The 56771-nt window shown below is 62.9% G+C and carries 58 protein-coding genes (1 of these 58 running past the window's edge); 48 read left to right on the top strand and 10 right to left on the bottom strand.

Features of this window, described 5'->3' with window-relative positions:
* From NL2_RS11465 to NL2_RS20780, 11 genes are all read left to right on the top strand, one after another.
* Nucleotides 1-638 carry the 3' portion of a PepSY domain-containing protein gene (locus tag NL2_RS11465; protein ID WP_068075157.1) on the top strand. The gene continues 88 nt to the left of window position 1, outside the view, so only the last 638 of its 726 coding nucleotides appear in the window; its start codon lies off the left edge, out of view; it ends in the stop codon at nucleotides 636-638.
* Nucleotides 639-681: 43 nt separating this feature from the next.
* Entirely contained in the window at nucleotides 682-1128 is a 447-nt protein-coding gene (locus tag NL2_RS11460) for a DUF305 domain-containing protein (RefSeq protein WP_084356045.1), read from the top strand.
* Between the two features lie 69 nt (nucleotides 1129-1197).
* Entirely contained in the window at nucleotides 1198-1593 is a 396-nt protein-coding gene (locus NL2_RS11455; RefSeq protein WP_084356044.1) for a DUF305 domain-containing protein, read from the top strand.
* Nucleotides 1594-1636: 43 nt separating this feature from the next.
* The gene (locus NL2_RS11450; RefSeq protein WP_068075151.1) at nucleotides 1637-2080 is read left to right on the top strand and encodes a DUF411 domain-containing protein; all 444 of its coding nucleotides are present in this window, start codon (nucleotides 1637-1639) and stop codon (nucleotides 2078-2080) included.
* Nucleotides 2081-2126: 46 nt separating this feature from the next.
* Entirely contained in the window at nucleotides 2127-2501 is a 375-nt protein-coding gene (locus tag NL2_RS11445) for a hypothetical protein (protein ID WP_068075149.1), read from the top strand.
* A 104-nt stretch (nucleotides 2502-2605) separates the two neighbouring features.
* Complete coding sequence (locus NL2_RS11440; protein WP_068075146.1) at nucleotides 2606-2890, top strand: hypothetical protein; 285 nt, start codon at nucleotides 2606-2608, stop codon at nucleotides 2888-2890.
* A 135-nt stretch (nucleotides 2891-3025) separates the two neighbouring features.
* Nucleotides 3026-4255: a TolC family protein gene (locus NL2_RS11435; RefSeq protein WP_068075375.1), complete on the top strand. Its 1230-nt coding sequence runs from the start codon at nucleotides 3026-3028 to the stop codon at nucleotides 4253-4255.
* Nucleotides 4252-5733: an efflux RND transporter periplasmic adaptor subunit gene (locus NL2_RS11430; RefSeq protein ID WP_068075143.1), complete on the top strand. Its 1482-nt coding sequence runs from the start codon at nucleotides 4252-4254 to the stop codon at nucleotides 5731-5733. Before NL2_RS11435 ends, NL2_RS11430 begins: the two co-directional genes overlap by 4 nt.
* The gene (locus NL2_RS11425; protein ID WP_068075139.1) at nucleotides 5730-8864 is read left to right on the top strand and encodes an efflux RND transporter permease subunit; all 3135 of its coding nucleotides are present in this window, start codon (nucleotides 5730-5732) and stop codon (nucleotides 8862-8864) included. The genes NL2_RS11430 and NL2_RS11425 overlap by 4 nt, the downstream gene beginning before the upstream one ends.
* Before the next feature lie 17 nt (nucleotides 8865-8881).
* Entirely contained in the window at nucleotides 8882-9277 is a 396-nt protein-coding gene (locus NL2_RS11420) for a copper-binding protein (protein WP_068075136.1), read from the top strand.
* Between the two features lie 116 nt (nucleotides 9278-9393).
* Nucleotides 9394-9996 (top strand): YgjV family protein, encoded by a 603-nt coding sequence (locus NL2_RS20780; RefSeq protein ID WP_245647662.1) that lies wholly within the window; start codon nucleotides 9394-9396, stop codon nucleotides 9994-9996.
* A gap of 16 nt (nucleotides 9997-10012) precedes the next feature.
* Here the strand turns inward: NL2_RS20780 and NL2_RS11410 are convergent, their stop codons facing one another.
* Nucleotides 10013-10198, bottom strand: coding sequence for a metal-sensing transcriptional repressor (locus tag NL2_RS11410; protein WP_439646896.1), 186 nt, complete (start codon nucleotides 10196-10198; stop codon nucleotides 10013-10015).
* Between NL2_RS11410 and NL2_RS11405 the strand changes: the two genes are divergently transcribed.
* From NL2_RS11405 to NL2_RS11325, 17 genes are all read left to right on the top strand, one after another.
* Nucleotides 10151-11737, top strand: a complete 1587-nt coding sequence (locus tag NL2_RS11405; RefSeq protein WP_439646895.1) for an MFS transporter — start codon at nucleotides 10151-10153, stop codon at nucleotides 11735-11737. The two genes, NL2_RS11410 and NL2_RS11405, sit on opposite strands and share 48 nt — an antisense overlap.
* Before the next feature lie 73 nt (nucleotides 11738-11810).
* Nucleotides 11811-12188, top strand: coding sequence for a hypothetical protein (locus NL2_RS11400; RefSeq protein ID WP_068075128.1), 378 nt, complete (start codon nucleotides 11811-11813; stop codon nucleotides 12186-12188).
* A gap of 51 nt (nucleotides 12189-12239) precedes the next feature.
* A complete protein-coding gene (locus NL2_RS11395; RefSeq protein WP_068075125.1) occupies nucleotides 12240-13508 on the top strand; it encodes a TolC family protein in 1269 nt (422 codons plus the stop codon).
* Nucleotides 13505-14659, top strand: coding sequence for an efflux RND transporter periplasmic adaptor subunit (locus tag NL2_RS11390; RefSeq protein ID WP_068075122.1), 1155 nt, complete (start codon nucleotides 13505-13507; stop codon nucleotides 14657-14659). The genes NL2_RS11395 and NL2_RS11390 overlap by 4 nt, the downstream gene beginning before the upstream one ends.
* On the top strand, nucleotides 14656-17892 hold the full coding sequence (locus NL2_RS11385) for an efflux RND transporter permease subunit (protein ID WP_068075119.1): 3237 nt from the start codon (nucleotides 14656-14658) through the stop codon (nucleotides 17890-17892). The genes NL2_RS11390 and NL2_RS11385 overlap by 4 nt, the downstream gene beginning before the upstream one ends.
* Before the next feature lie 292 nt (nucleotides 17893-18184).
* A complete protein-coding gene (locus NL2_RS11380) occupies nucleotides 18185-18601 on the top strand; it encodes a MerR family transcriptional regulator (RefSeq protein ID WP_068075116.1) in 417 nt (138 codons plus the stop codon).
* A 129-nt stretch (nucleotides 18602-18730) separates the two neighbouring features.
* Entirely contained in the window at nucleotides 18731-20674 is a 1944-nt protein-coding gene (locus NL2_RS11375) for a cytochrome c/FTR1 family iron permease (protein ID WP_245647661.1), read from the top strand.
* A 92-nt stretch (nucleotides 20675-20766) separates the two neighbouring features.
* A complete protein-coding gene (locus NL2_RS11370; protein WP_068075113.1) occupies nucleotides 20767-21426 on the top strand; it encodes a cation efflux transmembrane domain-containing protein in 660 nt (219 codons plus the stop codon).
* 18 nt (nucleotides 21427-21444) lie between these two features.
* Nucleotides 21445-21780 carry a hypothetical protein gene (locus NL2_RS11365; RefSeq protein WP_157083141.1) on the top strand — a complete coding sequence of 112 codons (336 nt, stop codon included), beginning with the start codon at nucleotides 21445-21447 and terminating at the stop codon, nucleotides 21778-21780.
* Between the two features lie 65 nt (nucleotides 21781-21845).
* Complete coding sequence (locus NL2_RS11360; protein ID WP_068075106.1) at nucleotides 21846-23111, top strand: TolC family protein; 1266 nt, start codon at nucleotides 21846-21848, stop codon at nucleotides 23109-23111.
* A gap of 122 nt (nucleotides 23112-23233) precedes the next feature.
* Entirely contained in the window at nucleotides 23234-24400 is a 1167-nt protein-coding gene (locus NL2_RS11355) for an efflux RND transporter periplasmic adaptor subunit (RefSeq protein ID WP_068075103.1), read from the top strand.
* A gap of 3 nt (nucleotides 24401-24403) precedes the next feature.
* Complete coding sequence (locus tag NL2_RS11350) at nucleotides 24404-27661, top strand: efflux RND transporter permease subunit (RefSeq protein WP_068075100.1); 3258 nt, start codon at nucleotides 24404-24406, stop codon at nucleotides 27659-27661.
* Between the two features lie 14 nt (nucleotides 27662-27675).
* Nucleotides 27676-28032, top strand: coding sequence for a DUF190 domain-containing protein (locus NL2_RS11345; protein WP_068075097.1), 357 nt, complete (start codon nucleotides 27676-27678; stop codon nucleotides 28030-28032).
* Nucleotides 28029-30554 (top strand): heavy metal translocating P-type ATPase, encoded by a 2526-nt coding sequence (locus NL2_RS11340; RefSeq protein ID WP_068075094.1) that lies wholly within the window; start codon nucleotides 28029-28031, stop codon nucleotides 30552-30554. Before NL2_RS11345 ends, NL2_RS11340 begins: the two co-directional genes overlap by 4 nt.
* Nucleotides 30547-31032 carry an SRPBCC family protein gene (locus tag NL2_RS11335; RefSeq protein ID WP_068075091.1) on the top strand — a complete coding sequence of 162 codons (486 nt, stop codon included), beginning with the start codon at nucleotides 30547-30549 and terminating at the stop codon, nucleotides 31030-31032. Before NL2_RS11340 ends, NL2_RS11335 begins: the two co-directional genes overlap by 8 nt.
* Nucleotides 31033-31446, top strand: coding sequence for a hypothetical protein (locus NL2_RS11330; RefSeq protein WP_068075087.1), 414 nt, complete (start codon nucleotides 31033-31035; stop codon nucleotides 31444-31446).
* 19 nt (nucleotides 31447-31465) lie between these two features.
* A complete protein-coding gene (locus tag NL2_RS11325) occupies nucleotides 31466-32152 on the top strand; it encodes a ZIP family metal transporter (RefSeq protein WP_068075084.1) in 687 nt (228 codons plus the stop codon).
* A 77-nt stretch (nucleotides 32153-32229) separates the two neighbouring features.
* On the opposite strand, the gene NL2_RS11320 is transcribed toward NL2_RS11325, so the two are convergent.
* Entirely contained in the window at nucleotides 32230-32796 is a 567-nt protein-coding gene (locus NL2_RS11320; RefSeq protein ID WP_068075080.1) for a hypothetical protein, read from the bottom strand.
* Nucleotides 32797-33040: 244 nt separating this feature from the next.
* Between NL2_RS11320 and NL2_RS11315 the strand changes: the two genes are divergently transcribed.
* From NL2_RS11315 to NL2_RS11220, 20 genes are all read left to right on the top strand, one after another.
* Complete coding sequence (locus tag NL2_RS11315; protein WP_068075078.1) at nucleotides 33041-33802, top strand: LuxR family transcriptional regulator; 762 nt, start codon at nucleotides 33041-33043, stop codon at nucleotides 33800-33802.
* 18 nt (nucleotides 33803-33820) lie between these two features.
* Entirely contained in the window at nucleotides 33821-34570 is a 750-nt protein-coding gene (locus NL2_RS11310) for a LuxR family transcriptional regulator (RefSeq protein ID WP_068075075.1), read from the top strand.
* Between the two features lie 73 nt (nucleotides 34571-34643).
* A complete protein-coding gene (locus tag NL2_RS11305) occupies nucleotides 34644-35261 on the top strand; it encodes an acyl-homoserine-lactone synthase (protein ID WP_068075072.1) in 618 nt (205 codons plus the stop codon).
* Between the two features lie 18 nt (nucleotides 35262-35279).
* On the top strand, nucleotides 35280-36191 hold the full coding sequence (locus tag NL2_RS20775; protein WP_169799507.1) for a phytanoyl-CoA dioxygenase family protein: 912 nt from the start codon (nucleotides 35280-35282) through the stop codon (nucleotides 36189-36191).
* A gap of 128 nt (nucleotides 36192-36319) precedes the next feature.
* Nucleotides 36320-36682 carry a hypothetical protein gene (locus NL2_RS11295; RefSeq protein WP_068075067.1) on the top strand — a complete coding sequence of 121 codons (363 nt, stop codon included), beginning with the start codon at nucleotides 36320-36322 and terminating at the stop codon, nucleotides 36680-36682.
* Complete coding sequence (locus tag NL2_RS11290; RefSeq protein ID WP_068075064.1) at nucleotides 36679-37347, top strand: lytic transglycosylase domain-containing protein; 669 nt, start codon at nucleotides 36679-36681, stop codon at nucleotides 37345-37347. Before NL2_RS11295 ends, NL2_RS11290 begins: the two co-directional genes overlap by 4 nt.
* The gene (locus NL2_RS11285; protein WP_068075061.1) at nucleotides 37344-37685 is read left to right on the top strand and encodes a TrbC/VirB2 family protein; all 342 of its coding nucleotides are present in this window, start codon (nucleotides 37344-37346) and stop codon (nucleotides 37683-37685) included. Before NL2_RS11290 ends, NL2_RS11285 begins: the two co-directional genes overlap by 4 nt.
* A gap of 10 nt (nucleotides 37686-37695) precedes the next feature.
* On the top strand, nucleotides 37696-38031 hold the full coding sequence (locus NL2_RS11280) for a VirB3 family type IV secretion system protein (RefSeq protein WP_068075370.1): 336 nt from the start codon (nucleotides 37696-37698) through the stop codon (nucleotides 38029-38031).
* A complete protein-coding gene (locus NL2_RS11275) occupies nucleotides 38024-40441 on the top strand; it encodes a VirB4 family type IV secretion/conjugal transfer ATPase (RefSeq protein ID WP_157083140.1) in 2418 nt (805 codons plus the stop codon). Before NL2_RS11280 ends, NL2_RS11275 begins: the two co-directional genes overlap by 8 nt.
* A 4-nt stretch (nucleotides 40442-40445) precedes the next feature.
* Nucleotides 40446-41156 carry a TrbJ/VirB5 family protein gene (locus NL2_RS11270; protein ID WP_068075053.1) on the top strand — a complete coding sequence of 237 codons (711 nt, stop codon included), beginning with the start codon at nucleotides 40446-40448 and terminating at the stop codon, nucleotides 41154-41156.
* Nucleotides 41153-41380, top strand: a complete 228-nt coding sequence (locus NL2_RS11265) for an EexN family lipoprotein (protein WP_068075050.1) — start codon at nucleotides 41153-41155, stop codon at nucleotides 41378-41380. Before NL2_RS11270 ends, NL2_RS11265 begins: the two co-directional genes overlap by 4 nt.
* Before the next feature lie 19 nt (nucleotides 41381-41399).
* A complete protein-coding gene (locus tag NL2_RS11260) occupies nucleotides 41400-42344 on the top strand; it encodes a TrbL/VirB6 family protein (protein ID WP_068075047.1) in 945 nt (314 codons plus the stop codon).
* A gap of 333 nt (nucleotides 42345-42677) precedes the next feature.
* Entirely contained in the window at nucleotides 42678-43367 is a 690-nt protein-coding gene (locus tag NL2_RS11255; RefSeq protein WP_068075044.1) for a VirB8 family type IV secretion system protein, read from the top strand.
* The gene (gene virB9, locus NL2_RS11250) at nucleotides 43364-44221 is read left to right on the top strand and encodes a P-type conjugative transfer protein VirB9 (protein ID WP_068075041.1); all 858 of its coding nucleotides are present in this window, start codon (nucleotides 43364-43366) and stop codon (nucleotides 44219-44221) included. Before NL2_RS11255 ends, virB9 begins: the two co-directional genes overlap by 4 nt.
* A gap of 5 nt (nucleotides 44222-44226) precedes the next feature.
* Nucleotides 44227-45447 carry a type IV secretion system protein VirB10 gene (gene virB10 / locus NL2_RS11245; RefSeq protein ID WP_068075365.1) on the top strand — a complete coding sequence of 407 codons (1221 nt, stop codon included), beginning with the start codon at nucleotides 44227-44229 and terminating at the stop codon, nucleotides 45445-45447.
* Nucleotide 45448: 1 nt separating this feature from the next.
* On the top strand, nucleotides 45449-46453 hold the full coding sequence (gene virB11 / locus NL2_RS11240) for a P-type DNA transfer ATPase VirB11 (protein WP_068075038.1): 1005 nt from the start codon (nucleotides 45449-45451) through the stop codon (nucleotides 46451-46453).
* A 7-nt stretch (nucleotides 46454-46460) separates the two neighbouring features.
* Complete coding sequence (locus NL2_RS11235) at nucleotides 46461-48416, top strand: type IV secretory system conjugative DNA transfer family protein (protein ID WP_439646897.1); 1956 nt, start codon at nucleotides 46461-46463, stop codon at nucleotides 48414-48416.
* Complete coding sequence (locus NL2_RS11230) at nucleotides 48400-49341, top strand: LPD7 domain-containing protein (protein WP_245647660.1); 942 nt, start codon at nucleotides 48400-48402, stop codon at nucleotides 49339-49341. The genes NL2_RS11235 and NL2_RS11230 overlap by 17 nt, the downstream gene beginning before the upstream one ends.
* A gap of 381 nt (nucleotides 49342-49722) precedes the next feature.
* A complete protein-coding gene (locus tag NL2_RS11225; protein ID WP_084356040.1) occupies nucleotides 49723-50739 on the top strand; it encodes a helix-turn-helix domain-containing protein in 1017 nt (338 codons plus the stop codon).
* Nucleotides 50733-51488 (top strand): hypothetical protein, encoded by a 756-nt coding sequence (locus NL2_RS11220; RefSeq protein ID WP_068075027.1) that lies wholly within the window; start codon nucleotides 50733-50735, stop codon nucleotides 51486-51488. Before NL2_RS11225 ends, NL2_RS11220 begins: the two co-directional genes overlap by 7 nt.
* A 119-nt stretch (nucleotides 51489-51607) precedes the next feature.
* Here the strand turns inward: NL2_RS11220 and NL2_RS11215 are convergent, their stop codons facing one another.
* The 8 genes from NL2_RS11215 to NL2_RS11185 all read right to left on the bottom strand — a co-directional run bounded on the left by NL2_RS11215 (nucleotide 51608) and on the right by NL2_RS11185 (nucleotide 56461).
* Nucleotides 51608-52735, bottom strand: coding sequence for a relaxase/mobilization nuclease domain-containing protein (locus NL2_RS11215; protein WP_068075024.1), 1128 nt, complete (start codon nucleotides 52733-52735; stop codon nucleotides 51608-51610).
* On the bottom strand, nucleotides 52732-53262 hold the full coding sequence (locus NL2_RS11210) for a plasmid mobilization protein (protein WP_068075021.1): 531 nt from the start codon (nucleotides 53260-53262) through the stop codon (nucleotides 52732-52734). Before NL2_RS11210 ends, NL2_RS11215 begins: the two co-directional genes overlap by 4 nt.
* A 252-nt stretch (nucleotides 53263-53514) precedes the next feature.
* Nucleotides 53515-53724 (bottom strand): hypothetical protein, encoded by a 210-nt coding sequence (locus tag NL2_RS11205; protein ID WP_068075018.1) that lies wholly within the window; start codon nucleotides 53722-53724, stop codon nucleotides 53515-53517.
* Between the two features lie 61 nt (nucleotides 53725-53785).
* Nucleotides 53786-54682 carry a ParB/RepB/Spo0J family partition protein gene (locus NL2_RS11200; RefSeq protein WP_068075014.1) on the bottom strand — a complete coding sequence of 299 codons (897 nt, stop codon included), beginning with the start codon at nucleotides 54680-54682 and terminating at the stop codon, nucleotides 53786-53788.
* Nucleotides 54682-55446: a ParA family protein gene (locus NL2_RS11195; RefSeq protein ID WP_068075011.1), complete on the bottom strand. Its 765-nt coding sequence runs from the start codon at nucleotides 55444-55446 to the stop codon at nucleotides 54682-54684. Before NL2_RS11195 ends, NL2_RS11200 begins: the two co-directional genes overlap by 1 nt.
* A 28-nt stretch (nucleotides 55447-55474) precedes the next feature.
* Nucleotides 55475-55648 carry a hypothetical protein gene (locus NL2_RS21435; RefSeq protein ID WP_169799506.1) on the bottom strand — a complete coding sequence of 58 codons (174 nt, stop codon included), beginning with the start codon at nucleotides 55646-55648 and terminating at the stop codon, nucleotides 55475-55477.
* The gene (locus NL2_RS11190; protein ID WP_068075007.1) at nucleotides 55641-55883 is read right to left on the bottom strand and encodes a hypothetical protein; all 243 of its coding nucleotides are present in this window, start codon (nucleotides 55881-55883) and stop codon (nucleotides 55641-55643) included. The genes NL2_RS21435 and NL2_RS11190 overlap by 8 nt, the downstream gene beginning before the upstream one ends.
* A 185-nt stretch (nucleotides 55884-56068) precedes the next feature.
* Nucleotides 56069-56461, bottom strand: a complete 393-nt coding sequence (locus tag NL2_RS11185; protein WP_068075004.1) for a DUF3768 domain-containing protein — start codon at nucleotides 56459-56461, stop codon at nucleotides 56069-56071.
* Between the last annotated feature and the right edge of the window lie 310 nt (nucleotides 56462-56771).

The following is a 56771-nucleotide window of genomic DNA, read 5'->3' as shown; positions in this document are numbered from 1 at the left end:
TGCTGTGGTTTGCCAGCGGTCTGATCATGAGCGTGTTGCCGATCGACCGGGTTCGCGGTGAACATCTTGTGGAGCGTATATCGCCTGCGACGCTGGGTCAGTCGCAATCGCGCGCGCCGCTGGACCTCGTCTTGCGCGCCGCAACCAAGCCCGTGCGCGAAGTCCGATATCGCCCACTTCTGGGACGCGAGGTTGCCGAAGTCGAACTCGTCGACGGCACGGTAATGCTCCACGATGCCGAGACCGCGAAGGTCATTTCCCCGCTGAATGCTGCCATGGCTCGCGCGGTGGCGGTGCAAGCCTATCGCGGCACGGCGGCTCAGACGAGCGTGCGCCCGGTTTTGGCGGCCAGCACTGAATATAAGGGCATGCTTCCGGCGTGGCGAGTGGATTTCGCAGATAGCGACGCGACGCATGTCTACGTCGCCCAGAATAGTGGTCGGATCGTTGCCGTCAGAAATGGCACATGGCGCCTCTATGACTTCTTTTGGGGCCTCCACATCATGGATTGGAAGAACCATGAAAACTTCAACACGCCCTGGCTGATGGGCTTTGCCGCAGGGGGTCTCGCGCTGGCGATCGCGGGATCGGCGCTATTGTATTTCCGGTGGCCGCGAAAGCGGCGCCGCAACGGCTGAATATCGCGGAGAAAATCGGGGCGGGGGCCAAAGGAGACGACCAATGATGAAAAATGCATATTCGAGCCTTGCCCTGCAGACCTTGGTCGGCGGCGTCATCATGTATTTGGTGATGTTCGTTATGATTGATAGCCTGGGGAGCTTCTACAATAACCTCAATATGCTCTACATGACGTTGATGATGGTTGCGCCGATGGTGGTGCTGATGATCCTCGCGATGGGCCATATGTTTCCGTCGAAGACCGCAAACATGGCCCTTCTGATTGGTTCGGTGGCGATATTTGCCGGATCATTCGCGCTCATTCGCACGCAAACTACGATCGGTGACACGGCTTTCCTCCGTTCGATGATCCCGCATCATTCGGGAGCGATCCTGATGTGTCGCGAGGCGTCCTTGAAAGACCCGGAAATCGTCCGTCTGTGCGGCGGCATCGAGGAATCTCAGCGCCGCGAGATTGATGAGATGAAGGCTATTCTAGCTCGCAAGTAGATTTCGCAATTCATTCTCGGAAATTTTTGCAGCCTGGCGAGGGCAATGGCGCGCTCGTGCGTATTAACAATGCGGGGCGCTGAGGAGAGAATTGTGAAGAAAATAGTCGCCGTCATGATCGTCGGATTGTTGACCACACCCGCGATCGCGCAAATGCAGGGCATGGATCATTCCAAGATGGACATGGGCCAGATGATGAACCCCACGCCAGCCAATCCGTACCCGCCGGCCGAGATGGAAATGCATCAGAAGATGATGTCTGCCATGGGCGGCGATGCGACGGAAACCTGGGTTCGCAAGATGATCGAGCATCATCGCGGCGCGATTGCGATGTCACGCATTGTTTTGCGCGACAGCAAGGATGCGCAGGTTCGAATGATGGCGAACAAGGCGATTACCGAGCAAACGCGCGGAGTGGGCGAGCTTCAGGGTTGGCTGAGAGCTCACCACAAGCGCGCGCAGTAGAGCCTTCCCTCGCCCTTGGGCGGGGGAAATACAGAAGGTTTATATGACACTCAAATTCGCTCTCGCTGCGTTCGCCGCTTCCCTCTCCATCGCCAGCGCCGCAGCTGTGCCTATCGTCGTGCATCGCGATCCGGGCTGCGGCTGCTGTGAGCAATGGGCCGCACAGGTGCGCCAACAATTTGGCCGGCGGGTGAACATCGTCGATGATCAGCTACGCACCGCCTTACAGCGCGCCCAAGGCGTACCGGCGTCACTGTCCTCATGCCACACAGCGATTGTCGATGGCCTTGTATTCGAGGGTCATGTTCCGATCGCGGATATAAAACGCCTGCTGGCGCAACGTCCGCGCGGCGTACGAGGTCTAGCCGTGGCCGGTATGCCCATTGGTTCGCCGGGGATGGAAGTCGCTGGCCAGAAGCTGCAACCCTATAACGTCATCGCTTTCGGGCCATTCGGCCAGACGATATTTGCCCGGCATGGCGGCTGACGATGACATTGCTCTTTCCGTCTGCGAGGCGTAAGAAATAGCGGCTGTGAAACGTGCGCTTCACCTCTTTCTCCTGCTTGGAGCCCTGATCGGTCTGCTCGGCCAGGAAGCCGCCTTTGCGTCGGCCCCGCCTGCGATGCCTCCGCAGATGACGGTGGCTGGGATGGCCGATTCAGGAATGAGCGAAGACTGCATGAAGATGATGGAGCAGCAACAGCAGCCCGCGCAGAAACCATGCAAGGGCATGACCCTGGCCTGCATCGCCGCAATGGGCTGCGTTGTTCCTATGGCCGTTCGTAACGATGCGCCGGCGCTTGCGGTGCCTGCAGCTAATGCGGCCATGGCCTTCTGGACGAACACTACCGTCCTGCACGGCAGCGAACTTACTCCAGAACCGGAACCACCGACTCTCCTTGGCTGATCGAATTCGGCCGTCAGGCTGATAGGATCGTTGCGCTTATCGCGCACCCCAAACATCCTGTCGGACCTGCGGCTACCACGATGTTTTGCCAAAGGATTACAGTCATGAAAAACCGTGTTTTCTATGCCCTGCTGGGCATAGCCCTCGCCGCACCTGTTGCCGCATTCGCCGGCCAGCCCGACCACAGCCAACAGTCCGGCCACTACGAGTGGAAATCGGTTCCGCAATATGGCCCGCGCGCCACGGGACCGGCTCAGCGGCGCGTCTGGGTGCCCGATGCCGCGCAGGTGGCAAGCTGCGACTGCGACATGATGAAAATGAGTGCCGCAGACTGCATGAAGGAGATGCATAGCATGGCATCGCCTTCGTCAGCCTCTTCGGTCGGCTAAGCGCAGGTTCTGGCCGCTTCAGGTCGCATAGACGGCTAGGCCAGCAGTGGCGGCGGATGCCCCCCCATTCCGCCGCCACTGACATGCCTGTCATATTGCTCGATGGCCGACCGACCCTCCGATCAGGAGTTTTCCATGCGATTGTTTCTCTTTGCGCCGCTGCTCGCGGTGATCCCGGGCATTGCGTTCGCCGGTCCGCTCACTTTCGAGGCCGCGCTCCAGCGCGCCCGGCAGGAAGCGCCGTCGATCAAGGCCAAGGCGCTCGGCGCCGATGCCGTGCGTTCCGCTCGCGCTGCGGCCGGGGCGCTGCCCGATCCGACGCTTGGCGTGAGTGTCGAGAGCTTCCCGATCTCGGGACCGCTCGCGTTCGAGCCCAATCGCGACGACTTCACCATGGCGCGGGTGGGCGTGTCCCAGGATATTCCCAATCTCGCCAAGCGCCACGCTCAGCAAGCGCGCGCCGATAGCGACATCAGGGCGGCGGAAGCCGATACGGCGGTCGAGGGTCGCACGGTCGAGGTCGGCACGGCGTTGACGTGGATCAACCTGGCCTATGCCGAGCGCCGGCTTGCCGCGCTCGATGACGTTCTGTCCCGGCTCGAGCGCGTGGTAGGGACCACGACCAGTGCGGTCGCTTCGGGCAATGCGCGGCCGGCGCAGACGCTCGCCGGACAGCAGGCGGTCGCGGCGCTGCAGGATCGCCGCAGCGAACTGGTTTCGAACGTCGCGCGGGCGCGTGCGACATTGACTCGCTGGACGGGCGATCCGGCGCCTGAGATTGCCGGACCGATCCCCGATTTCGTGGTCGATGCAGTTGTCCTGCGAGCTGGCCTGGATCGTCAACCGACGATCCGGATGATCGATGCCCAGACAGGCCAGGCGGATGCCGACGTCCGAATGGCGGATGCAGGCCGACGCACCGACTTCGGTGTCAACCTTGCCTACCAACGTCGCGATCCCCGCTTCGGCGACTATGTCTCCGCCGGTGTGACCGTCAGTCTGCCCTTCTTCACCCGCAATCGTCAGAACGCCCAGATCGCCGAGGCTCAGGCCAATGCCGGGCGAGTAATGGCTCAGCGCGAGGCTGCGCGGCGCGCACTCGCCGCAGACCTCGATGCTGATCTCGCCGACCATGTCATGCATCATGAGCAGTGGATGCGCGCGCGGGACACGCTGCTCCCGCTCGCCGATCAGCGCGTGAAGTTGGAGACCGCCAGCTACGGCGCTGGGCGCGCCAGCCTCGTCGATATCGCCGACGCCTATGCCGCGCTCGCCGCCGCCACCCTCACGACCCTCGACCGCGAAGCGCTGGTCGCCGCTGACGGCGCCCGTTTGACCCTCACCTACCGGAGCGCAGACCAATGAGCTTTGAGATTCCCCAGCGTGCCCGGCTGAGTCTCGCCGCCGCTTTGATCGCATTGGTGGCCGGCGGGGCGGGCTATGGCATCGCCCATCTGGGTGGGCAGCGGGAGCCGTCAGTGCAGTCGGGAGATGCGGGTCGGAAGGTGCTCTACTGGTACGATCCGATGGTGCCGCAAGAGCACTACAACAATCCTGGGACACTTTCGTCGATGGGGATGAAGACCATCCCCAAATACGTCGACGAAGGCGGCGGCGACGCACCGGGCGTCCGCATCGACCCCGCGACGTCGCAGACGCTTGGGCTTCGCACTGTCGCAGTTCGGCGCGGAGAACTGGCGAGCAGCCTTACCGCCACCGGCACGGTAGATTTCAACCAGCGCGATGTCGCGATCGTCCAGGCGCGCGCGGGAGGGTTCGTCCAGAGGGTCTATGGTCGTGCGCCAGGTGACGTGGTCGGCGCGGGCGCACCACTTGCTGACATTCTCGTGCCGGAATGGGGTGGCGCCCAGGCCGAATTTCTTGCGGTTCGCCGCACCGGGAACGCGGCGCTGACCCAGGCGGCACGGCAACGGCTCATGCTGCTTGGCATGCCCGCAGGCACCATCGCATCGGTCGAGCGCATGGGGCGGCCGCAAAATGTCGTCACGATCTCCACCCCGACCGGGGGCGTGATCAAGACTTTGGCCGTGCGCGCAGGCATGACCATGGCGGCGGGACAAACTCTTGCCGAGGTCAACGGCCTGGGAACGGTCTGGCTCAATGCGGCAGTGCCTGAAGCGGTCGCCGGGCCACTTAAACCCGGACAAAGCGTACAGGCGACACTTGCCGCATTTCCTGGTGAGACCTTGTCGGGCCGTGTCTCGGCGATCCTGCCGCAGACCCAAGCGGACAGCAGGACGCTCACCGTCCGGATCGAGCTGCCCAATCGCGGCGGGCGTCTGCGTCCCGGCATGTTCGCCACCGTGTCGTTCGGCGGCACTACGCAGCCGGCGCTGCTGGTGCCCTCCGAAGCGCTGATCCGTACCGGCAAGCGCACATTGGTGATGCTTGCGCTCGAGAAGGGGCGCTACCGGCCCGCTGAGGTGCAGACCGGCCGTGAAGCCGGCGATGACACCGAGATCCTGGCGGGTCTGAGCGAGGGCGAGAAGATCGTCGCCTCGGGCCAGTTCCTGATCGATTCTGAGGCGAGTCTCACGGGCGTCGAGGCGCGGCCGATCGGCGGTGTTGCTGCGGCAAAATCTGCCTTAACCGCTGCTCAGTATGAGACTGTCGGCAAGATCGAACAGATCACCGCCACGTCGGTAACACTCAGCCATGAGCCGGTGCCCGCCATCGGCTGGCCAGCGATGACGATGACCTTCCAGCTTCCTGACTCCAAGATCGCGCGGGGCCTGAAGACTGGCGACCGCGTGCGTTTCGGCTTCGATCGGCCGCCTGCGGGACCGACCGTTCGGCGCATGACCAAGGTGGTCGGCCAGTGATCGCCCATCTCATTCGCTGGTCGGTCAGGAACCGCCTCTTCGTCCTGATAGGCGTACTGGCCCTCATCGGCGTCGGCATCTGGGCGGTGCGATCGACCGCGATCGATGCGCTGCCTGATCTCTCAGACACGCAGGTCATCATCCGCACCTCCTATCCGGGCCAGGCGCCGCAGATCGTGGAAAACCAGGTCACCTATCCGCTCACCACCACCATGCTGTCGGTGCCGGGTGCCAAGACGGTGCGCGGCTATTCCTTCTTCGGCGACAGCTTCGTCTATGTGATCTTCGAGGACGGCACCGATCTCTATTGGGCGCGCAGCCGCGTGCTCGAATATCTCAACCAGGTGCAGGGGCGCTTGCCGGCCAGCGCCCGCAGCGCGCTTGGTCCCGATGCGACCGGCGTCGGCTGGGTCTATGATTATGCGCTGGTCGATAGGACCGGTCGGCACGATCTGTCGCAGCTCCGCGGGCTTCAGGACTGGTTCCTGCGCTACGAGCTGAAGACGGTAACCGGCGTCGCCGAGGTCGCCAGCATCGGCGGCATGGTCAAGCAGTATCAGGTGCTGCTCGATCCGGTGAAGCTCGCCGCCTATGGCATCACCCATGCCCAGGCGGTCGACGCTATCAGACAAGCCAATCAGGAAGCGGGCGGCTCGGTGCTGGAAATGGCCGAGGCCGAATATATGGTCCGCGCCTCAGGCTATCTGAAAACACTCGACGACTTTCGCGCCATTCCCTTGAAGACTGCGGCGGGCGGCGTGCCCGTCCGGCTAGGCGATGTCGCCACGATCCAGATCGGCCCGGAGATGCGGCGCGGCATCGCCGAATTGAACGGCGAGGGCGAAGTCGCCGGCGGCGTCGTCATCCTGCGCTCGGGCAAGAATGCCCGTGAGACGATCGCGGCGGTGAAAGACAAGCTCACCGAACTGAAGAAAAGCCTGCCACCCGGTGTCGAGGTGGTGACGGTCTATGATCGTTCGCAGCTGATCGATCGCGCGGTGGAGAACCTCACCCACAAGCTGGTCGAGGAGTTCATCGTCGTCGCTATCGTTTGCGGCCTGTTCCTTTGGCACGTCAGATCGGCGCTGGTCGCGATCCTTACCCTGCCCTTGGGGGTGCTGGCAGCATTTGCCGTGATGCGGTTTCAGGGGGTGAATGCCAACATCATGTCGCTGGGCGGCATCGCCATCGCGATCGGCGCGATGGTCGATGCAGCCGTGGTCATGATCGAGAACGCTCACAAGAAGATCGAGCACTGGGAACAGGATCACCCGAACAAGCATCTCGAGGGCGAGATGCGGTGGATCGTCATCACCGAGGCTGCCGCAGAGGTTGGCCCGGCCCTGTTCTTCAGTCTGTTGATCATCACGCTCTCCTTCATCCCGGTGTTTACGCTCGAAGGACAGGAAGGGCGGCTGTTCGCACCTCTCGCTTTCACCAAGACCTACGCGATGGCGTCGGCGGCGATCCTGTCGGTGACATTGGTGCCGGTGCTGATGGGTTTGCTGATCCGGGGGAAAATCCCGCCTGAGCAGTCCAACCCGGTCAATCGCTGGTTGACCAACATCTACCGGCCCGCGCTTGACTGGACGATGCAGCGACCGAAGACGGTGCTGCTGATCGCGGCGCTCGCCTTTGCGACCACGGCCTGGCCGCTTACGCGCCTTGGCGGTGAGTTCATGCCGAACATGGACGAAGGCGACCTGCTCTATATGCCCTCGGCGCTGCCGGGCCTCTCGGCGGCCAAGGCCTCGCAGTTGCTCCAGCAGACCGATCGGCTGATTAAGACGGTGCCCGAGGTCGAGAGCGTGTTCGGCAAGGCCGGCCGCGCCGAGACCGCCACCGACCCGGCCCCGCTCGAAATGTTCGAGACCACCATTCAGTTCAAGCCCCGTGACCAATGGCGACCAGGGATGACACCGGAGAAGTTGGTCGAGGAACTCGACCGAACGGTGAAGCTGCCTGGCCTCGCAAATGTCTGGGTGCCGCCGATCCGTAATCGCATCGACATGTTGGCGACCGGGATCAAGAGCCCGATAGGGGTCAAGGTATCGGGCGCCGATCTCGCCCAGCTCGATCGCATCGCCCATGACATTGAGACCGTCTCAAAGACCGTGCCCGGCGTCAGTTCTGCGCTGGCCGAACGGCTGACCGGTGGGCGCTATGTCGATGTCGATATTGACCGCGCCGCAGCGGCGCGGTTCGGGCTCAACATTACCGACGTGCAATCGATCGTCTCGGGCGCGATCGGCGGCGAGACGATCGGTGAGACTGTCGAGGGGCTGGCGCGCTATCCGATCAGTGTCCGTTATCCGCGCGAACTGCGCGACAGCCTCGAAGGGCTGCGAACACTGCCGGTCCTGACCCCGTCGGGGCAGCAGATCACGCTCGGTACGGTAGCGAAGGTTTCGGTCGCTGAAGGGCCGCCGATGCTCAAGACCGAAAATGCCCGGCCATCGACCTGGGTCTATGTCGATGTCCGCGGCCGCGATCTCGCCTCTGTGGTCGGCGACCTCCAGCGTGCGGTCGCGAAACAGGTGAAACTCACGCCCGGCGTCAGCATCGCCTATTCGGGCCAGTTCGAATATCTCCAGCGCGCCGTTGCCAAATTGAAGCTGGTCGTACCGGCGACGCTGCTGATCATCTTCGTGTTGCTCTACATGATCTTCGGCCGGTTCGATGAAGCGGCATTGATCATGGGTACGTTGCCGTTTGCGCTCACCGGCGGCATCTGGATCCTCTACCTCCTCGGGTTCAACCAGTCGGTCGCGACCGGGGTCGGGTTCATCGCGCTAGCCGGCGTCTCCGCCGAGTTCGGCGTGGTGATGCTGATCTACCTGAAAAATGCGCTTGAGGAGCGTACCGATCCGGATGCCCGCCAGATTGAGGCGGCGGTGCGAGAGGGGGCGCTGCTGCGCGTCCGGCCCAAGGCGATGACAGTGGCGGTGATCCTTGCCGGCCTGCTGCCGATCCTGCTCGGCTCGGGCGCGGGCTCCGAAGTGATGAGCCGGATTGCCGCGCCCATGATCGGCGGCATGTTGACCGCGCCGCTCCTTTCGATGTTCGTCCTGCCCGCCGCCTATCTGCTGCTCCGGCGGCGACGGGTAGAACCCCTCCACCAGCCTGTTTAACCTGCAAGGAGAAGACCATGCACTATGCCCGACTGACCATCGCCCTTGGCCTCGCCGCTCTGACCGCCGCGTGCGGCAAGAAAGCGGAAACGCCGGTTGCGGCCGAGACCAACCAGGCGGTGCCTGCCACCGCTGCCATGAGCGGCGACATGGGCAATATGGCGATGGCGCCTGCTGCCAGTACGGCAATCAAGGCCAAGGGCCATGGCACGGTCACCGCCATCGACAAAACCGCAGGCATGATCACACTCAATCATGGCGCGATCCCCGAAGCCAAATGGCCAGCGATGACGATGGCATTCAAAGCTGCGCCGACGATCACCGATGCCGTGAAGGTCGGCGACAAGGTCGATTTCGACCTTACGCTTGTTGGCAGTGCCGGTGAGGTGACGGCAATCCAAAAGAAGCCTTGAATGGCCGGTTTTATGAGGGCCATTAAAGCGTAATTAACCTCGTTCCTTCACGCTTCAGCTATGAGAAAAGAGAGAGCCGAGCGGGAAAAGCAGATCAAGATCACGGCAACTGCGCGGTGGCGGTTGTGATTGCCACAGCCTTTGGCTGCGTGGCGCTGTTGTGCGTCGTGAGTTGGCCATTTTTCAGTGACTATCGAACGGTGGTCAAGATCCAGAGCGCGGGTGCTGCCGCATTCGCGCTCTATTTCCTGATGCTGGGCTCGCCCACTGCTGCAATAGCCTGCCTCATTTCATGCTCACAGCTCGTCATTTCCGCGTCAGTGCGCGATCGCTATGTGGTTACGAGACTTTATGGAGCGTCTCTTATTCTGTTGGCCTGCCTCTCGGTCGTGACGTGGCACGGCATAGCGTCGGCCTTGGCGTTTACCGGTAGTTCATTGGGCAGTCTCGCACGACTGCAGACCTCAACGACGCGGATGAAAGGCCTTTTCCTCATCGGCGCACCATTTTGGCTCGCCCATAATTTGATGGTCGGAGCCTTGTTCGCATTGGGCACGGATCTTGTCTCGCTGACCTCGAACATGGCAAACTTACTGAAATTTATGGCGCGACGGCGGCGCAGCGCCGTTGAAAACGCGGGCTCTCTGGTCGATCGCCCTGTCGAAATCTGCCTCTACCCAGCCCGCGCGGACAAAATATTGACGTTCGTCAGGTTCTGACGATTGCGCGACAAAGCTAAAGATATTTCGAAATCGTCCGAAACTCCTCGACCGCCGATCCGACACCATCGCTTACTTCGGCATGGGCGAGGCAGTGATCGATATGGTCGTTGATCAGCGCTCTCTTCGCGCTGGCGACCGCCTTTTCGACGGCATGGAGCTGCTGCGCAACATCGACACACGACCGCCCGGCTTCGATCATTTCGACGATGCTCCGCAGATGGCCGCCCGCGCGGTTCAATCGCTTGATGATCGCTGGGTGACTTTCGTGCCTGTGTTCGGTCATCCGCAAACTCCGTGCGACGCGCAGCAAGGCTTTACATATCCTCCCCAGGAGGATAGCTCAAGCATGGTCGATATCCCCCCTGGAGGATACATACCACTCGAACTGGATCAGCGTCACGTGCTCTCTGTCCTGGCAAACCGCACCTATCGCCATCTGTTCATGGCTCAGGTCATCGCGCTCATCGGCACGGGGCTCGCAACAGTTGCGCTCGGCCTGCTGGCCTATGACATCGCCGGGGGCAGCGCGGGCGCGGTGCTCGGCACGGCGCTTGCAATCAAGATGGTCGCCTATATCGGCGTTGCGCCGGTCGTGGGTGCCTTCGCCGACCGTCTGCCGCGTCGCGCCTTTCTTGTCAGCATGGATCTTGTGCGAATGGTGGTGGCAATCTGCCTGCCGTTCGTGAGCCAGGTTTGGGAGGTCTATGTCCTAATCTTTGTGCTGCAATCGGCCTCCGCTGCGTTCACGCCGACCTTCCAGGCAACCATCCCCGATATTCTACCCGACGAGCGCGACTATACCCGTGCGCTGTCCTTGTCGCGGCTCGCCTATGACATGGAGAGCCTTACCAGCCCGATCCTTGCCGCCGGGCTGCTGACCGTCATCAATTTCCACTGGCTATTCTCGGGGACCGCGATCGGGTTTCTGTGCTCGGCGCTGCTCGTCGTGACGACAGTCCTGCCGCGTGCTGCGAAATCTGGACCAAAGAATGGTGGTATCTATGCCAAGACCACGCGCGGCACGCGCATCTATCTGAAGACGCCGCGTCTGCGCGGCCTGCTCGCGCTCACGCTTGCGTCCGCGGCGGCCAGCTCGATGGTCATCGTCAACACGGTGGTGATCGTGCGTGGCAATCTCGGCCTCACGCAGCGCGATGTCGCTTTCACGCTTGCCGCTTTCGGCGCAGGTTCGATCCTGGCTGCGCTGACATTGCCACGCATCCTCGACCGGGTTGCCGATCGTATAATCATGGTTGGTGCGGCCGCTGCATTGACAGTCGGTCTTGCCGTGCTGGCGGTGCTGACGGCCAGCTTTGGAGCAGCGCCTGTCTATTGGCGGATGATCCTGATTGGCTGGTTCATACTCGGGATCGCCTATTCGATGAGCGTGACGCCAGCGGGCCGGTTGCTTCGACGGTCGGCCAATGCCGACGACCGACCTGCCTTGTTTGCCGCGCAATTCGCGCTTAGCCATTGCGCTTGGCTGATCTGTTATCCCCTGGTGGGACTGTTGGGTGCCAGTATCGGGCAGACGGCCGCCTTCGCGGCGATGGCCGTGATCTCGGCTGTTGGAACGCTCGCTGCCTTGTGGCTCTGGCCCAGCGCGGATCCCGATAAGCTGGCCCACGACCATGCGGACCTCGCACCCGATCATCCGCATCTGCACGGGGATCACCGCAACGCGCGGGAGCATGCGTTCGTGATCGACGATCTTCATCAGCATTGGCCACGCCAATGACTTTCGTCTGGACTGACATGATCGACACGCCGCGTGCTTGTGGACCGGCCATGTTCGCGATACCCGTAATGCCATGACGGCATCGTCGATCAGATCGCGCACTTCCGCGCGGGTATCCGCCCGCGTGCGGCTTTTTGCGTCCTTCGCGATTCTGGCGCTGTTCGGAATGCTTGCGCTTGCCACCTGGCATGACGCAAAGCCGCACGTCCACGATGCCGGCTATGTCGTCAGCGTCAATGGCGATCATCCTGAGCAGGCTCCGGCAGAGAAGCCCGACACGGCCGATCTAATGCATCTGGTGGCCCATGCGGTGCTCCAAACAATCGACGTACCCGCGCCGCTCGTGGTTGCGGCACTGATGAAGCCTGCCGCGGAGATCTGGACGCTTGCGTCAGCCAAAGCGGCGCATTCCCTCGATCCCTCGGCGATCCTGCGTCCTCCGCGAGGCTGACTCACGCGCGGTGCGCGTGCCGTCATTACAGCCTTTTCAGAGGAAATAGTTATGAGAGCCTATATAGGCCGGCTGCCGCGTCGCGTGGTGTCCGGCATAATGGTCGCGACGTGCGTTGCGGCACTGTGCGGACCCGCACAGGCGCAAGTGGCGCCGCCATTTGCCACACTTCTCCGCCAGACCGCCGACGCACCCCGGCGCGTCGAAAGCGAAGCCGAGGTCCGTCGGTCGGAAGGTCTTGCGCGCCAGGCCCGCGCCCGACCCAATCCGACAATCGGCATATTGACCGAGAATATAGCCGGATCATCGCCCTATCGGGGGTTCGACCGCGCCGAGACGACGCTGCAATATAGCCAGCCGCTGGAAATCGGCGGCAAGCGTTCGGCGAGGATTGCGGCCGGAGAGGCGGCCGTCGCCGCGTCCCGCGCCCGCGATCGTGATGCGCAGATCCGCTACGCTTATGATCTCGCGCGCGGTTATGCGGCAGCTGAGGTTGCCGACCAGAGGATAACGCTGGCCGAAGGCGAGGTCGAGCAAGCGCACAACATCCTGCGCGCCGCTCGGGCCCTGGTCGATGCCGGCAAGGAAGCGCGACTGCGCGCCTTGCAAGCAGAAGCCGCGTTGAATGCGGTCAGCGCTGATCTTGAGGCGGCAAAAGCGGATCGCATTGCCGCTTATGCCCGTCTCTCCGCACTTTCCGGCGTCGAGGAGACCTTTACCGGCTTGTCAGAGTCGCTCTTGGCCGTGCCCGTCGCGGCATCGACTTATGGCCCCATCGATCCGATGACGAGTTCATCCTATCTCGCCGCTCAGGCGGAGCGCGAGGCCGCCGAGCGCCGCCTGACCGCCGAACAGAAGCGGGCAATCCCAGATCTGACGGCGATCGTCGGAGTGCGGCGTCTCGACTATGAGAATGCCACCGCTCTGACAGCGGGGGTCTCGATCCCGCTCAACATCTTCGATCGCAATCGCGGCAACATCGCCGCCTCGCAAGCGGAGGCACAGGCAGCCGCCGCAAGGTTGGCCATGGCCCGCAACGACGCGATTGCCGAAGCCCGCGCAGCACAAGCGCAGATTGTAGCCGCACAGTCGCGCGTCGCTGCCGCCGAGGCGTCGCAGGGAACCGCAGAAGAAGCCTATCGCCTGGCACGCATTGCTTATGAAGCCGGCAAGTCCCCGCTCGTCGAGTTGTTGAACGCCCGTCAGGGCCTCGGTGCGGCGCGAGGCATCGTTCTCGATGCCAAGGTGGCCAGCTTCCAGGCACGCGCGCAACTCGCCCGCCTTCAGGGGCGAACCATTTCCGGAGATGAGATCCAATGAACCCCGAACACAACAAGCTTTATGCCGGGGCCGCGATCGGTCTCGTCCTCGCTGCCCTTGCCGGTTTCGGCATCGCCAGAATGACGGGGCCGACGGGGCCGAGCGCCGATACGGAGACAGCCGCCACTACTGCTCCAACCGACACCATCGCGATCACTGAGGACGGCATCAAGACCTCCGGGATTGGCGTTGCACCCGCAGCAGCCGGCGGCGTCGCCGGCATCATTCTCGCCAGTGCAACCGTCGAGGCAACGCCCGACGCCGAAGCGGTGCTCACCGCCCGGGCATCGGGCACGGTTACCCGGATCTTCAAGCGGATCGGCGATCCGGTCAGCGCGGGTGAGACGATCGCCCTGGTCGAGAGCCGCGATGCATCGGCGATCGCAGCCAATCGCAGTGCCGCCGCCGCGCGGGTTACGCTTGCGAGCCGGCAGCTGGCGCGCGAGCGAACGTTGCTCAACCAAGGGGTCTCGCCCCGGGCCGACTATGAGACCGCCGAAGCCAATCTCGCGGTCGCCCAGGCCGAAGCCCGGCAAGCGAGTGCTGCTGGCAGTGCGGCAAAGGTCGCGGGCGATGGCAGATCGGTTGCGGTGGTGAGCCCGATCTCTGGCCGAATAACATCCGCACCCGGCAATCTCGGCGCGTTCGTCCAGGCCGAGACCGAGCTGTTTCGTGTCGCGGACCCGCGCCGCTTGCAGATCGAAGCGAGCGTACCGGCGGCAGGCGCCTCGCGCGTGAAGGCAGGCGACAGGGTCGAGCTGACAACCAATGACGGCCAGAAGGTCGAAGGCCGGGTTCGCTCCGCCACCGGTGTGGTCGACCCGCAGACGAGGCAAGCAACGGTCATCGTGACACCTAGCGGCGGCGGCGGCCTGATCACGCCGGGCCAGCTCGTCCAGGCGCGTATCTTCGCCAGCGGCGGCGGGGCAGCCTCGGGCGTTAACGTGCCGCAGGATGCGGTCCAGACGATCGGCGACCGCTCGGTGGTGTTCGTGCGGACCCGCCAGGGGTTCAAGGCGCAGACCGTGCGCGTTGGAACGCGCAGCGGCGGCATAGTCGAGATCGTCTCGGGCCTTCCTGCAAACATCATGATCGCCACGACCAACGCCTTTCTGCTCAAGGCCGAGCTTGGCAAGGAGTCGGCGGAATGATCGCGCGGATATTAGGCCTCTCGGTCAGGGCGCGATGGGCCGTCGCCTTCGTCACCTTTCTCGTCGTCCTGTTTGGCGCCTGGCAGATTACATTGCTGCCGATCGATGCCGTGCCTGACGTCACCAATCGCCAGGTGCAAATCAACAGCTTCGTGCCCACCCTGGGTCCGGTCGATATGGAGAAGCAGGTCACTTTCCCGGTCGAGACCGCCCTTGCCGGTATTCCCGGCCTACAAATGACCCGCTCGCTCACGCGCAACGGATTCAGCCAGGTCACCGCCGTTTTCAAGGACAGCACCAACATCTATTTCGCTCGACAGCAGGTCACTGAGCGGCTCGCGCAAGCCAAGGACAGCCTGCCAACCGGGGTGCAGCCTCAACTCGCGCCGCTGACCACGGGCCTCGGCGAGATCTTCATGTTCAGCGTGGCGTTCAAGCATCCCGACGGCAAGGGTGTGAAGGTCATCGACGGTCAGCCGGGTTGGCAGACCGACGGTTCATATTTGACGCCCGAGGGCGAGAAATTGACCACGGTGGTGGCCAAGGCCGCTTATCTGCGCACGGTCCAGGATTGGATCATCCGTCCGCAGATGCGGACCGTTCAGGGTGTCGCCGGTGTCGATTCCAACGGCGGCTATGTGAAGCAATATGTCGTCGAGCCTAATCTGACGGCGCTGGCCTCCTACGGTGTCTCAGTCACTGAGCTGGCTGACGCACTTGAACGATCGAACCTGTCGGCGGGCTCCAATTATGTCCGCCGGGCCGGGGAATCCTTCCTCGTCCGCGCTGATGCACGGTTGCGCTCGGTCGCCGACATAGAAGAGGCCGTGATCGCCACGCGTGCCGGCGTGCCGATACGCGTGAAGGACGTCGGCCAAGTCGTCATCGGAGGCGCGGTGCGAACCGGGTCCGGCAGCGTCGGAGGATCGGAAGCGGTCATCTCGACGATCTTGATGCTCACCGGCGAGAACAGCCGCATCGTTGCCAATCGCGTCGCCGACAAGCTGGTCGAGATCAACAAGACCCTGCCGCCCGATGTTATCGCAAGCCAGGCCTATAACCGCTCGAAACTCGTCAATGCGACCATCGCCACGGTCGAGAAGAACCTGATCGAAGGCGCGTTGCTGGTTATCGTCGTGCTGTTCCTGCTGCTCGGCAACATCCGCGCGGCGCTCATTACGGCGGCGGTGATTCCGATCACCATGCTGATGACCGCGGCAGGCATGAATGAATTGGGTGTTTCGGGCAATCTGATGAGCCTCGGCGCGCTCGACTTCGGCCTGATTGTCGATGGCGCCGTCATCATCGTCGAAAACGCGCTCCGGCGTCTCGCGGAGCGGCAGCACAAGGAAGGAAGACTCCTAACCCGGCTCGAACGGCTCACCGAGACCACCCATGCCGCGCAGGAGATGGTCCGGCCGACTGTCTACGGCCAAGCCATCATCTTCCTCGTGTTCATACCGCTGCTCACCTTCCAGGGCGTGGAGGGCAAGACGTTCGCGCCAATGGCGATTACGTTGATGCTGGCGCTGGCCAGCGCGTTCATCTTGTCGATCACGTTCGTGCCGGCGATGGTCGCGTTGCTGGTGACCGGCAAGGTCAGCGAGACCGAGGTCAAGCCGATCCGCTGGTTCAAGGAAAAGTATCAGCCGGCGCTCACCCGCGCCGTGGCGCGGCCAATGCCGTTCATCTTCGGCGGCGTGGGCGTGTTTGCCGCAGCGGTTCTGCTGTTCGGCACGCTCGGACAGGAGTTCATGCCGCAGCTCGACGAGAAGGACATCACGGTCACCAACTCCCGTATTCCGTCCGCCTCGATCGACCAGTCGACCGCGATGCAACTCCAGATCGAAAATGCGCTCAAGACGTTGCCGGAGGTGGCACTGGTATTCTCAAAGAACGGCAATGCCGATCTCGGGACCGATCCGATGCCGCCGAACGCTTCGGACACCTATGTCATCCCCAAGCCTGAAAAGGAGTGGCCCGCCGAGGTCAAATCCAAGGAGGATATCCTTCGGCGGATCGAGGAGCGGATGAAGCCGCTGATCGGCAACCGCACGGAGATCCAGCAGCCGATCCAGATGCGGTTCAACGAGCTGATCGCGGGTGTGCGTTCCGACGTCGCGGTCAAGCTCTATGGGGACGATCTCGATGCCATGAGCGAGGCGGCCGGTTGCATTGCGACCGCACTTCGGACCATTCCAGGTGCGGCCGACGTGCAGGCGGAACAGACATCGGGCGCACCGACCTTCGACATCAAGGTCGATCGCCAGGCGGCGGGCCGTTACGGCCTGTCGGTCGAAGAGGTCGCCGCTACGGTCGCAGCTGCGTTGGGTGGACGTGAAGCCGGCTTGTTGTTCGAAGGAGATCGGCGGTTCGATGTGGTGGTGCGTCTGCCTGACGCGCAGCGCGACGATATCGAGACGCTGGGCTCGATCCCGGTCATGCTGCCGTCCAATGGTGCCGGGAATGCGCGTTCCATTCCGCTCAGCGAGGTTGCGCGATTCACCTACACCGAGGGGCTCAATCAGATCAGCCGCGAGAACGGCAAGCGGATGGTGGTCGTCCAGGCCAATGTGCGCGGTCGCGATCTTGGCGGGTTCGTTTCGGAGGCTCAGGCGAAGATCGCCGATGTAAAACTACCCGCAGGCACCTTCATCGAGTGGGGCGGCCAGTTCGAGAGCCTTCAATCCGCCTCGGCGCGGTTGGCGATCGTCGTGCCGCTTTGCTTCGTCCTGATCTTTGCGCTGCTCTACATGGCGCTGGGCGGTGCCTGGCCGGCTCTGGTCGTGTTCACGGCCGTTCCCTTGGCTTTGGCCGGAGGTGTGTTCGCTTTGGCCCTGCGGGGGATACCCTTCTCCATCACGGCATCGGTCGGGTTCATCGCGCTCTCGGGTGTAGCGGTCCTCAACGGACTGGTGATGATGAGCGCGATCCGCAAGCGGCTTGACGACGGCGAAGGGATCGACGGCGCTATCATCGGCGGCGCGATCGAACGCGTGCGGCCGGTGCTGATGACTGCCTTGGTCGCGAGCCTTGGCTTCATTCCAATGGCGCTCGCCACCGGCACAGGAGCGGAGGTGCAGCGACCGCTGGCGACCGTGGTGATCGGGGGGCTCATCACCTCGACCGCGCTGACTCTACTCGTTCTTCCGGCAATATCGGCTTTGATGTTCCGAGTATTGGAAAAACGAAAAGCTGCCAAACGACCGCCCGCCCAACTGGCGGAGGCGTGAAGGTGGGCCGCCCTTGCGACGGGCGCAGGGGCGGTCGCCTTTTGCGATCAATACCGCCGCGACCGTTCATGTCGCGGCGACAAGTCCTTGGCTAGGCCACCTTCATTGGCACTGGTTCGGAGCCGCTTTTGCCCTGGAGATGTTAGCGACGACCGAGAGTGCGCTTGGTCAAGAACAGGCTGGAGCGGGTAAAGCCCGGTGCGCCATTTTGCATAGCGTTGTGAAGCTACGTTGCATCAACATTCAATTGACGCCTACCTAGGGAGGTCGAAGCTAATAGAGGGTTTTATCGATGTCCGGATCTCTCAGCATCGGCAAGCTTGCCGCCGCAACGGGAACGAAGGTCGAGACGATCCGCTATTACGAGAGCGCCGGCCTGCTGGCCGCGCCGGAGCGGACGAAGAACAATTATCGCGCCTATTCGCCGCAGCACCTCGCACGGCTCAGCTTCATCCGTCGCGCGCGGGCGTTGGGTTTTTCGCTCGATCAGGTCCAGGCGCTGCTCGGCCTGGCCGATCAAAAGGACATATCCTGCTCCGCGGTGGATCTGATTGCGCGGGAGCATCTCGCCGAGATCGATCGCAAGCTCAGGGATTTGGCGACGCTCCGGTCCGAACTCAGCAACCTGATCGTCCAGTGCGGGCACGGCACGATCTCCGAATGCCGCATCATCGAGACATTGGCGCCGGAAGCTCAGCGCCCAGAGTGAGGCCTGTTGTGCGCCCACTATTGCAACTAAGTCGCAAAAACTGCTTGACCCTCTAGCGGCTAGAGGGTTTATCAGGCCGGAATGTCCTGCCTAGACCTTCGCGAATTTCGCCATTCCGGACTTTCCCTTATGCATGCGCCGATGCCATCGATCCGGCGCGCCATAGCAGTCCTGGCGGCAGTCCTTTGCCTGGTCGCCGTCAGTGGCGTTGCTCGCGCCGATACTGCCGACGTGCAGACGGCATGGCGGCTGCTCGACTATGTGGCGGTCGACTATGGCGGTGCTGTTAGCGGTGGCCGGGTCAAAAGTCCTACCGAATATGCCGAGATGACTGAATTCGCGGCTTCGGTTTCCACCCGCCTCGCGGCCCTGCCGCCCGCACCGGCGCGCGGACAGTTGATCGCGGGCGCAACCCGGCTCCAGGGTTTGATTGCCGCGAAAGGCACCCCCGAGGAAGTCGCCCGCATCGCCCATGGCCTCGCCGCCGATCTACTCAAGGCCTATCCGGTGCCCCTCGCGCCGAGTAAGGCTCCCGACCTGACCCGCGGCGCCTCCTTGTTCGCGCAGAATTGCGCGAGCTGCCACGGCATGACCGGGGATGGGCATGGCCCCGACGCCGCGAAGCTCAAGACGCCGCCAATCGCTTTCAGCGAAATAGCGCGCGCGCGGCAGCGCAGCCCCTTCGCGCTCTATCAGGTCATCGACCAGGGCATCGACGGCACGGCGATGCAGAGTTTCGCGAACCTTTCGAGCGACGATCGCTGGGCGCTGGCCTTCTATGCCGGCCGCTTCGCGTTTTCCGATGCCGCTGCGAAGGAAGGCGAAGGATTGTGGAAGGACGATCCTAGCCTCCGTCAGCGGATTCCCGACCTGACGGCGTTGGCGGGTCTCACTCCGGAAACACTCGCCAAGAGCATTGGGACCGGGCAGGCCGATGCGATCATTGCTTATCTGCGCCGCCACCCCGAAGCGGTCGTTCAGCAGGCGCCCGGTTCACTCGATGTGGCACGCGCGAAGCTTGGACAGAGCCTCGCGGCCTATCGCGCGGGCAATCGCCACGCCGCGCAGGGGCTGGCGTTGTCGGCTTATCTCGACGGATTCGAGCCGCTCGAGCCCATGCTGACCGCGCGTGATGCAACGCTCATGGGGCATATCGAGAGCGCCATGGGCGAATTCCGGGCATCGCTCCAGCAAGATCGCCCCGCCGATGAGGTTGCCACGCGCGTCCAGGTGCTCGACGGCCTGTTCGACGACGCCGACGCGGCATTGTCCCCCGACGCGGCGAGCAGTGCATCGACCTTCCTGGGCGCTTTCACCATCCTGCTGCGCGAGGGGCTCGAAGCCCTGCTGATCGTCGTTGCGATGATCGCTTTCCTACGCAAGGCTGAGCGGCCCGAAGTGCTGTCCTACGTTCATGGGGGCTGGATCAGTGCCCTGGCGGCGGGTGGCGTGACCTGGGCGATCGCGACCTATGCGATCGGGATCAGCGGTGCGAGCCGGGAGCTTACCGAAGGGTTCGGATCCCTCTTCGCGGCCGTCGTCCTGCTCTCCGTTGGGATCTGGATGCATGGCAAGGCGCAGGCGGACCAATGGCAACGCTACATTCGCGAGAAGATGTCGCGCGCGCTGTCGCGGCAGTCGGCCTGGTTCCTGTTCGGCCTCGCCTTCATCGTCGTCTATCGCGAGGTGTTCGAGACGATCCTCTTCTACACCGCGCTCTGGACCCAAGGTAACGGCGGCATGATGCTGGCGGGCGCCGGCTCAGCGGTCCTGCTGCTCGGGCTCATCGCCTGGGCCATGCTGCGCTACAGCCGCGACCTGCCGATCGCGAAATTCTTCGCCTATAGTGCGTGGCTGATGGCGATCCTCACCGTCGTGCTCGCCGGCAAGGGCGTGGCCGCGCTTCAGGAAGCCGGCGTCATCGACATCGCGCCGCTCGTTGGCGGGGTCCGCATTTCGATGCTCGGTATCTTCCCGACCTGGCAGTCGATGGCCGCCCAGTTGCTTATGCTCGTCGCTGTGGTTGGCGGTTTCATCCTAAACCGGCAACGATCCGCCGTGGCAGCCGGCTGATGCGGTTGTCGCCGACGCGCAATATTCTTCTTGACCCTCTAGTAACTAGAGGGTGCATAGGGGTCTGATGATGTTTGCGCGAATTCATTATCATGGTCTGTAACAGCTGCCAGTCGGACGCGCCGCCGACCCCCGATCCGCGTTGGCGCCGCATGTTGTGGATCGCGCTTGCGATCAATCTGGCGATGTTCGCGGGCGAGATCGTGGCGGGTATCGCCTCGGGATCGCGCTCGCTGCAGGCGGACGCGCTCGATTTTCTCGGCGATTCCGCTAACTATGCGATCAGCCTCGGGGTCGCCGGCATGGCGCTAGGCTGGCGGTCGCGGGCCGCTTTGCTCAAGGGCGGGACGATCCTCGCCTTCGGCCTCTATGTTCTCATCACGACGGTGCTTGCGGCGCTGGGCCGGGGCGTGCCGCAGGCTGAGACAATGGGGATCGTCGGCGTGATTGCGCTCATAGCCAACGGCAGCGTCGCACTCATGCTCTATCGGTACCGGAGCGGCGACGCGAACATGCGTTCGGTCTGGATCTGTTCACGCAACGATGCGATTGGCAATCTTGCCGTCCTGCTCGCGGCAGCGGGCGTGGTCGGTACAGGCACCGCCTGGCCGGATCTCGCGGTCGCCCTGATCATGGCTGCTTTGGGTATTTGGGGTGGCCTGCAGATCATCCGCCAGGCGCGCGCAGAGCTGTCGCCGAAACCCTCTGTCGAAAGTCCGGCACAACATTCGCTGGCCTCTACGAGCCTATAGTTGCTAAAGGGCGCGTAGATGCATCGACTGACGATCCTTTTTGCTTGTCTGGCCGTGTTCCTGTCCCTTGGGATGGGGACGGTCGCGCATTCAATGGAACCGATCGTCTGCATCGATGCCAATAGCGCCGCCGAGATCGGACATACCGATGGCGATGGCGACCAGGTGCCTGCCGATAGCGACAGGGGCTATCCGCACCATCATGGCAGTTGCCATGGCCATCATGTCGCGACGCCAATGGCGAAAGCCGAATCCGGCGCCCAGGATCGGGACGCATCGATCATGCGGCCGACACAGGTGGTAGCCCTGGTGGCGGCACCTGCCGATTCGGCCCTGCGACCTCCACAAGCCTGACGATTCCCTAGCTCCCGTCGGCATCGACCGGCGGGCTCTCAAGGTTCGTCAGGAGTTCTTCATCCATGCATCGTGTCATCGCGGCCCTATTGGCCGTAACGTCCTGCGCGTCGATCGCGCAGGCGCAGACGGCCACATCGCCGCCGTCTGCCAATCTGCCCGTATTCACGTTGGAGCGTGCGCGCACCCTCGCCGGGGGTAGCTCCCCCAATATCGATGCCGCGAGCGCCGACCTGCGCGCCGCCAGCGCGGCCCGCACCATTGCGGGCCTCCGGCCCAATCCAGAAATCCAGGTGCAGTCAGAGAATGTCGCGGGGACCGGCGACTATCGCGGTCTTCGCAGCGCCGAGACCACCGCAAGTCTTGCTTTGCCGATTGAACTGGGCGGTAAGCGGTCGGCCCGGATCGCGGTCGCCGATTCCCGCAGCAATCGATCTCGCATCGATGCGGCTATCGCGGTTGCAGACCTCAATCTGCGCATATCTCAGGCCTATATCGAAGCTGCCGCAGGCGAGCGACGCGTGGACATCGCCCGCCAGCAAGCAGAGATCGCTGGCAATGCCTTCAGGGCGGCGCGCATCCGCGTGACCGCAGGGGCGGGGGCACCGATCGACCAGCAGCGTGCTGATGTGCTGCGTGTCAACGCAGAGCTTGGGTTGGAACGCGCAATCCGTGAGGCGGAAGTGGCGCGCGGCAATCTCGCGCGCCTGATCGGTCAACCTATCGACGGTGCGCTTGATCTGGTCTGGTTCGATCGCATCGGCGGCTACGGGCCTACGATGCCGCTTACCCCCGACGGAACCTTGGCGCTCGCCGCTGCACAGGCTGACGTGACTACGGCCGGCGCCCAGGTTCGGCTCGCGCGATCCCAGCGCGTGCCCGACATCACGATCAGCGCCGGCGCGCGTCGTCTTGCGCAAACCAATGACATGGCGGCGGTGGTAGGGATCGCCATCCCCTTACCTGTCTTCAACAACGGTTCCGCTGCTGTGAGCCAGGCCCGTGCCGAACAGGATCGCGCCGACGCCAATCGCAGACTGGCAATCATTGAGGCCGAGCAGGCGATCGCTGGCGCACAGGCCCAGCTCGCTAACGCCGCGGCGACGGCCAGATCGACGGGCGGTCCCGGTCTCGCTGCGGCCTTGGAGGCCGCACGGATTGCTCGTGTCGGTTATGCCCAAGGCAAGTTCAGCCAACTCGATCTGCTGGAGGCGGAAAGAACCCTTGCCGAGACGCGCGCAGCGTTCACCGACGCATTGGCCGGCTATCACGATGCCGAGGCGCGACTTGAGCGACTGACCACCCCTGCACCTGAATTGGGGGCGCGCTGAGCAATGCTGCGTTCGCTCCCGACGGTGCGCACGAACGCGCACTTCCCCATCATAACGGCGGCATATGCGCTGCCGATCGCCGGGCCGTTGTGCTCAGGCCAGCCCCATTCCGGAGATATCCTATGATCCAAGACAAGCGCCTTTTGGGCGGCGTGGCGGGTGCCGTGTTGTTCGCCGCTGTCGGCGGTTTTACCGTCGCACGCTGCACGAGCGACACCCCCGCGGCCACGACCGAGTCTGCTGCTAAGAGCGACGGGACCAAGGTCGATGCGACCGCCGATACGATTACGATGACCGCGGCCGCGATCAAAGATGCCGGCATTGTCACCGAGACGATCACCGCAGGCGGGCTTGGCGCGGAGATCATCTCGCAGGCCGTCATCACCCCTTCGCCAACCGGTGAGGCCATCGTGACCGCAAGGGCGGGCGGCGCCGTAACGCGTGTCCTGAAGCGGCTCGGCGATCCGGTTCGCGCCGGCGAGGCGCTGGCAGTGGTCGAAAGCCGCGACGCCGCACAGATAGCGGCTGATCGCACCGCCGCGGGCGCCAAGGCAACGCTGGCGCAAAAGGCGTTGGCCCGCGAACGCTATCTGTATGACCAGAAGGTATCCGCCCGCGTCGATCTGGAGACCGCGCAGGCGGAAGCGGCATCGGCCGCCGCCGAAGCCCGACGCGCGTCGGTGGCAGCGGGCGCAGCGAACATTACGTCCGATGGTCGCGGCGTTGTTCTGGCAAGTCCGATCTCGGGCCGCGTGACGGCAATGAAGGTTAGTCTCGGAGCCTTTGTGCAACCGGAGACGGAGCTTTTCCGAGTTGCCGATCCGCGTCAGATTCAAATCGAAGCCGCAGTTGGCGCTGCCGATGCCGCTCGCCTCGAGGCAGGCGACAAGGCGATTGTCGAACTGCCTGATGGCCGTACAGTCGATGCGCGGGTGCGGGCAGTGACCCCCACGCTCAGCGGCGAGACGCGAGCAGCCACGGCCGTCCTTGACGTGACCAGCAGCCTGCTTCAGCCCGGTCTTGCGGTTCGGGTGCGGATGATCCCGAGCCGGGGCGTGACGTCCAGTGCGATCGTCGTTCCCGAAGAAGCGGTTCAGTCCGTCAACGGTCGCGATGTCGTGTTCGTGCGCACCGCCAACGGCTTCAAGGCGACACCCGTGACGACCGGCCAGCGCAGTGCCGGCCGGATCGAAATCGCATCAGGTTTCCCCGCTGGCCAGGCCATCGCGACCCGCAATGCCTTCTTGCTCAAAGCCGAGCTCGGCAAGGGCGCAGGCGAGGAGGAATAAACCATGATCGCGAACCTAATGGCGCTATCCGTCCGCGCACGCTGGGCGGTCGTTCTCCTCTTTCTCATCATCGCTGGCTTCGGCGCTTGGCAGCTCACCAAGCTGCCGATCGATGCCGTTCCCGACATCACGAACAACCAGGTCCAGATCAACACGGTCGAACGCGGGCTCTCGCCGATCGAAATCGAAAAGCGCGTAACCTTCCCGATCGAGACGGCTCTTGCAGGCATTCCCGGCCTGGAAACCACCCGCTCGCTCTCGCGCAACGGTTTCAGCCAGGTCTCGGCGATTTTCACCGACAAGACGGATCTCTATTTCGCCCGCCAACAGGTTAGCGAACGACTGACCCAGGCGCGCGATACGCTTCCCGAAGGCGTGCAGCCGCAGATCGGTCCGGTGACGACCGGCCTTGGCGAAGTGCTGATGTATTCGGTCGACTTCGCCAATCCCGGTGGGAAAGGCGCGACGATCCGCAATGGTCAGCCCGGCTGGCAATCGGACGGGAGCTTCCTGACCACAGAGGGGGGGCGGCTGACGGACGAAGTGGGACGTGCTGCCTATCTGCGAACCGTGCAGGACTGGATCATCCGTCCCCAGCTGCGCACGGTGCAAGGTGTCGCGGGGATCGACTCGATTGGCGGCTACGCCAAGCAGTATATCGTCGAGCCGGATCCCGTGAAGCTGTCCTCCTATGGCATTTCCTATTCCGAGCTCGCCAAGGCGCTCGAAGCGTCCAACCTCGCAGTGGGCGCCAACTACTTCAATCGGGGAGGTGAGGCGTTTCTACTGCGGGCGGATGCGCGTATTCGCGATATCGACGAGATTGCGGACGCCATCGTCGCCACGCGCGGCGGCTTGCCGATCGCCGTCAAGGACGTCGCCAATGTGAAGATCGGCGGTGAACTGCGCACGGGCGCAGCGAGTCAGAACGGCCATGAGGCCGTGATCGGCACCGCGCTGATGTTGATCGGCGAGAATAGCCGCGTCGTCGCGCGCGCTGTCGGTGAACGGCTGGATGGTATCGGGAAGTCGCTGCCGCCGGGTATCAAGGTGACTACGGTTCTCGACCGGTCGAAACTCGTCAATGCGACCGTCGCAACGGTGCAGCGGAACCTGATCGAGGGCGCTATCCTCGTCGCGGCTGCTCTGTTCCTGCTGCTCGGCAATGTTCGCGCCGCGATCATCGCGGTTCTCATCATTCCTTTTTCGTTCCTGATGATGGCGATCGGCATGAACGCCTTCCGCGTCCCAGGCAATCTCATGAGCCTGGGTGCGCTCGACTTCGGCCTGATCGTCGATGGCGCGGTCATCATTATCGAAAACTGCCTGGCGCGGCTCGCCCACCGTCAGGAGCATGAAGGACGGCTGCTCAACTTGCGCGAGCGGCTCGAGGAGACCATGCGCGCGTCTCAGGAGATGATCAAACCGACCGTGTTCGGTCAAGGTATCATCCTGCTCGCCTTCGCGCCGCTGCTCATGTTCACCGGGGTCGAGGGCAAGACCTTCTCGCCGATGGCGATCACGATCATGCTCGCATTGATCGCGGCGTTCATCCTTGCGCTCACCTTCGTTCCGGCGATGGTAGCCCTCTTGATCCGGGGCAAGGTCTCGGAAAAGGAAGTCTGGATCATCGCCAAGACAAAGGCGCGCTATGCGCCCTTGCTCGACAAGGCAGTCGCGCGACCGTGGCCGTTCATCGGTGCCGGCTTCGCCTTCTTTGCTGCCTCGGTCATGGTGTTCGGTTTCCTCGGGCAGGAATTCATCCCGCAGCTGGATGAGAAGAACGTCGCGCTGGCATCGAGCCGCGTGCCCTCGGTTTCCCTCGAAAAATCACTGTCGATGCAGCGGGAGGTGGAGCGCGCTGTGACCAACCTGCCCGAGGTAGAACTCATGTTTTCCAAGACCGGCACCGCAGAGGTCGCAACCGATCCGATGCCGCCGAATATCTCCGACGGCTTCGTGATCCTCAAGCCGCAGGATGAATGGCCGGAGGGCGTAAATACGAAGGCCGATGTGCTGCAGCGGATCGAGGAACGAGCGAGCGCGAAGATCGGCAATGCCTTCGAGGTCAGCCAGCCCATCCAGCTCCGTTTCAACGAGCTCATTGCGGGGGTACGCGGCGATGTCGCGATCAAGCTCTATGGCGATGACCTCGACAAGATGGGCGCGGCCGCGCAAGCGATCGTCCGCGCGCTCCAGACGGTTCCTGGTGCTGCGGACGTGAAGGCCGAGCAGACCAGTGGTTCGCCGACGCTCGACGTGAAGTTCGATCGTGCGGCGATCGCGCGTTACGGCCTTACCATCGAGGAAGTCGCCGACACAGTTGCGGCCGCAATGGGTGGCCGGGAGGCGGGTTTGCTCTTCGAGGGCGATCGCCGCTTCGAGGTGACCGTCCGGGTGCCTCCGGCTACCCGAGAGAGCCTAGATGCCCTGGCCGCACTCCCGGTTCTGCTTCCCCAGGAAGCCGGGGGTCATCGGGGATCCGTCCCCCTCTCGCAGGTCGCGCAGTTCCGGTTCAGCGAAGGGTTGAACCAGATCAGCCGCGAGAACGGCAAGCGACGCGTGGTCATCCAGGCCAATGTGCGCGGTCGCGACGTCGGTTCCTTCGTCGCCGAGGCGCAGGCCAAGGTCGACAAGCTGGCCTTGCCGTCGGGCTCCTATCTGGAATGGGGTGGCCAGTTCCAGAACCTGCAAGCGGCTGCGCAGCGGCTGTCGATTGTCGTGCCCTTGTGCTTCCTGGCGATCTTTGGCCTGCTCTATATGGCGCTGGGCGGCCTTGCCCGGGCAGCGTCGGTGTTCCTTGCGGTCCCCTTAGGCCTCGCGGGCGGCGTGTTCACGCTCTGGCTGACGGGCATCTCCTTTTCCGTTTCCGCGGCGGTAGGGTTCATCTGTCTCGCCGGTGTAGCGGTCCTGAACGGCCTCGTCGTGATGACCGCGATCCGCGAGAAGCTTGAAGCGGGTGTCGAACTCAGTCGGGCGATCGTCGAGGGGACGTTCGAGAAGGTTCGGCCGGTTATCATGACCGGCTTCGTGCCGGCGATCGGCTTTGTGCCGATGGCGCTTGCCCATGGCACCGGCGCCGAGGTGCAGAAGCCGCTTGCGACGGTCGTGATCGGCGGCCTGATCGCGGCCACGATCCTGACGCTGCTCGTGCTTCCCGCCATTTCCAAGGTGGTGCTGGGATTAGGCGAGAAGATCGGTCGCCGCCCTGCAAAACAGCATGAAGAAGTGGCTCCGAATGCCTCACCAGCAACGGTATGAGAGAGGATAAGAAGATGAACGAACAATCAAAATTGCTGCGCATCTACACCGATGAATCCGCTTACTTCGGCGATCGCAAGGTGTTCGAGGTGGTCGCCACACGTGCGCGTGACGCGAAGATGGCCGGGGCAACGGTGCTTCAGGCGTTGGTCGGCTTCGGCCGATCAGCGCATGTCCACCGCCGACATGTCCTTGAGGACGACCAGTCGCTGGTTATCGAGATCGTGGACGGGGATGCACGGCTCCGCGCCTTTGTGGCCTCGCTCGCCGATGTCACCGGAATCGGCCTCATGACCCTGGAGATTGTCGAGATCGTGGGGGGCGAAGCCGCATGCATCGCTTCCAGCGACGTGCCGGGTGATGAGCAATGACCGAAAAACTGCGCCTGGAATTGCCGCTCCTCCTGCCGGAAGTCGAGGGTACAGCCGATAGCTGTGTTGCGCGTCTTGTGGCCAATCTGAGTGCGCGGGAGGGTGTTCGCGAGGCACATATCGTCGCGGCAGAGGGCGATGCGCCCGCAAAGCTTTGCGTCCATTATGACCCGGATTTCCTGTCTCTGCCGCGCATCCGCGAACTCGCCCAGAGCGAAGGCGCGAAGATCACCGAGCGATTTGGGCATCTGCGCTGGAATGTCGAAGGGATCTCCAACCAGCGCCGCGCGCGTACTGTCGCGGAACGACTGCGCCGTACTGCAGGAATCGTCGAGGCCGACGCCTCGGCATCAGGCAGTATCCGGCTCGACTTCGACCGGGAGGCCATTTCTGAGAGCGATATTCGCCGTCTGCTCGGTGAAATAGGGCTGAGCGTCCGCGCTGAGCCCGCGAGGGCATCGACCGCGCCTACGGAGCCCCACGCCCACGCCCGTCATGACCATGAAGGTGAAAAGGGTCATGAGGGCCATGATCATGGTGCGGGCAAGGAGCATGAGGGGCACGATCACGCCCATGGTGGGATGATATTCGGGGCAAATACCGAGATCATCTTTGCCATTTTGTGCGGTGTATTTGCTGCCATCGGATTTGGCGTGGAGAAGCTCACCAGCGCTCCGGCCTGGATACCGATGGCTGCCTACATTTTCGCCTACGGCTTTGGCGGCTATTTCACGCTGCGCGAGGCGATCGACAACCTGCGCATGAAGCGGTTCGAGATCGACACGCTCATGCTCGTGGCTGCTGGCGGCGCAGCCGCGCTGGGTGCCTGGGCCGAGGGCGCGCTGCTGCTGTTCCTGTTCAGCATGGGGCATTCGCTCGAACATTATGCGATGGGCCGGGCAAAGCGCGCCATCGAGGCGCTCGCTGAACTCGCGCCTCAGACCGCGCTTGTGCGGCGGGACGGGCAGACCCAGGAAATCGCTGTCGAGGAGCTCGCAGTCGGCGACATCGCGATCGTCAAGCCTAACGAACGCATGCCGGCCGACGGGTTCGTGATTGTCGGCACCTCGAGCGTTAACCAGGCGCCCGTCACGGGCGAGAGCATGCCGGTGGACAAACGGCCGGTCGATGATCCCGCAGGCGCTGCTGCGCAGCCCGACAAGGTTGGGGCGGCGCATCGGATCTTTGCAGGGACCATCAACGGCGCAGGCGCGATCGAGGTTCAAGTAACCCGCCTGTCCAAGGACACCACGCTTGCCAAGGTCGTGCAGATGGTCGGCGAAGCTGAGGCGCAGAAGTCGCCGACGCAGCGTTTCACTGATCGTTTCGAGCGGATTTTCGTGCCCGCTGTCCTGGCTCTCGTCGTGCTGCTGCTGTTCGCCTGGGTCGTCATCGACGAGCCATTCCGTGACAGTTTCTACCGCGCCATGGCGGTGCTGGTGGCGGCAAGCCCCTGTGCGCTCGCGATCGCAACGCCGAGCGCGGTGCTATCGGGGATCGCACGCGCTGCGCGCGGTGGCGTTCTGGTCAAGGGGGGCGGGCCACTTGAAAATCTTGGCACTCTACGCGCCATTGCCTTCGACAAGACCGGCACGCTGACCGAAGGCCGGCCCCAGATTACCGACGTTATTCCTGCTGACGGCGCCACCGAAGCGGATTTGCTGCGCGTTGCCATTGCCGTTGAGAGCCTGAGCGATCATCCCCTCGCTGCCGCCGTCGCAGCTGGCGGTCGCGAGCGGCTCGGTGAGGCGCCAATCCCGGCTGCGACTGACCTGCGCAGTATCACAGGCCGCGGCGTTCAGGCGGTGGTCGACGGGAAAGCTGTCCATATCGGCAGCCCCAAATTGTTCGGGGAGATCGATGGCGCGCCACTGCCGGAAGGCCTGCGGGATGCTGGCGTAAAACTTGAGGAGATCGGCCGGACGACGATGGTCGTCCGCAAGGGCGATCGCTATCTTGGCGTAATCGGACTGATGGACACTCCGCGCGGCGCGGCGGTCGCGACACTCGCACGGCTACGCGAACTCGGCATCACGCGCATGATCATGATCTCGGGCGACAACCAGCGCGTCGCCGATGCGATCGCCAGGGAGGTGGGGCTGGACGAGGCCTGGGGTGATCTCATGCCCGAGGACAAGGTGGCGGCCATCAAGAAGTTGAAGGCGCAGGACAAGGTGGCGATGGTCGGCGACGGCGTCAACGACGCTCCGGCCATGGCCAATGCGACCGTTGGCATCGCGATGGGAGCGGCCGGCTCGGATGTCGCGCTCGAGACGGCCGACGTCGCCCTGATGGCCGATGATCTAACGCACCTGCCGTTCGCGGTTGGCCTCAGTCGGCAGACGAGCCGGATCATTCGCCAGAATCTCTATATGAGCCTTGGCGTCGTCGCTGTCCTGTTGCCGGCGACGATCCTTGGTCTCGGCATCGGTCCGGCTGTGTTGGCACATGAGGGCTCGACGCTCGTGGTCGTGTTCAATGCCTTGCGGCTGCTTGCCTTCAAGGATCGCGATCATGTTTGAGGTAGAGCATGTGACGTGCCTGTCGACGTCACCGCTGCGGGTGTGGACGGCGGTGTCCGACCTGGGCAGCTTTGCCAGGTGGCACCCCTTCATCCGGCTTTCGGGTGTCGCCTCAGAAGGGGCGAAGATCGGCTATACGTTCACCACCACCTTCCTGCGCAAGCCCCTGACTGCGCCCGCAACGATCACGCGGTTCCGCAAACCCTCGGAAATCGGCTGGAAGACCGGGATGCGGGGCCTGTTGATGTTTGAGGAAGCCTATCAGATCGACGCGATTTCCTCTCGAACAGAGGTCCGTCACACCACGCGCTGCTGGGGCCTCGTTTCGATTCTGGCTGCTCGCAAGATGAAAGGCCGCATCCTGGATAGCATGAAGGAATCGGACCGGGCTCTTGAGCGCTACCTCAGACCCGGCTCTCCGGTCGCGCGCCCACTTTCGCGCGGCGATCGCCGGGTTGCCAAGCGGAAGGCCCACTAGGTGTTCGTCGCGGCCACGGAAATTGGGCCTGCAGTGAGGCAGGTGCCACGACGCTCGCGATCTTCAGGGGCTCCTTTCCTGGCCGCAGCCCTTATTGTATCAGGCGCAGCAGGCTGCTCCAGCCAGGCACCCTCGTCCAATCCGCACGACGAAGATCATTTCGCCGGCACGAACCCGCAGATCATCGGGCGACACATCTATGAATGTGACGACGGCGCAAAAATCACCGTCGATTTCCTTGCCGACGGGCTGACGATCGAGATGCGTAGTTCGGCAGGCGGAAAGCCGGCGCGACTTGCGGCCCCGGGGCAAGGGCTGCGCTATATCGGCGATCGGATCACGGCCGATGCAACCGGCGGGCAAATGACGATCAACCGTCAAGGGTATGCGGCCCAAGCCTGTCGTCGGATCTAGGGCTCGCAGGAGAACGAATATGCTGGCGCTGCAATACACGCTCATTCCGGTGCTGGCGGTGATCCTGGGCTCGATATGGGCGAGTTGGCGTCAGCCGAGCGCCGCGTTCGTGAGCGCCATGCAGCACCTGGCGGCTGGTGTCGTGTTCGCGGCCGCCGCAGCGGAAATATTGCCGCAGGTCATGCACGAAGGGTCTCCGGTTGCGACCTTCATCGGCGGCGCCCTCGGCGTCGTGGTCATGCTGTCGCTCAAAGGCCTGGAAGGGCGGACCAAGGGGCCGGTGGCGATGCTGGGCGCGATCGGTATCGATATCCTCATCGATGGACTGGTGCTCGGGCTAGCGTTCGTCGCTGGCGCCAAGGCGGGCCTTCTGCTGACGATCGCGCTCACACTCGAAGTGCTATTCCTTGGCCTCACTGTGACTGCAGAACTTGGAGAGACGGTTCGGTCCAAGCGCAAAGTGATCGCGATAACGATCGGGCTAGCACTGTTGCTGCCGGTCGGTGCGCTGGTTGCGACCCCAGTAGCGGCATTTCCTCCCGTTGTGATCGCCGGTTTTCTAAGCTTTGGTTTGATGGCCTTGCTGTACTTGGTCACCGAGGAGTTATTGGTCGAGGCGCATGAAAAGCCCGATAGCCCACTCATCAGCGCGATGTTCTTTGTGGGGTTTTTGGGATTGCTGCTGATTGAAGAGATTATGGTCTAGCGTCTCGCGATGAGTGCGAGCACGCAGTTTGTTCCGATAATATATCTTATGTTAAATTATCGTTTGGTTTCAATTGTTTATGCAAATAACTCGGCCTGCCTTGCGATGCTAGTGCTATCGGCCCGCGAACCAATGAGCACTGACTTCGCGGCCGTGGTGAGGCTGTAAACGACCTGACGCTGCGCGCCGCGATTATGATGATCGACGCGATATCCCTGATAGTGGCGACGCAGCAAACCGGCCTTCACCAGCTCCGACACAGCGCGGCTGATATTTGCCTTGCCGGACGCGCGGACGCGCTGGCGCACTTCGTCCTCGACCATTGCCGCGGCTGCGTCTTGAGAGGCCGGCAACGACCCGGCAGCGGCAAGCTCATCGTACACGCGCTGCTCGAGGGACAATCTGCGAGGATCGCGTCGACCCATGGGTGACAGTGCATCGCACAGCCATTCGCGAAGTGGAATCAGCGCACCTTTTTTGGCGATAAGCGGCCCGGCGCTGCCATCGCCCCGGGCGACCTGCGCTATCAAATTCAGCACCATGAAAGCGTAGCGCGGACGCGATGAAGTTCGCGCCAGCACCTCCAGCAGGGACGGCATGTCCAAGTTGGAACGGCAAAATTCGGTGGCGGGGGCCTGCAACATAGCGGGAATGAATCAAGCACATATGGGGGTTGAAGTGAATCCCTAAACGGCATCAGCACGCATATTGTCGACTGTGACACTTTGCCCGAGGTAAAGTGTCACGCAGAGCATTTCACGAGACGGGCGCGAAGCGATGGACGGAGCCTTGGCTGCGAGGGGCGGAGTATGAGATGCAACTGGACCCGTTTTTCAATAGCTTCGCCGAATGGGGACTGGACGGAGATACGACTGACGCCACCTTCGCATGATGGCCAAGTCTCGAGATCAGGGTCGCCTTGGCGACATCAGTGCTTTCGAGGAACAATCCCGAGCGGCAACCACCCTCGATCAGCTTACCGCCCTGATTGATGCAACTATTCGTCAGTTCGGCTTTCGTTGGTTCGCGCTGTTGCACAATGTTGATTTGAAGCGACGTAGCAAGAACGCATTGATGCTCACGACTTATCCTGCGCGCTGGATTGAGGAGATCATCGAGACGCGGCTCTATATGGACGACCCGGTTCACGCGGCCTGCGCACGATCGGTCTCAGGTTTGACCTGGGACCGGATCGGCGACTTCATTCTGCCGACTGCCCGCCAGATATCGATCCTTGAACGGGGTCGAGCACATGGCTTGGCTTCAGGCTATTCGATGCCGATCAGGATGGCTGACGAACCTGACGCGATGTTTACCGTAGCGCGCCAATCTGGTGATGCTTTGTCCAGTGAAGACATGCTGACGGCCCGCCTGATTGGGACCACCGCGTTCGAATGTGCTCGTGAGTTACTGGACCCCGATGCACTCGCAAATGTGCCGGTGCCGCTCAGCCCGCGGCAGATCGATTGCATTGCTCTGGTCGCGCAGGGCAAGAGCGATTGGGAGATTGCGCAAATCCTTGGCCTGAGCCGAGATACCGTCCACGAATATGTAGAGGGCGCGCGCAGGCGATACGGCGTGCGCCGGCGCACGCAATTGGTGCTTCGTGCCGTCCGCGACGGACATCTCAATATTGACGCCCTCGTGTAGCAAATATTTCGGCGGCACATGATCTCTCTTGCCGAAGTGCAGGCATTCTGCACGGCGGCGAACGCCGCCTCGACCCCGCAAACCCTCATGCATGCCGTCCAAGAGATCACGGCACGGATGGGATTTCGATATTTCGCCTTGGTGCATCATATCGATCTCCTCGCGCCCGACGGCACGGGCATTCGCCTGGTTCACTATCCCCACGAATGGGTTGAGGCTTTCGAAGAGGGCCGCCTGTACGCTTCGGACCCGATCCATCGCGCCAGCCAAACGACGAATGTCGGTTTCGCATGGTCCAAAGTTGCGACCATGATCACGCTCAACGCGAGAGATCGTGCGGTACTCGCAGCGGCCAGGATCGCCGGCCTTGGAAATGGCTTTACGATTCCAGCGCACATTCCCGGCGAAACCAATGGTTCCTGTTCATTTGCCATGGGCGAAGGCGACGATATGGACGATGCACAACTACCGCTTGTCCAGTTGGTCGGCAGCTTCGCGTTTGAAGCGGCTCGCAAGATTGCCCATGCGGCCGCCTCGCCGATCCCGGCCGTGCCGCAGCTCACGGAGCGCCAAATTGAATGCGTAGCTCTCGTGGCGCGCGGTAAGACCGATTGGGAAATTGCCAGAATTCTCGGCGTCGGGGCGGAAACCGTTACGCAACACCTGAAGGATGCTCGCGATCGCTACGGCGTGACAAAGCGGACAATGCTCGCGATCCGGGCGTTGTTCGACGGAGCGATCAGCTTTGCCGATATCCTGCGGCGATGATCTCCCCAGTTCTGGGGATAACGGAAATCACGACAAGCTGATCGAATGATCGCCTCTGACAAGGAGGTTGATCATGGTTGTTACTGGAAATGGAATCGAACAGGCACTGGGCGACCGAGTGTTCCGGTCGATGTTTGAAGAACGAAAGCGCGTGTTCGTCGATTTGCTCGGATGGGACATCCCGACCCTCGCCGGCCGATACGAAATAGACCAATTCGATGATGATGAAGCGGTCTACATCGTCATTACTGACGACAGCGGAGAACATTGCGGATCTGCCCGGCTGCTTCGAACCGACCGACCGCACATTCTCGATACAATTTTCCCTCATTTATGCGAGGATGGGCCGCCGGCGGGGCCGGCCGTTCGGGAGATCACACGTTTCTGTCTGGCGCGCCGGTTGCGCGCGCGCGACCGCCTCGTCACCCGAAACCGCCTCATATCCGCTCTTGTTCGGCATGCGCTGCATCACGGCATCACTGCCTATACTGGCGTCGCCGAATGGGCGTGGTTTCAACAAATTCTCGCCTTCGGTTGGGTATGCGTTCCGCTGGGACTGCCGAGCATCAGCGATCCCCACAGCTTATCGGCGATGCGGATCGATATCTCGCCGGAGACGCCTCGCCTCCTTCGTCAATCCGGCACGTTCGAGCCGATCCATCTGATGGATCTAGATCGTGCGGCCGCCTGAGATACCGGAGATCACGACATGCCTACCAACTTGAAATATGTTGTGCCCGGGTCCGACGCTCAGCGGCGGTCTTGCGAGGCGCTGTTGAGAGACGGCTTCTGTGTCATGCCCGATCTCAAGCCACTGGCCGACGTAGAGTCGCTCGCTGACGATTTGGCCCCGCAGTTCGAGGCGACACCCTTTTGCTCAGGAGGCTTCTATGGCAGCCGAACAAAGCGCTTCGGAAGCCTGCTTAAGCGGTCACCGCATGCGGCCGGGTTTATCCAGCACCAACAGATCATTGCGCTGGCTGAGACGATACTCGGCCCATGGTGTGATACGATCCAGCTCAACCTCGCTCAGGCCCTCGAGCTGCATCCCGGTGCCCTCCCCCAGTTTCCTCACCGCGATCAGGACATGTGGCGCGGACAGACCGGCGAAGTTGAGTATCTGATCAACGTGATGTGGCCGTTCACCAACTACCGGCGGGACAACGGTACGACGCTCATATGGCCCCGCAGCCACGGCGCAAACGCATTATTATCCGATCCGCCGGAAGCGCCGGTTGCAGTGGAATGTAGTCCAGGATCTGCAATTGTATTCCTCGGATCAACCCTTCACGGAGCAGGTGGAAATCGGTCGGCTGACGTGCGCCAGGGAATGATCGTCAGCTACTGTCTTGGGTGGCTCAAGCCCTATGAAAATCAGTGGCTCGTATATCCCCCGAATGTGGCGCGGACATTCGCCCCTGATCTTGCGGCGTTGGTCGGATACCAGCAACACAGGCCCAATCTGGGCAATTACGAAGGACGCTGCCCCTCGATCCTGCTCCGCGCAAACACGCCGGAGCGCCTGGGCGCGGTGGACGCCCTGCGCCCTGACCAAGAGGAAGCGCTCGCCGAATTCCTGAAGGAGCAGCGCCACATTGGCGCCGCTCCGCATGGCGCATGATTCTGCGGCGATCCCCCTTTGTGGGGGGATTGCTCAAAACACGTCCGCCGGGCTCAAAAGAGTAGTGATTTTCAGAGGATAAACGTCGCCGCCTTTGCTTTGCACGGTGCTGCGACAAGGAGTGAAAGATGCAGCGCTTGCGTTTCGCCTTAGCCGCGCCCTGGTTGGCGATCTGCTTGCCGATAGCGCCAGCGCAGGCAAACGATCTCGGTTGCCAGGTTCTGCTGTGCCTCTCCAATCCTGGTGGCGCGACGCAGTACGGCGCCTGCATTCCTCCCATGACGAAGCTATGGCAACGCTTGGCAACCGGGGGCTCGTTCCCCGGTTGCTCGGGTGGCGGCGCTGCCAAGACCAAGGTTTATGATCGCGATTCCGCGACCCGCCGCCGAGTTGTGATGACGTTTAACGACGGGCGTCAGCAGACATATTCGTTGGCGAACATCGAAGGCCTGCCTGCAGCTGCGACTGAGCCGGGGACCACGCCACAGTGATCCTCGAAATCGCAACCGTGGTCGCCTTGTCGCGCCAATGCGCCCCATCGGTTGCGGTGGAGACCCTAGTTTCTTTGGTCCACACCGAGAGCCGCTTCAATCCCTACGCGATCGGCGTCAACGCCAAGGGGGTGAAAGCGCCCCACCCGGTCGATCGCCTTTCGGCGACCGCAGCCGCCCGATCGCTGATTGCCCGAGGCTACAACATCGACCTCGGCCTTGGCCAAATCAACAGCGCCAATCTGCGATGGCTCGGACTTTCTGTCGAAGACGCTTTCGATCCCTGCCGCAACCTTGCCGCCTCCGCGCGCGTGCTTTCGAGCAACTACCTGTCCGTCGCGCAGTCGAGCCCTACGACCGAAGCGGCCATCGCGACGGCCATGTCGATGTACAACACGGGCAGCCGTTCGCGTGGCTTTGGCAACGGCTACGTCGGCCGCGTCTACGCATCGTCGAGCCTAGTGATTCCGTTGATTAGTGGCGGAGCCGTCGCGCCAGTTGTGCAGGCCCCCATGCGATCGCAGGCCCCTGCCACGCCTCCGCTGGCACCGGTTTCGAGCGCCGCAGCGCGGGTCGATTGGAACACATCTGCGGGCGCACAGACAGCAGCTTTGATGGTCTTCGGGGGAGGCTCCAGCATTTCACCGAAAGGACAAGACGAATGACCGCCCAAGCTACTGCCCCGGGGCCATGGCTCACACCGCGCCGTCGCTCGATCGCGCAATATCTCGCCTTGTTCGTCGCGGTTTGCGCGGTGTCGTTGCTGCTCACCGACCCGGCATATGCCCAATCCGCCGATGGCATCACGTCGATGGCCGAGAACATCAAGACCTGGCTGACCGGCACATTCGCGAAGACGATCGCGGTGATCGCCGTCGTCATCGTCGGTTTCATGTTCTTTACGGGTCGAGCAAGCCTCGGGCTGCTGGTCACCGTGATCGTCGGCATCTTCATCGTGTTCAGCGCGCAGTGGATCGTCGATACCATCACCGGCGGCGCGTGAGCACGCGGTGGTGGACGACGAAAAGCTTAGGGAAGAGACCCTCTTTCTCGCGGTAACGCGGCCGACGATGTGGCTCGGCGTGCCGATCGAGGCGTCGCTGCCCATCGCGCTGGCCTCGTGTTTGACACTCATCATCACGGGCAACCCGCTCTACGCGGTTGCGCTGGCGGGCGCGTTCTTCGCCATCGCGCGCTTGATCGTGCGCCACGACGCCAATGCGTTTCGCCTCTTGTGGCTATGGACGACGACCAAGGCCCGTTGCTGCAACCGCGGTTGGTGGGGAGGAAGCTCCTATTCACCCCTGCCCGTCGATGGCGCCAAGCGTAGGGGATTTGCCCGTGGCTAGTCGCGCCTCCTCCTTGGGCGGAGCTTCGGCCCGGACCCCTTGGCGGGTACTAAAGAACGAGGCCGACCCCGCGCGCTACTTGCCCTATGCGCGCCATATCGACGACCACGTGATTGCGCTCGACGGCCGCGATCTCATGATGATGTTCAAGCTTGACGGTCTCGCCTTCGAAACAGCCGATCCCGTGCATCTCAACGACTGGCACGAGAAACTGAACGGCACCCTGCGCAATATCGCGGACGATCGCCTCGCAATCTGGACGCACATCGTCCGCCGCCCCATCACCGATTACCCGGAAGGCGAGTTCCGGTCGGCCTTCGCAGCCGATTTGGACGCAAAGTACAGGGCGCGCGTCACCGCCAAGCGCATGTTCGTCAACGAGCTATACCTGACGATGATCATGCGTCCTTCGGTAGGCTCGGCAGATCGCACCGGCGTCCTGCTGCGTCGCCTGTCGACAGCGCGAAAGGAAGGTCAGGAGGTCGACGAGGACGAACTCGCCCGTTTCGAGGACAAGGCCCGCGACATCGAGAAGCTGCTGGCCCGATGCCGGCTCCAGCGCCTCAGCCTCTACGAGCATAATGGCCTGATGTTTTCGCAGCCACTCGAGGTGCTCGAACTCGTAATGATGGGTCGCGCGGCCCGGGTGCCGCTGGTCCGCGGTCATCTTGGTTCCGCCATCTACGGCGAGCGCGTCATCTTCGGCCGAGAGACGGTGGAAGTACGTGCGCATGATGAAAGCCGCTTCGTTGGCCTGTTCGGCATTCGCGAGTATCCGGCGATGACCCGCCCTGGCCAGATGAACGCTCTGCTCTCGCAGGACTTCGCCTTTGTCGTTACGCAGTCCTTCGCGTTCATGGGAAAGGCGCGGGCTTCCGAGCGCCTCCGCCGTCGCCAGAACCAAATGGCTTCGACCGAAGACGCCGCGGCTAGCCAGGCTCTCGAGCTGGCTGATGCCGCCGATGATCTGCAGAGCAATCGCTTCGTCTTGGGCGAGCACCATTTCTCGCTCGCCGTCTTCGGGGAAAATCAGAAGCGTCTTGCCGAGAATCTCTCGACGGCGCGGGCTGCGCTAGCCGATGCCGGTCTCGTAGCGGCACGGGAAGGCCCGGCACTCGAGGCAGCTTTCTGGTCGCAGCTTCCGGGCAACTTCGCGTGGCGCGCCCGGCCCGCGGCGATCACCTCGCGAAATTTCGCCGCACTCTCACCCTTCCATACCTTCCCCGCCGGCAAGCCCGACGGCAATCACTGGGGCGCGGCGATCGCGCTAATGAAAACCGCCGCCCAATCCCCCTTCTATTTCAATTTCCATGTTAACGACCTTGGCCATACTCTAATTATCGGCCCCTCGGGTGGCGGCAAGACGGTGGTCCAGAACTTCCTGATGGCGCAGCTCGAAAAAACCGGCGCGCAGCAAATCTTCATCGACAAGGATCGGGGCGCTGAAATCTATGTGCGCTCCTCCGGTGGCACCTATCTCGCGCTGAGGAATGGTGTGCCGACCGGGTTCGCACCGCTCCGCGCGCTTGAGCAGACTCCCGGGAATATCGTGTTCTTGGGGCGAATGATCCGCCATCTCGTAACGCCTGCGGGCAGCCAGCTCGGGGTTACGCAGGAGCGAATGATCGACGAGGGCATCCTCTCGATCGGAAGGCTCCCCCCGGAGGAGCGGTCCATCCTCGCCTTGCGCCAACTGCTCGGACAGCGCGATCCGGAGGGGATCGGCGCCCGGCTCGAAAAATGGTCGCGCGGTGGTGCCCTTGGCTGGGTATTCGACAATGACCGGGACGAACTGACGCTTGAAGCTCGGTTCATCGGCTTCGACATGACGGACTTTCTCGACAATCCCGAGATCCGCACCCCGCTCATGATGTACATGTTCCACCGCATCGACGCGCTGCTCGACGGCCGGCGCCTGGTTATCGACATCGATGAATTCTGGAAGGCGCTCGGCGACGATGCGTTCCGCGCTTTCGCCCAGGATGGCCTCAAGACCTATCGCAAGCAGAATGCCTTCCTGGTGTTCGGCACGCAAAGCCCGGCCGACGCGCTGCGGTCCGACATCTCGCACAGCATCATGGAGCAGGTCGCGACCAAGATCCTCCTGCCGAACCCTCACGGCCGCGAGGTGGACTATATCGACGGCCTCGGCCTCACCCGTGCCGAATTCAAGCTGATCAGGAACGATCTTATCCCGGAGAGCCGCCGCTTTCTCGTCAAGCAGGGTCACGATTCCATCGTCGTCGAACTCGACCTCGGCGGGCTGTCGGACGAGCTCGCGGTCCTTTCAGGCACTACGGAAACTGTCGGCATCCTCGACCAGGTCCGGCGCGAGCACGGCGACGACCCCGCCGTATGGTTGCCCATCTTCCACGAGCGTCGTCGAGCTACCACCCGAAGGAAAGGATAACGTCATGAGAGCAATTCGAGTGCTGGCGATCGCCAGCGGACTGGGAGCGTCGGTGCCGGCTTATGCGCAGGGTATCCCGGTCTATGACTCCAGCACCTTCCTGCAAACGCTATCGACGGTGAAGAACACGCTTGCGATGATCGAGCAGGGCAAGCAGCAGATCTCCCAAGCGACCGATATGTTCGACAGCGTCAACAAGCTGACGAACGTCAACCAGATCGCCTCGTCGCTGAACACCGACGCGGTGCGCCACCTCCTCCCGAGTGAGGCTCGCGACATCCAGCGCCTGATGTCCTCGGACATGGCTGGGCTCGGCAGCCTCGGATCGGCAGCAGATCGGATCCGCAGCAGCAACCGCGTTGCATTGCCCGACCTTCGCCCCGATGCCACCGCCTTCGAACGGACGAACCGCGATGCCATTTTGCGCAACGGGGACATGGCGGCGCGCGACGCAGCGATCGCCGAGGCCGCCTATGGTGTCACCACCAAGCGGACTGCGGGTCTCGAAGAACTTCGATCATCACTGGACACGGCCTCGGACGCGAAGGACGTGATGGATATCCAGGCCCGGATCGGAGTGGAGAATGCCCACATCCAGAACGATGCGGTGCAACTTCAGGCCCTGCAGATGCGGCAGCAAGCCGAACAGCACATTCGTTCGCAGCGCGAGAGTGATGAAATTCTGGCGAAGAAACTCGGGAGCCTCAGACAGTGAGGCCGACAATCGTTGGCACCATTTTCCTGTCGTTCCCGTTGCTGTTGGTCGCGTGCCAGCCACCCACCCGTGGGAAGGACTACCTTAAGGCGCATCCGCAGGAACTAGCGGAGATTTTGAAAGCGTGTGCCGATGGTACGCACCGCGACGCGCAGGAATGTTCGAACGCAGAGAGCGTCAAGACGCTCGATCAAAAGCTGCGCTCGCTCTCAGCGGCCCATTGAACAGTAATGGACAGATAAAATGGCCGATGGACTTTTCACCACGCTCTACACGAACATTGACGGCAAGCTCGATATGTTCCTCAATGAGCGGCTGAATAATGTCATCGAAGTCGTGCGCGGTCCGCTAGCACTCGGCCTGGTCATCTACATCGCCCTCTTTGGATATATGGTGATGCGCGGCATCGTCAGCGAACCATGGGGCGAACTTGTCTATCGAATGGTGAAGCTCTGCCTGCTCTACGTCGCCGCGACCACCGTTGCCTACACCGAGTGGGTGACCAACCCCCTGTTTCACGGAATGCCCGATGCCATTTCGCAGGCGTTGGCTGGACACACGGTCACCAGCGTCGGCAGTGTGTTCGACGACTATTATGGCCAGTGCGACATCATCATCGCGCGGATCGAAACCGAAGCCGCGACCTATAGCGATATTAATCCTTACAAACTCGTCCTGTACGTCTTGAGCCTCGGCCTGAAGGCACTTGCAGGTCTGTCCGCGGCGATCGGGTTCTCGATTACGGTCTTCGCCAAGGTAGCGCTCGCCATCATCATCGCGCTTGGACCGATCTTCATTGCGCTTTCGCTTTTTGAGACAACCCGCAGGCTGTTTCACGGATGGCTCGGACAGGCGTTCAACTTCATCGTGCTTATGGCGGTGATCATTGCCATCACGGCATTGATCACGGATCTTGGAGCGACTGCGATCACGGCATCCGAAGGCGTCGGAGACGCGGCTTTGGGTGCGGTCCTGTTCGCTGTCTACATCTTCCTGGGAACGATCTTCTTTTTTCAGGCGCCCTCGATCGCAACCGGCATCGCCGGCGGTGCGGCGGCCGGTGTCGGCGCCTTCGCCGGCTCAGCCTGGGGAACGATGGCGGCACCGTTTCAGCAGAGCCGCATCGCCCGCAACAGTCGCAACCTTGAACGGGCCGCTCAGCGCGGCGGTTCGGTCAGCCGCGCATGACAAGGAAAAACCTATGACGAGGTCCTCCTCGATAGTCCGATGGTTTCGGCGTTCGACAATCGTCATCGCCCTGCTCCCGGCGTTGGCGAGCGGGGCATCGGGGCCAAAGAAGCTGCCGGTTTGCAACGGCAAGCACCTGCGTGACGCGAACATCTATGGAAGCGTTCTGCCAGGTTCACCGATCCCGGCCGTGGTGGCGCCCCCTGCCCCGCCACCTGTGCCGCAGATCAAGCAACCGATCGAAGGCGGGACTCCGCCGCCGCCCGTCCCCAACCCCGCGTCCGAAAAGACGTCCGCGCGGGCAGATCTTCGATCCTACGGGAGTTGCTGAGCATGCGCAGTCAGGCTGAAGGCGTGCCCGCAAAAGACGCTGAACTCTATTTTGGACAAGCACGATCCTGGGATCAGGATCGCCAGCGCAAGTCACTGCGATCCGAGCGCATAGCGTGGATCGTGGCAGGCCTGGCGATGATTGTGTCAGCTGCGGAGGGCTTCGCGCTCGCGGGCCTTGCACCGTTGAAAACCGTCATGCCGTATATCATCCGGGTCAACCAGACGACGGGCGCGGTGGATGTGCAGACGACCCTCACCCAGAAGCCGATGCGCTACGACGAGGCGGTCACGAAATTTTTCCTCGCGCAATATGTCAGGCAAAGAGAGAGCTGGTTGCCGGCGGCGGCCGAAGAGAATTTCAGGGCCGTCACCATCCTGTCCGAGCCGGGCGAGCAGCAACGCTGGGGTCGCTTTTTCAGTTCGAACAACGCGGCCAGTCCACAGGTTGTCTGGGGCAAAGGTGCGGTGGTCCAGGCCCGTGTCCGCAACATCGCCTTCATTAATGACCGTGTTGCCAACGTGCGCTTCACCCGCACGGTGCAAACCGAAACGGATACGCAGAGCAGTGATTGGATCGCGACGGTGACCTTCCAGTACACCAACGCGCCGATGGCGGAGGGCGACCGCTATCGTAACCCGCTTGGGTTCCAGGTTGAGAATTACCGCGCCGACCCGGAGGTGGTCCGGTGAAGCGGCTGATCCATATCGCAGGCATCCTCGCGCTTATTGCCACGCCCGCGTTGGCCGAGGATACGCCGCGCGCGGGCCCCGCAGACCAGCGCGTGAAGTTCGTCGAATATCAGGAGACCCAGGTCTACCGCATCGTCGGCACGTTCCGCACGGCGACGCAGGTCGTACTGGGCGCCGACGAGACGATCGAGCATGTCGCACTCGGGGACACGGTATCGTGGGAAGTGGCGGTCGCCGGTCACATCCTCTTCCTGAAGCCACGCGAGCGCGCAGGTCCAACCAACCTTATCGTCACGACCAATCGCGGCGGCGAGCTTCGCAACTACGCGTTCGAGTTGACGACGCGCCGGGGGCCGATCGGTCGCGGCAGCAGTAACACCTTCTTCCAGGTCCGTTTCCGCTACCCGCGTGATGAAGCAGACCGCGCGGCCCGGATGCGGGAGACCCAAGAGGCGCAACGCGTCGCGGCGCTTCAGGCGAGCGTCGTTCGCGGTGCGCTCGATCATGGTGTGATAGAGGGGCCGCGCAATTTGAATTACAAGGTCCAGGGCTCGAGCGACCTCCAGCCGTCGGAGATCTCCGACAACGGCCAGTTCACGGTCCTGCGCTTCCCAGGCAACCATGAGATTCCGGCGATCTACCTTGTTCGGCCGGATGGCTCGGAAAGCCTAGTCCCGTTCGATGTGCGAGACGAATTCGTTGTGGTGCATGCCGTTGCGGCTCAACTCCGACTGCGCCGTAACCGCGAGGTGCTGTGCATCTATAATCTGGCACCGACCCGTTACGGTGTCGACTACGGCACCAACACTGCTTCGCCGCATGTCGAGCGCACCATTCAAGACCCGAAGGAGTGAGCGCGATGGACGAATCTGCGCCTGAGGACCGTCGTCGCCCGCATGGCGATCCCACGCCCGAGCGCGACGAGATCATCCGCGAACGCGGTATCGACCCGATCGGCGGCATGACGCCGGCGAAGCGCAACACAGCGCTGATCTTCGCCGGCACGGCGATGGTGCTCGGCATTCTGTGGGTGAATTCGGGACCGAGCAAGAATGTCAGCAGCTTGATGGCGAAACCCGAATCAATGGCACGGCGACCCGATCTCGCGGCGCGCGAGACGGTCGCTTATGATGCTGTCGCTGCAAAGGCCAAGCCGCTCGGTCTAGCAGCTGTTGATCCCAACGCGCCGGTCATCAACCCACCGCCTGGTGCACAGGTCGTCGGCCCTGATGGCCAGATCGTACCCGCAATTCAACCGGGAGCGGCCCCGGCCGCGGCACCGCAGAACAATCGCCAGAACCTCGCCGACCAGGCACGGCGATCGACATTGATCGCCTATGGCGGCCGGGACGCGATGCGCGCTTCGGGAGCCGGGACCAGCGCCGATCCCGCCCAGCCAGAAACAGCCGGCGATGGATCTGCGGGCCAGGCCGCCCGCGGCACGCCCAATGCGCTGGACGCGCTTCGACAGAGTTCTGCGGTCGGCGAAGCGCGGGCCTCGATGCTGCCGAACCGCAACTATCTCGTGACCGCCGGAACGCTGATCCCGTGTATTCTCCAGACTGCCATGAACTCGGCGCAGCCCGGCTACACTTCCTGTTTGATCCCGCGCGACGTCTATTCCGAAAATGGCCGGGTCGTGCTGATGGAGAAGGGCACGAAGGTGCTCGGCGAATATCATGGCGGCATTCAGCAGGGTCAGAACCGCCTTTTCGTTCTATGGACGAGAGCGGTCACACCTCAGGGGGTCCGCATCGACCTGGCGTCGCCCGGCTCGGACGCGCTCGGCCGAGCGGGAATAGCCGGATCGGTCGACACATTCTTCTGGGCACGGTTCGGCAGCGCATTGCTGCTCTCACTGGTCGACGACGCCGCCTATATCGCCGGTCAATCGGTGTCGGGCGGCAGCAACAACTTCAACGACACGACGCGCACGCCGAGCGAAGGCGCGGGCATAGCACTCCAGAACAGCATCAACATCCGCCCCGTGCTCAAAAAGAACCAGGGCGAGGAAGTCGGGATATTCGTCGCCAAAGACTTCAATTTCGCCGACGTCTACAATCTCGAGCTGCGGCGCTGACGTGAGCGATACCGCCGTCCTGCGCCACTACCTGGCACCGATCCTGCCACTGCTGGAGCCGGTCGAGGTGACGGAGCTTGTGATCAACAAGCCCGGCGAGGTCGGCATCGAGGATCATCAGGGCTGGCATTGGCATGATGTCGCCGAACTCGACAGCGACTGGCTCGCGACGCTCGCCGTCGCCGCTGCGAGTTTCACCCGGCAGGACGTCAATGCAGAGACTCCGATCTGCTCGACGATATTGCCTGGTGGCGAGCGCTGCCAGATCGTCATACCGTCGGTGACGCCGAGCGGGGCGCCATCCTTCACGGTGCGCAAGCCCTCGCGCGTCAACCTCGCAATCGATCAACTCGCCAACGCGGGACTGTTCAAGGGCACGCGCTCTGCCGCACGCGGTCTCGGCGGGGTCGATGCGCAGCTGGTAGCGCAACGCGATGCCGGTGATTGGCCGTCATTTTTCAGGACGGCCGTTGCCGCCCGCAAGAACATCCTGGTGAGCGGCGCGACCGGATCCGGCAAGACGACCTTCGCCAAGGCGCTCATCCAGCTGATCCCGCCCCATGAGCGGTTGCTCACGATCGAGGATACGCGCGAGCTCGTCGTCGAGCATCGCAACGTCGTGCATATGGTCTATTCGAGCGAGCGGCAGGGCCTCGCCAAGGTTGGCCCCAAGCAATTGCTCGAAAGCGCGCTGCGCATGCGCCCCGATCGCATCCTGCTACAGGAACTGCGCGACGGCACCGCCTTCTTCTATCTGCGCAACGTCAACTCGGGCCATCCTGGCTCGATCACGACGGTCCATGCCGGCTCGGCCATGGGAGCGTTCGAGCAGCTCACCTTGCTGGTCAAGGAATCGGAGGGCGGTCGGGATCTCGCCCGCGATGACATCCGCGGACTGCTTCGCATGTTGGTCGACGTTGTTGTCCAGACCCGCAAGCACGCCGGAAAATTCGAGGTCGAGGAGGTATATTTTGACCCGCCTGTCGGACGCACGACCTCTCACTAGGGTCGCGATCGTCGCGGGGATACTCGCGGCGGTGCTTATCCTCTGCTCCCTGTGCGCGGTGCTGGTGGCGCTCGTCGGCTTGAAGCAGATCGGGCCGCGGATGCAGATCACGGCGGTGCCAGCATGGCTCTGGTACTATCGCGGCGATCCGCTCCTCCACCTGTGGTTGAAGCGGGGCGCGTTGGTCAGCGGCGCAATCGCCTTCGTCATTTTGCTCGTCATCCTGAAACGGGGGCGCTCGCTGCATGGCGAGGCGCGGTTCGCGCGTGAAAGCGAGATCCGGCAAGAACAGCTGCGCAGCAAGAGCGGCATCATCGTCGGCCAGAAGGGCGGCCGCTATCTTGTGTTCGGCGGGACCGAGCATGTTCTGCTCGAGGCGCCCACGCGTGCCGGCAAGGGCGTCGGTGTCGTGATCCCCAATCTTCTGAGTTGGGCGGACTCGGTCGTGGTGCTCGACGTGAAGCGCGAGAACTGGGACATCACAGCCGGCTTCCGGGCGCGCCATGGCCAAGCCGTCTATCTGTTCGACCCGCTCGATCCCGAAGGGCGGACCGCGCGGTACAATCCGCTGAGCTTCATCGATCGTCTCGACGACGTCGATGTGGTCAACGAACTCCAGAAGATCGGCGGCATGTTATTTCCAGCACCCGAGAAGGCCGACCCCTTCTGGGCTGAAGCCGCGCGCGCCGCCTTCGTCGGCGTCGGCGCCCTAGTTGCGGCCAACCCCGCCCTCCCCTTCACGATCGGCGAAATCTACCGGCGGCTGACGGCGGGCGACCCGAAGGTCGAGCTGCCCAAGGTTGTCGAGGAAGCGCAGAAGCGCGGGCAGCGGCTAAGCCAGGCCTGCGTCTCGGCGTTGAGCGACTTCACCTCCGCGTCCGACAACACCTTCTCCGGTATCAAGCAGACGATCACCTCGAAGCTCAGCCTCTGGCTTAACCCGTATGTCGATGCAGCGACGTCGGAGACCGACTTCGATCTGCGCCAGGTCCGCCGCGAGCGGATCTCGATCTATCTGGGCGTATCACCAGACAACATCGACCGCATCGCGCCGGTGTATAATCTCTTCCTGCAGCAGCTGATCGACCTCAACACACGGGAGCTGCCGGCCTCAGGGGGCCAGGTGCCCGTCCTCCTGCTGCTCGATGAGTTCGCAAGGTTGGGCAAGGCACCGGTGATCGCCTCGGCCTTTTCCTATGTCGCCGGCTACGGGCTACGCTTGTTGCCGGTAATCCAGAGCCGCTCGCAACCGCGGGGAATCTACGGTGCGGACGTCACCGACGAGATTATCGCCAACTGCGGTCTGGAGGTGGTTTTCACCCCGAAGGAGCTGAGGGTCGCCAATGAACTCTCCGAGCGGCTCGGGTTCTTCACGATGAACGTAAAGTCGAAGAGCCGGACTATCCATGGCATGCTCGCCAATCGCAGCATTTCAGAGTCGGATCAGCGCCGGGCGTTGATGATGCCACAGGAACTGATGCAGATGCCAAAGGGCGAGCTGCTGTTGCTGCGCGGCGGTATCCCCCCGGTCCGGGCGCGCAAGATCGAATATTTCCGGTCGCGCCGGTTCACGAGCCGGATCTCCGAACCGCCCAAGGTTGCACCGCGCCCGATCGTGATCCCGCAAACGAAGCAAGGGTCGGCGACGGCCACCGGAGCTGCCGGTTCGGATGTGCTTGGCCAAGCGATCGAGGCGAAGCGCGCGGCCCTCCTCACCCTGCCCTCCACCGAGGAAGAGCCAGCTGTGACTCGTACGCTGACCGATGATGAACTGTCCGGCTATGCCGAGATCACTGACGACATGCTCGTCCTGGGCGAGCTCGAGGAGCTTCCGCCCCCCGGGGACGAAAAGGCGGCGTTCGCCTTCGTGATGGCAATGACTGCGCGCGCGGTCCTCGAACCCGATGACGATCCCGAACCATCCAAGGCTCTAGTCGCGGAAAGGCATGATCATGGCCGATGAGGACAAGGCAGTGGCGCCCAAGCCCCGCGCCAAGGCCAACAGCGTCGCCGTTGACGACAAGGATCGCGGCAAGGCGCCCGCGCCAGCGGGGCAAGCGCCCGAGCCCAAACCGGTCGGCCCTGCGGTTAGCGAAGGGCGCGGGGATGAGCCCGCCCGGAAACCAAAAGCTCCCTCGGTGGAGGCCGGCGATCTGCCCGAGGCGGTGCGAAAACGCTACTATGCAGACAAGGCCAAATGGTCGGGCGAGCCAGCGTTCTTTACCTCGGCCGAGATGAAGGATCCGGCGTTTCGCGATCAGGGCCGCCGGCTCGTCACTGCAACCGAGAGCCAGGAGGTTGTGAAGGATTTCGTCGCCATCGCGCAGCACCGCGGTTGGGAGCGGATCCATGTCACAGGGACCGAAGCATTCCGGCGATCAGTCTGGCTCGAAGCCGCCCAAAAGGGCCTTGAGGTCAGAGGCTACAAGCCGAATGATCGCGATCTTCAGGAGCTCGACCGGCTGCGTAGCGACGCCAGCAAGAATACGATCGCGCCAATGATCGGCCGCGATGCCGCCGATGCGCGTCAGGCGACGCCCGCGCGTTCGTCGAACGACCCCGGAGCGCCTGGGCGACAAAGCGGAGGTCGCGCGGATGAACGATCACTACCCAATGACCGGGCGGTCGACAGCCAATTGCGGGTGATGGAAGCCGTGATCCGGCGGACATTGTTCGATAATCCGGAAGCCGTGGGCCGCGTGATGACAGTGGCGCGCGCGCAGCTCGATGCCCATGTTGCCGCCGGCCGCACTATCCGCCCGGCCATCGTCCGGGATACGAGCGCATCAATGCAACGCGGGGCCGAGCCCGCGACCGGGCAATCGCGTGTCGCGCCAGTTCGGCAGGGCCGGGACCACAAGCCGCCGGAACGCAATCGCTCGCGGTGAGAAGCTGGCGGGAGAGTTTGCAGTTCATTGCGGTTGTTCGCCCTGCACGAACATAATCGACGCATCATAAACTCAATAGAGGCGGCAACTCGTCGCCGGCGGCCGCCTGGACGCAGATTCCAGATCACGGTCCCAAGCGGGCCTGAGCGCCAGCGCGAGCGAAGCTGCCGGTGACCGCGCACCGTAATGTCGAGGTGCGAACCACGACCTAGCCAATTTGTGTGGGAAATCTGTGCCCCGGTGGTATGCTGGCAGGGACCACCGGGGGGATACCCAGTTCGTATGGCACAATGCAGTCCCCTTGGTCCAAGACGACACTCCACGCCCGCCATCTAACAGCAGCTATCTTTTTAACAGTAGTAATGTTAAATAGCCGATGTGATGTTAGATAAGCGAACCCATGCCGATCCTGATGCGCTGGCCGCAGCCGCCGATGCCTATGTCGAGACGGCGTTTGGCATACGCATGGGGCTAGAGCCTGCGGACGGCAAAGGTCTCCCCCATTTCCTCCTTGATCGCTATCGAATCTGGCGAGGCCAGCTGAATGGTGAGCCGGTACTTCTCGTGGCGATACGGACGCCCGGACAAGGCGCTACCGCCAACTTCGTCAAGCATCGCGACCTGCTCCGACGACAGTTAGGCGTCCGCCTGGTCATACTGCTGCTGGAGCATGTGTCAGCCGTCGTTCGTCGTCAGATGGTGGAGCGTCAGATCGGGTTTTTGGCTCCGGGCGCGCAGCTGTACGTTCCCGAAGCGTTGCTCGATCTGCGCGAGCGCACGCCGCCTAATCTTGCGACCGCAAACGAGCAATTCGGCCCGGGTACCCAGCTCCTCATCCTCGCGAGCCTTCTCGGCGAGGATCTCAACGACGTGAATCTGACCCAGCTGGCAGAGCGCTTCCAGGTGGCAATCATGACCATGAGCCGCACCCTGGACGAACTTGAGGCGCTTCAAATCGCCAAGGCGCGCCATGTCGGCCGTCAACGCCGCCTACAGTTTGTCGTGCGCGATCGAGAGCTATGGCAGGCGGTGGAGGGACGGTTGCAATCGCCGGTGCGCAAGGTCCGCACCGTAAGAGGAACCCTGCCCAGCGAGGTTGCACCCCTCGCGGGTGAAAGCGCGCTTGCTCATTACACGATGTTGGCCGAGCCGCGTTTCCCGCATCGGGCCGTCCCGGCGGCACGGTGGAAACAACTCAAACAGACTCTGGAGCTTAGAGTCGGATTCGAGTTCGACGATGACGATCGAGCCGAACTCGAGACCTGGAGCTATGATCCTCGCGCGTTGACGCGGGAGCCGGTCGTCGATCGGCTCTCACTGTATCTTAGCATGCGAAATGACCCTGATGAGCGCGTGGCTCAGGCAGCACAGCAACTTTTGGAGCCCTTTGGATGGTAACTGGTATCGATCGTTTTCGCGCGCATTTCGAGGGGTATGACAGTCAATATGTGCTGATCGGCGGAGCGGCCTGCGAGCTGCTGATGGATGCGGCAGGCCTCGATTTTCGAGCAACCAAGGATCTCGACATCGTCCTGATCGTAGAGGCTCTCGACGCAGCGTTCTCCGAGCGCTTCCTGAGCTTTGTCGAGGAAGGTGGATATGAAATCCGCCAACACAGCCAAGGGACGCGCGTCCTCTATCGATTCCAGAAACCCGCGAACAAAGCCTATCCTGCCATGCTCGAACTCTTCTCCAGAAAGCCGGAGGGGATTTCGCTCGCCGAGGATAGCCATCTGACCCCGCTCCCAATCGACGAGGAAGCCGCCAGCCTGTCGGCCATCCTCCTCGACAGCGGCTATTACGAGTTCCTCAAGACCATGGTGCGCCCGCTCGACGGGATTCCGGTGCTCGATGAGGCAGCCATCATTCCGTTCAAAGCGCGTGCCTGGCTCGATCTCAGCGCACGGCGCGCCGCCGGCGAGAGGGTCGACGAAAAGGACGTTCGCAAACATCGTAACGATGTCGCCCGGATGCTGCAGCTGCTCGCCACGGATGCAAGCTATGCGCTTCCATCAACGGTACAAAGTGACATGACCGATTTCGTGGCAGCTCTGTCGGGCCAGGAAGATTTCGATCCAAAGCAGTTCGGCGTGAACATGACGCGCGACATCGTCGTGTCCCGTCTACAAGCGGCCTATCGTCTCTAACCGACGCGCTGCATGGTGCGCGCGCGTACGGCCGGGAACAAAGCGCCGAAGAGCTAAATGCCTTCAGGAGCGCGTATCAGGCTGATTAGCCTTCGCCCGCCGTCGCAATCGACTTCATCTTAGCGCTCGCGATCACGAGGTTTCGGCGGGCCGCGATCTGGTGATGGATCATCGGCCTGCGGCCGGTCGAGTGCGCGGTCGACGCCACTCGATGCCGCTCGCTCCTCCATCATGATTTCGCGCGCACGCTGAAGGCGCCGCGAGACCGCGGGCGGCATCGCCGCCACGAAGCTGGTCACATCCTCCGCAAGCGCCAGGTCCTCTTCCTTGCCGGTGGCAGCAAGCGCGGCGGCCGCTTGGCGGTAGGCGCCACGAATGAGTTTCTGACGGCCGAGCGCCGCCACATCCTCCGGTCGCCGCTCAGGATTCGCCGAGCGCGCAAACTCGGCTGCGCGCTCTTCGGTCAGCCGGCTGATGTCGAGCCCCCTGCCCTGTCCGGCGGTCCGGGCTTCCAAATGCCGGGCTGATGAACGAACCCTCTTTTGGACATGCCCGCGCGCGCGCCGTGGTGTGGCCTCCGCCGCGATACCGCGCTCTCGGAGTTCATGGGCGAAGCTCTCGCGGAAATGGTGAAGGTCGGCCTTTCGCGGATTGAAGCGCGACCCGTCCTCGCCCTGGTTGGCGACCGTCAGATGAACATGAGGGTGATCGGTATCGGTGTGAAGCGCGATCGTATACGCAAACTGACCTTCGAACTCGACGCGAGCGAACGCCTGCGCCGCATCGACAATCGTCGCGGCGTCGGTCGTCCCGCCCGGCATCGACAGAATCATCGATGTCGAGATGGGTCGGTCCTTGCCGTAGATATTCATCGCCTCGTCGAGCATCTCCCAGTCGCCGGCGAGGGCCTTGAGCCGCTTCTCGTCCGTGATGATCTCGCCCTCACTGCTGCGCACCTCAAGTTTGCCGTGCCGACTGACGTATCCGAAATGCTCACCAAGGTGGGTCGCCCCGCGCTGCTTGCCCGAGATCTTGACCATGACCTCGGGTGCCTTGCGCACGATCCGCTCGAGCTTCGCGCGCGCCTCGGCCTGCGACAGGTTCGGCGAGGTGCCCGTCCCTCCCCTGCCCTTCCCGCCCGACGATATCCGCAGTGTCCCGCCCTTTAGCGTCCGCTTGCCACCGGTGGGCGGTCGCCACGCTTCCATCAGGCTCGGCAGCGGCAGGATGTCGTCGTCATCGCTCACGACGGCGTGTCCCAATAGGACGTGTCGCCGGCGAGTGCCTTGCCCAGCGCGCGGAGTTGACCCTGGACCTCCGTGTTGAACGACGCGACCCGGGCGGCTTCACGAACCAGGTCGAGACGCGAGTCCACCATCGTCGCGGCATTGAGCGCGTGTACCGCCTGGTTGAGGTTGATGCCGATGCGGTTCAGCTCCCGCCAGGACTGCGAGATCGCCAGGCGATCCGCACGCGGCGGCGGCGCCTTACCGTACAGACGACGGCGCAGCAGCGCGACGATCCACTCGGTACGCTTGAGACCCCGCTCGTCGGCAGCGGCGTCGAGCCGCTCCACGTCTGTAGCGGTCAGTCGGACCTCAACGCGTGCGGTGGTCCGTTCCCGCGGCGAAGGCACGGTGACCTCATCGTCCGGCCGGCGCAAAGCCTGATCGACCAGGCCGCGAAGGAGAGCCGACCGACCTCCGTGGGAGGCCGCCATCGCATCGAAGCGCGCCGCGAGATCGTCGGGCAGCCGGAGGCCGAAAAACGCCATGCGCCACCCTATTGTTAAACATCCCCGGCGACAAGCCTATCCGGCCCTCACCTAAAACCACTCGTCTGACAGTCTGCTCAAGCAGACTCGGCGCATTTCTCGAAGCATCGTCTTCCAAGCATAATCAGGAAAGGGAAAATGCCCGGTGAAATGAAAATGGCGGCATCCCTGGAAGAAGGGATGCCGCCATCATTCTATCTGAAAACTCGATTTCTCTACGCGGAGTGAGGGGTTCTGGTGGTTGGTCCAGCGCTAGGCATCATTAGCCGATGATGGCGGGTTGGCCTCGTCGATCAGTCGTTGAATGGCCGCGATCGGAGTGTCGTCCTCAAGGCGGATCATCGCGCCGCACGAACAGGCCGCGGCCTTCTGCAAGCGTATCTGGCTGAATGGCACATTGAGGATCGCCCCGCATTTCGGGCAATCCACTTGCGCGCAGATATCGTCCAACTCACCGGCCATCGGCAATCTCGCTTCCCACAGGGACTCACGAACCTCAGTTCATCACCCTACCCTAATCGTGTCAATCGAACGACAGGTCGATCGACGCCACCTCAATCTCGTCGCCGTCATCGAACACGACCCGGACCCGTTCGGGCAGGACCAGGCGCGCGGGACGGCTTCCGACCATCACCTTGACCGGGCTTGCCTGGGTGGGCGTCGAGGATCGCCCTCCCCTGCCCGCTCCCTTCGCCGGCCTCGGCTCGATCGGCGCCGAAGGAGCCTCAGTCCGGGCTGGTACATCCTGCACCGCAACCGGCGCTTTTAGCGACGCCACGAACTTCGTCCCCTCGGCAAGCGTCACGCCGCGATCGCCGAAGCTCCCGACGAACGCGCGCACCTCGACCGGATGCTTGCGGGCAGCGCGGTGCAAATCGTAGAGGACGCGGATGGGGGCCTTGTCGATCGCCTCGCGCAGATACGGCTCCATCTCACCATAAGTCGCATAGAGCGAGACGAACTGCTTGGAGCGGCCAAGCGCCTTGGCGATGTCGGCTTGGTTCTTGCCCTCTGCCAGCATCCGTTCGACGCCAAGCGCAAGCTCCTGCGCGGAGAGCCCGGCCCGCTGGTCATTCTCGACGATCTGGTCGGCAAGGACATCGGCCCCCTCCCCCGCCTCGCTGACAATCGCGGGAATGGTCTTCCTCCCCGCCGCGAGCGAGGCGCGGTAGCGCCGCTCGCCCATGCGGATGATATGCTTGCCGTTTGCATCCTTGGCCCGGACGATGATCGGCTGCAGGACGCCGCGCGCCTCGATCGACGCGGCCAGTTCGGCGAGTTCGCCCTCGTCGAATTGCGTACGAGGATTGCCGGGATCGGGGATGATCCATTCAAGCGGCAAATCCTCGACGCGGCGCGCACTCTCATGCGCGCCGACCAGCATCCCGAACTCTTCGGCCCGTTGGTCAAACTTGCCCATCAGGCGGTCTCCTTGGTCCGCGCCTCTACCCGGCGCTCCACTTCGGCGAGGATGCTGCGGATTTCCTCCGATGCCGCCTTGGCCCCGCTTCCCTTCTCGTGCCAGACAGCATGGTGGTTCTCTGCCGAATGCTTGTAGGTCGGGCGGGCCTTGACGAACGCCGGGAACATCATCGTCGGCCCGACCGCCGTCGCGAGCTTCACGGCATTGTCCATCTCGCGCTTGTCGAAAGCATTCACCATGGAGGGCAGCAGCCCAAGGAAATTGACCTTGCGACCGCCGCGCGCGGCTTCTGCCTTTTTCAGTGCCGTCAGCAGCATCTTGGCGCACTCGATCGAGTCTTCGGCGACCTGGACGGGCGCGATGACTTCATCGGCGACCGCCATCGCGCTCAGGGTCAGCTCGTCCCACTTGGGTCCGGTGTCGATCACGCAATAGTCGAAATGCTCGGGCAGCGCGCGAAACCGGATGATGAAATCACGCACATCCTCGGCGGCCTTGATCATCTGCAGCCGGGAGTCGGCACCAAACACCGTGATCCCCGCGGTGTCGCCGACCGCCAGCTTCGCCTCGGGATCGAACAGGTCGGCCGAGAACAGGCCCGTCCGCTCTTTCGCCAAACGTCGCGTCGAGCTCCCCTGCGGATCGAGGTCGAGAAACGCGACCCTCCGCCCTTCCTGCTCGGCAAGATACCAGGCGAGATGGGTTGCAAAGAAGGTTTTGCCGACGCCGCCTTTCAGCAGGCTGATCACGATGGTCTTCACGTCTGTCTTCCGTTCCCTGCAGTCGCGCTCAAAAGTCGTCGCCGCCGTTACGAAGGTTGCGCTCATAATGGTCTCGCGCGGACCAGTCGCCGCGCGCGCCGAACCGGGGTCCGACATAGCGGAACAGATAGACGGTCAGCGCGAAGCAGGCGAACGCAAACAGGATGGCATGATCAGGATGCCGCGAAAAATACTCAGCCATGGTCGGTCTCCTCGGAATGCGCTGGTCGTGCCTGACGGCCGCGCCGATCGCGAAGCTCCTCGTCAGGGACATCGAGACCATAGGTTTGCTTGAGCGCGTTCATGACGAGCGCGCGGACTGTGAGATTGTCGTGATCGAGCGCCAGGCGCGTGATCGCGCTGTGCATCGTCGGGGTCACCCGAAGCTGCAAAAAGGCGGAACGCCTGCTTTCGCTCCCCTGCCCTGCACCCGCCACCGGCACCCTCTCCTCCCAGCCAACAAGGTGGAAAGACTATGCCGCATCTGTATTGAATTCAATACAGATGCGGCGAATTGATGCGGACCTGCGACAAGGTCTGACGCGAGTCTGCTCAAGCAGACTTTGTGGCACGCGACTGGTCGAGCGTCAGCTGGCCCCGTGAGGGACGGGGCCAGACTGTCTCAATATTCGCTGGTGAGGAGAATTGTCAGCACGCGGGTGGTGACTTGCGGGTCGGCAGGATCGGGTGAGCCGAAGTCGAGCGCGCGATCATAATAATCGATCTTCCAGTAAAGCGCTGCGTCGCGAAACGTGAAGCGGCCGAAATCCCGCTCGCCGTGCGGATCCACGTCGACGCCGAATTGATCATAGTCCCGGATCGCGCGGAGCAATTCGGCTCGGGCATGGAAGTTGCGGAACAGGCTGACGTCGCCGATCAGATCCTGGACACCGAGGGTCATCACCACGCGGTTATGGCCGGGTTGCGTGAGGTTCTGCCGCAGCGCGTCGTTGAGGGTCGCGATGGTCGAGATACGATCCACGGCTGGGGCGGGGGAGACTGGTCGATCGGACATGTGCTGATCCTGTGCTTGCTCAAACCCCGCCGATCGGGGTCTTTCGACAGGGACCGGCTGGCCGGGGCACAGCAGGTGCGCGCACCCGCAGGGTCGAAACGTGAGAGGAGAAGCCCGGCTACGGGCTTGCGCGGACATGCGCCCCGGCAATGACCGGACATGGTGATGATCCCGTCGCTTCGGCGGCTTGCGACACCCAAGCCATCACATGCCGTCAAGGACTTCTGGACCGGCTGAGGACAACCGGACTATCGTCATCCCAGATGACCGCTGCGCTCCACACTCTCTGGCCCAACTGGACGAAGACCGT

The sequence above is a fragment of the Novosphingobium lentum NBRC 107847 genome (assembly GCF_001590965.1).
GTDB lineage: Bacteria > Pseudomonadota > Alphaproteobacteria > Sphingomonadales > Sphingomonadaceae > Novosphingobium > Novosphingobium lentum.
The sequence above is the reverse complement of the archived record's forward strand: the minus strand, read 5'-3'. Positions and strand labels throughout refer to the sequence as shown.

What these genes read in the sequence shown, in the direction of transcription:
- NL2_RS11460 (WP_084356045.1), top strand. Translation starts at nt 682, where the DNA reads ATGATGAAAAATGCATATTCGAGCCTTGCCCTGCAGACCTTGGTCGGC.
- NL2_RS11455 (WP_084356044.1), top strand. Translation starts at nt 1,198, where the DNA reads ATGCGGGGCGCTGAGGAGAGAATTGTGAAGAAAATAGTCGCCGTCATG.
- NL2_RS11450 (WP_068075151.1), top strand. Translation starts at nt 1,637, where the DNA reads ATGACACTCAAATTCGCTCTCGCTGCGTTCGCCGCTTCCCTCTCCATC.
- NL2_RS11440 (WP_068075146.1), top strand. Translation starts at nt 2,606, where the DNA reads ATGAAAAACCGTGTTTTCTATGCCCTGCTGGGCATAGCCCTCGCCGCA.
- NL2_RS11435 (WP_068075375.1), top strand. Translation starts at nt 3,026, where the DNA reads ATGCGATTGTTTCTCTTTGCGCCGCTGCTCGCGGTGATCCCGGGCATT.
- NL2_RS11430 (WP_068075143.1), top strand. Translation starts at nt 4,252, where the DNA reads ATGAGCTTTGAGATTCCCCAGCGTGCCCGGCTGAGTCTCGCCGCCGCT.
- NL2_RS11420 (WP_068075136.1), top strand. Translation starts at nt 8,882, where the DNA reads ATGCACTATGCCCGACTGACCATCGCCCTTGGCCTCGCCGCTCTGACC.
- NL2_RS11405 (WP_439646895.1), top strand. Translation starts at nt 10,151, where the DNA reads ATGGAGCTGCTGCGCAACATCGACACACGACCGCCCGGCTTCGATCAT.
- NL2_RS11410 (WP_439646896.1), bottom strand. Translation starts at nt 10,198, where the DNA reads ATGATCGAAGCCGGGCGGTCGTGTGTCGATGTTGCGCAGCAGCTCCAT.
- NL2_RS11400 (WP_068075128.1), top strand. Translation starts at nt 11,811, where the DNA reads ATGACGGCATCGTCGATCAGATCGCGCACTTCCGCGCGGGTATCCGCC.
- NL2_RS11395 (WP_068075125.1), top strand. Translation starts at nt 12,240, where the DNA reads ATGAGAGCCTATATAGGCCGGCTGCCGCGTCGCGTGGTGTCCGGCATA.
- NL2_RS11390 (WP_068075122.1), top strand. Translation starts at nt 13,505, where the DNA reads ATGAACCCCGAACACAACAAGCTTTATGCCGGGGCCGCGATCGGTCTC.
- NL2_RS11385 (WP_068075119.1), top strand. Translation starts at nt 14,656, where the DNA reads ATGATCGCGCGGATATTAGGCCTCTCGGTCAGGGCGCGATGGGCCGTC.
- NL2_RS11380 (WP_068075116.1), top strand. Translation starts at nt 18,185, where the DNA reads ATGTCCGGATCTCTCAGCATCGGCAAGCTTGCCGCCGCAACGGGAACG.
- NL2_RS11375 (WP_245647661.1), top strand. Translation starts at nt 18,731, where the DNA reads ATGCATGCGCCGATGCCATCGATCCGGCGCGCCATAGCAGTCCTGGCG.
- NL2_RS11370 (WP_068075113.1), top strand. Translation starts at nt 20,767, where the DNA reads ATGGTCTGTAACAGCTGCCAGTCGGACGCGCCGCCGACCCCCGATCCG.
- NL2_RS11365 (WP_157083141.1), top strand. Translation starts at nt 21,445, where the DNA reads ATGCATCGACTGACGATCCTTTTTGCTTGTCTGGCCGTGTTCCTGTCC.
- NL2_RS11360 (WP_068075106.1), top strand. Translation starts at nt 21,846, where the DNA reads ATGCATCGTGTCATCGCGGCCCTATTGGCCGTAACGTCCTGCGCGTCG.
- NL2_RS11355 (WP_068075103.1), top strand. Translation starts at nt 23,234, where the DNA reads ATGATCCAAGACAAGCGCCTTTTGGGCGGCGTGGCGGGTGCCGTGTTG.
- NL2_RS11350 (WP_068075100.1), top strand. Translation starts at nt 24,404, where the DNA reads ATGATCGCGAACCTAATGGCGCTATCCGTCCGCGCACGCTGGGCGGTC.
- NL2_RS11345 (WP_068075097.1), top strand. Translation starts at nt 27,676, where the DNA reads ATGAACGAACAATCAAAATTGCTGCGCATCTACACCGATGAATCCGCT.
- NL2_RS11340 (WP_068075094.1), top strand. Translation starts at nt 28,029, where the DNA reads ATGACCGAAAAACTGCGCCTGGAATTGCCGCTCCTCCTGCCGGAAGTC.
- NL2_RS11335 (WP_068075091.1), top strand. Translation starts at nt 30,547, where the DNA reads ATGTTTGAGGTAGAGCATGTGACGTGCCTGTCGACGTCACCGCTGCGG.
- NL2_RS11325 (WP_068075084.1), top strand. Translation starts at nt 31,466, where the DNA reads ATGCTGGCGCTGCAATACACGCTCATTCCGGTGCTGGCGGTGATCCTG.
- NL2_RS11320 (WP_068075080.1), bottom strand. Translation starts at nt 32,796, where the DNA reads ATGTTGCAGGCCCCCGCCACCGAATTTTGCCGTTCCAACTTGGACATG.
- NL2_RS11315 (WP_068075078.1), top strand. Translation starts at nt 33,041, where the DNA reads ATGATGGCCAAGTCTCGAGATCAGGGTCGCCTTGGCGACATCAGTGCT.
- NL2_RS11310 (WP_068075075.1), top strand. Translation starts at nt 33,821, where the DNA reads ATGATCTCTCTTGCCGAAGTGCAGGCATTCTGCACGGCGGCGAACGCC.
- NL2_RS11305 (WP_068075072.1), top strand. Translation starts at nt 34,644, where the DNA reads ATGGTTGTTACTGGAAATGGAATCGAACAGGCACTGGGCGACCGAGTG.
- NL2_RS20775 (WP_169799507.1), top strand. Translation starts at nt 35,280, where the DNA reads ATGCCTACCAACTTGAAATATGTTGTGCCCGGGTCCGACGCTCAGCGG.
- NL2_RS11295 (WP_068075067.1), top strand. Translation starts at nt 36,320, where the DNA reads ATGCAGCGCTTGCGTTTCGCCTTAGCCGCGCCCTGGTTGGCGATCTGC.
- NL2_RS11285 (WP_068075061.1), top strand. Translation starts at nt 37,344, where the DNA reads ATGACCGCCCAAGCTACTGCCCCGGGGCCATGGCTCACACCGCGCCGT.
- NL2_RS11270 (WP_068075053.1), top strand. Translation starts at nt 40,446, where the DNA reads ATGAGAGCAATTCGAGTGCTGGCGATCGCCAGCGGACTGGGAGCGTCG.
- NL2_RS11260 (WP_068075047.1), top strand. Translation starts at nt 41,400, where the DNA reads ATGGCCGATGGACTTTTCACCACGCTCTACACGAACATTGACGGCAAG.
- NL2_RS11255 (WP_068075044.1), top strand. Translation starts at nt 42,678, where the DNA reads ATGCGCAGTCAGGCTGAAGGCGTGCCCGCAAAAGACGCTGAACTCTAT.
- virB10 (WP_068075365.1), top strand. Translation starts at nt 44,227, where the DNA reads ATGGACGAATCTGCGCCTGAGGACCGTCGTCGCCCGCATGGCGATCCC.
- NL2_RS11230 (WP_245647660.1), top strand. Translation starts at nt 48,400, where the DNA reads ATGATCATGGCCGATGAGGACAAGGCAGTGGCGCCCAAGCCCCGCGCC.
- NL2_RS11225 (WP_084356040.1), top strand. Translation starts at nt 49,723, where the DNA reads ATGTTAGATAAGCGAACCCATGCCGATCCTGATGCGCTGGCCGCAGCC.
- NL2_RS11220 (WP_068075027.1), top strand. Translation starts at nt 50,733, where the DNA reads ATGGTAACTGGTATCGATCGTTTTCGCGCGCATTTCGAGGGGTATGAC.
- NL2_RS11210 (WP_068075021.1), bottom strand. Translation starts at nt 53,262, where the DNA reads ATGGCGTTTTTCGGCCTCCGGCTGCCCGACGATCTCGCGGCGCGCTTC.
- NL2_RS11205 (WP_068075018.1), bottom strand. Translation starts at nt 53,724, where the DNA reads ATGGCCGGTGAGTTGGACGATATCTGCGCGCAAGTGGATTGCCCGAAA.
- NL2_RS11200 (WP_068075014.1), bottom strand. Translation starts at nt 54,682, where the DNA reads ATGGGCAAGTTTGACCAACGGGCCGAAGAGTTCGGGATGCTGGTCGGC.
- NL2_RS21435 (WP_169799506.1), bottom strand. Translation starts at nt 55,648, where the DNA reads ATGGCTGAGTATTTTTCGCGGCATCCTGATCATGCCATCCTGTTTGCG.
- NL2_RS11185 (WP_068075004.1), bottom strand. Translation starts at nt 56,461, where the DNA reads ATGTCCGATCGACCAGTCTCCCCCGCCCCAGCCGTGGATCGTATCTCG.